We start from the raw sequence: 56,079 nt of genomic DNA on the forward strand, positions 1-56,079 counted from the left end.
ATCATGGCCCCAACGTCGTGCTTTACCGGGCAGGTCCACAGACTGCCCGACGCGCCGGAAGCTTACGGGGCCATGATCACTCGCGCCAAAGCAGCGCCACCCCAAAGCCGCTACGCCGACCTCAGCACCGTCGTCCGCAGGCGCGACCACGGCCGGTCCGGAATCGAGGTGCCGAGGAAACGCCACCGTGGCACGATGCCGACTCACATCCTTACTGGTGGGGGCGCGAACATGACCGAAGAGGAAGCGCTGCGACAACTACGACGAGTGGCTCAGGAACGGGCATTGGGCCGTCACGTCGGCTCTGACCGGCTCATCCAAGCGGGGCTTGACGCACTTCTGGCTGGTGTCGACACGCCATCGATAGCGCTCCTGGCTGGACTGGGACGGCGCGAGGAGCCCGAAGCGCCGGATCTGTTCGATCAGGTCCTAGAGGAGCTGAGTCTGCACTTCGAGACCCCCGCGGACCCGACTGCCGCTTCCTGGGCCCTGATCTACTGGTTGGCGGAGCAGATAGTCGACGGCTCACTCGATCCCGCCACTGGTGCCGATCAGATCTGGCTAGAGATGCTAACCGAGCTTGACCTCCGTTGGCCCTACCCCGAGGAGCTGCACCCGATCGCCCTGTGCGCGAGCGATCTGGAGGACTGGAACGAGAGCTGGGATATCTCACTGGACGACCTAAAAGCAAAGGCCTTCCAGGCCGCCCAGCACCTCCTGCGCGCCCGACCACCGGAAGAATCGGAACGCCGATCCGAATGATCGACATATCGGGTCCAGCCGAGGGCCGGGGCCGTCTCTGGGCCGTGCGGGGGTGCTCAACGACGACCAACGCTGACAACCACCGACAGCTAAGTCGCAGGTCGCAGCGTTGATCGATTACACGGCCGCAGGTCAGGAGCCCGGCCCTTCACTTCTTCGACGTGTGACAGACGGTCCCCGCGGACTGGACAGGCCCCCCGGCTCGGCCGGGGGGCCTTCCCCGTGCTCAGCCCGTGTGCCGGAAGCGGCTTCGATGAGACCCCGGGCGCGCCGGCCGAGGGCGAGGCGGTGGTCGTCAAGCAGTCGCCGAACGCGTTCCTCGACACCGAGCCGGGCGCAGACCGCCGTCGCCGAGGTGTCCGCCGAGCAGCTCCACCACGGCGCGCTCGCGACGATCGAGGACCTGTACGGCGTCGTCGTGCCGTCCGCCGCGTCGCTCGGCCGGCCGCCGCCGGCCCGGCCACCGGGGCGAGGGAACTTTTTCCCGCTTCCCGGACTTCCTACTTCCGGGGGATCATCCCTCCTGACCCTGCCGGACGAGAGAGGTTGAACGGGGATGACGGAACAGGACGACTGGGAGCGGGAGTTCGATCACCGCTGGGCGAATTCCGCCGAGCACAAGGAGCCCTCGGCCCGGGCCCGGATGCTGGCCGCGCGCTGGAAGGAGAACCCGCCGAACCCGGCGCCCTTCCGCGCCGATCCCGAGCCGGTGCCGCGCCGGGCGTCATGGGCGTCGACGGCCGTGGTCTTCGGCTGTGTGATCGCGGTCATGGTGCTGATCGGGCTGCTGCAGTTCGGCTCCTCGCGCTAGGGCGGGTCGTACCCGGCGCACGGTGACCGGGGACGTTCGGCGACGGCCGGCCGACTCACGGGCACGTTTTGCCGCTCCTAGGGGCGTTCGGGACCTGTTCATGGGAATCGGCTGGTGCACACTGGACAGCGGGACGAGTGCCTGACTGCGGGGTGATGCAAGATGCAGAGCCGCTTCCGGAGCGACCGACGGCTGACCGTGCGCATGGGTCTGACGATGTTCCTGCTCGGTCTGCTGTACGTGGCGTTCGTAGCCGCGCTGATCGCGCTGCTGAAGTCCTGGGTGCTGGTCGTCGTCGTGGTCGGGGCGATGTTCGTGGCGCAGTTCTGGTTCTCCGACCGGATCGCCATGTTCGCGATGCACGGCCGGGTCGTGGAGCGCGAGGAGTATCCCGAGCTGCACGCGGTGGTCGACCGGCTGTGCGCACTCGCGGACATGCCCAAACCGGTGGTCGCGGTGTCCAACATGGACATGCCCAACGCGTTCGCGACCGGCCGCAACCCCGATCACGCGGTGATCTGCGTGACCACGGGGCTGCTGCGGCGGCTGGAGCCGGCCGAGCTGGAGGGCGTGCTCGCGCACGAGATGTCGCACGTGGCGCACAAGGACGTCGCCGTGATCACGATCGCGTCCTTCCTCGGGGTGCTGGCGGGCCTGATCGTGCGGTTCGCCTTCTACTCGCAGCTCTTCGGCGGGGGCCGCAGGGACCAGAACACCGCCGCCGTCTTCGCCGCGATCATGGGTGTCTCCGCGGCGGTGTACGCGATCAGCTTCCTGCTGATCCGGGCGCTGTCCCGGTACCGGGAGCTGGCGGCGGACCGCGCGGCCGCGCATCTGACCGGCCGCCCGTCGGCCCTTGCCTCGGCGCTCACCAAGGTCACCGGGGACATCGCGCGGATCCCGACCAAGGACCTGCGCACCGCCCAGGCCTTCAACGCCTTCTACTTCACCCCGGCGACCGGGAAGGAGCCGGGCATCGAGCGGATCTTCTCCACGCACCCGACCCTGGAGCAGCGGCTGGAGCAGCTCGGCCGGATCTCGGCGGAGCTGGGCGAGGCCGCCACTCCGGGGAAGGCGGGCTGAGCATTGGGGCTGCTGGACATCCTGCTGGGCCGCACGAAACCGGTCGCGCCCGATCTCGACCAGCTCTTCGCGCTGCCCTCGGCGGCCGTGACCCTTCAGGCCGCGGCCGGGTTCACGCCGACCGGGACCGGTGCGGTGTGCTTCGCCACGGTGGAGGGTTCGGCGTTCGAGCAGACCCACCGGGAGGTGCAGGCACTGCTGGACGCGGACACCGACCGCAGCGGTCCGCCGGTGGAGCTGCGCCGGGACGACTACGGCTACTCCTGGCTGGTGTCCGCGCGCGGCCCCGATCAGCTGCCGGAGCTGGTCAACGATCTGCACGCGGTGAACAGCGCGATGGAGATCAACGGCTTCGGCCCGCAGCTGCTGTGCTCGCTGGCCGCCTTCGCGGACGACGGCGGCCGCAGGCTGGCGCTGGTCTACCTCTACAAGCGGGGCACCTTCTATCCGTTCGCTCCGCTGCCCGGCGCGGCCGAGCGGCGGGACAACGCGCTGGAGCTGCAGGTGAAGGCGGCGCTCGTGAACGATCTGCGGATCGAGCAGGACCTCGGCCGCTGGTTCCCCGTGTGGGGCGCCCCCGGTCTGTGACCGGGGACGCCGTCGCTCACCTGCTCTTCTCGCGCTCCTGCCGGCGGGTCTCGAAGGGCCGTTCCCGGCGGTAGCGGCGCTCCCACTTCGCCAGCCGGTCCCGGCGGTCGCGGTAGGCGCGGTAGCTCTCCGGCGTGGGCGGGGTGCCCGCGCCGGCGGGTGGCGGCGTGCCGGGCGAACCGCGTCCCTGCGTCGCGTACAGGTACAGCAGCGCGACGGCGGCGAGCCACCACAGATGGTTTCCGATTCCGAGGATCACCAGGACGACGGTCCCGGACGCGACGATGCCACGCATGACGGACCTCCGTAAGGGTGAGTGTGGCGGGGGTGGAGTGTGTCGGCTTCGTGCCGTTTGTTCAGAGTAGGGAGGCGACGACGGGGAGCGCATCCCGTTTTCCACCCGGCGCGCGTCCGCCATGAGTGAATGACTCCGTGAACGAACTCTCCGAATTCACCCACGACTTCGACGGCGAACGACTCAGCGGCCTGACGGCCGGTGCACCCGGCCGGGCCACGGCGGTGCTGCTGCACGGCGCGGGCAACGGCAGCAAGCAGCGCCTCCTGCCGCTGCTCACGGAGTTCGCCGAGCGCGGCCGCCATGCCCTGGCCTTCGACTTCTCGGGCCACGGCGACAGCACGGGATCCCTCGCGGACCTGAGCCTGCGCCGCCGGTTCGAGCAGGCGGTGGCGGTGGTCGACGCGCACGCGCCCGCGGATGCCTCGCTGGTGCTGGTCGGCTTCAGCATGAGCGGCCAGACGGTGGCCGATCTCGTACGGCACTACGGCCCACGGGTGGTGGCCGTCGGCCTGTGCGCGCCGGCCGTCTACGCGCCCGAGGCCTGGGACGTGCCGTTCGAGAACGGCCAGGGCCGCTTCAGCGAGATCATCCGCACGCCGGCCGGCTGGCGCAGTTCACGGGCGCTGGAGGTGTTCCGGGCGTACGGGGGCCGGGCGGTGCTGGCGGTCCCGGGCACCGACGCGGTCATCCCGCCGGCCGTGACGGAGGCCGTGCAGGACGCCCTGTCGGCGCGGGCCCGGTACACCCGCTTCGAACTCCCCGAGGCGGAGCACCGGTTGGGGTCGTGGTTTCGGGAGCACGCCGGGGACCGGCGGGAGTTCGTCGAGTGCGTCCTGGCGGAGTCGGACGAGCGTGCGGCGGTGGAGGCCGCATCGGCCTGGGCACGACCGAAGGGCGGCGGGGGACGCCGGGTGCCTCCGGGAAGACGGGCACCCGGCGCCGGTGCGGGCTTTCAGCGGTTGTAGCGCATGAACGCGCGCACCATGTGGCACGTCGTGTCGGACGGCGGGCGCATGCCGATCTCCTCCGCCGTGCTGCGGATCATGTCGTCGCGGGCCTGGGCCGGCTGGTAGATCCCGGAGTCGAGCAGGGCTATCGCCAGGCGCATGGCCTTCAGACGGCGGTTGTGGGTGACGTACCACTCGCGCGGCCGTCCGGCCGGCAGCGGTCGCTTCGCCACGGGCTCGTAGGGCGAGTCGAACAGCACGGGATGCTTGGCGGTGGACTGGGTGGGCAACGGCTTCGGCTTCAGGGCGGCAGCGGGCACGGGCATCCTCCTGTCGCGGTCAGGGCAGCCCTCCGGGGTTCCGGCGACTGTCTCGAACACTGCTTCCAGTCTACCGGCGGCCACTGACAATCGGCGGTCCGCGAAGGCAGCCGAATGCCCAGGTGGGGCACAGGATTTGGGATGCGTGACAGGCGGTCGAGGAGGGGCCGGCGGGGCGTCGGAAATTCGAACAGAGCCGGGGCCGAGTACCGTGTGCGGCATGGAAATCTGGATCAACCCGGCCTGCTCCAAGTGCCGCAGCGCCATCAGCCTGCTCGACGCCGAGGGAGCCGAGTACACCGTCCGCCGCTATCTGGAGGACGTGCCGAGCGAGGACGAGATCAGGGCCGTGCTGGAGCGGCTGGGGCTCGAACCGTGGGACATCACCCGCACCCAGGAGGCCGAGGCCAAGGAGCTGGGCCTCAAGGAGTGGGCGCGGGACGCCGACACCCGCGACCGGTGGATCGCCGCGCTCGCCGAGCATCCCAGGCTCATCCAGCGGCCGATCATCACCGCCGACGACGGAACGGCCCTGGTGGCCCGCTCCGAGGACGCGGTACGGGAAGCCCTGGCGCACGACAAGGCCTGAGCCGCTTGCCCAACTCCTCTGTGACGCAGCCCACTTCACCGACTCCCGCAACCGCTGAGTAACCCCGTTCGGTATCTCGTACATAGCGGCGTACGCTCCCCTACCTCTTCAGGAGGCGCGCATGTCGCGCAGGAGAACTCTCGGCACGAAGAAGAAGATCGCACTGCTCGTCGGCGCCGCGGCGGTGGCGGGCGGCGGGGCTTTCGCACTGGCCACGACGTCCAACGCCGCCCAGCCCGCGCAGGGCGCGAAGACGCTGTCCGCCGGGGACTCGACGGTGTGCCAGGGGCTGGCCACGGCCCACGGCAACAACGACCGGTTCATCGCGGACCAGAAGGCCCATCCGGACGCGCAGTCGGCGGCCCGGATCGCCAACCGCGAGGCGGTCATCAAGCAGATCGAGGTCCAGCAGAAGGCGGCCGGTTGCACGGTTGGGGAGTCGGCTCAGGGCTCCCAGACCGGGCAGCAGGCGCAGAACGGCCAGCAGGGCGCCGGACAGCAGGCCGGACAGCAGGCCGGTCAGCAGGGCGCCGGTCAGCAGGGCGCGCAGCCCTCGCAGTCCGCCGCCGCGGGGAACAACGGCGGCGGCGCCGCCGCGGCCTCCGGTCAGCAGGTCTGCAACGGCTCCACGGTCACGCTCTCCGGTGAGGGCGGCGCCCCGGCCGCCTCCAGCAACCAGTTCCCGGCCGGGACCACCCTGAAGGTCACCAACCTGGACAACAACAAGTCCACGACGGTGAAGGTCACCTCCGTCTCCGGCAGTTGCGTGCTGCTCAACAACGCGGCCTTCGAACAGGTCAGGGAGCCCGGCAAGTTCCTCATCCGCCATGCCCGGATCGAGAAGGTGGGGTGAGGCTCAGGCACCGGTCAGGAACGCGGTGAGGCGACCGGCGAGATCACCCGGCGCGGACTGCGGCAGCGTGTGATGGGACACCTCCGGCAGGACGGCGGTCTCCACGTGCGGCAGCAGCGCGCGGGCCCGGTCGGCCACCGCACGCGGCGCATGGGTCCTGCTGTTCGCGGCCACGATCAGCAGGACCCGCGTGTCCAGGGCCCGCAGCGCCTCCGGCGCCGGGCGCGGGCCGGTCACCGGCTTCGCGGCCGGGAAGCCCGCGGCTGCCTCCTGGAGGGCGAGCCAGTCCGGGTCCGGCGGCACTCCCCCGGCCTCCCACTCCAGGAAGGCGCGCACCCGGCGGGGTGTGGGCCGCAGCAGCATCGGCAGGGCGCGCAGCAGATACGCCGCCTTGTACCCGGCGAAGCACTGGGTCGGGTCCAGGAGGAACAGGCGGCGTGTCCGGGCGGGGGCGCTCAGGGTGTAGTGCAGGGCGATCCAGCCGCCGTAGGAGTGGCCGCCCAGGTCGGCCGAGGCGGCGCCCAGGCCGTCCAGGACCGCGTCCAGCCAGCGCGTCAGGTCGGCGACCGTACGGGGGTGGCGGTCGCCGGCCGGGACGCTCAGGCCCGGGGCGCCGATCACGTCGACCGCGTGCATCCGGCGCACCCGGGCCAGCTGGGCGACCTGGGCGTACCAGGAGACGGAGGTGGCGCCACCGCCGCCCGGGAGCAGGAGCAGCGGGGGCGCGTCGCGGGGGCCGCAGGTGTTGACGCGGGTGTCGCCGAAGGGCGTGGCGACCGTCAGCGCCTCCCGCTCGGCGGGCCATTTCGCCAGGACCTTGTCGTACGCAACCCGGAAGGCCTCGCTGTCGTATCCGGTGTCTCCGCCCACGGAACCGCCCCCCTATCATCTCGTTCGGCGAGATACTCGCCGAACGAGATGATAGTCCGGGAGGCCCCGCGTGCAGTCCGATCTGGAGACCGTCCACCTGCTGCGTGCCGCCGTCGTCGAACTCGGCCTGCACAGCGGCCGGTTCGCGCAGCAGAACGGCATGCATCCCACGGACGTACGCGCCCTGATCGCGCTCATGGACGCGCGGCGCGCGGGCGAGGAGCTGACCGCGGGGCGGCTCGGGGCCGAGCTCGGGCTCAACTCGGCGGGCACGACGGCGCTGCTGGACCGGCTGGAGCGGGCGGGTCGGGTACGGCGGGCGCGCGGGCGGAGCGATCGGCGGAAGGTCGTCGTGGAGGTGACGGACAGTGCCGTGGAGCTCGGCCGGACGTTCTTCGGGCCGCTGATCGAGCGCTCGCTGGAGCTGCTGCGCGGCTACGACGACCATCAGCGGGCCGCGATCCGGGACTTCCTCGACGGGGTCCGGCAGGCCGCGGCGGAGGGCGCCCATACCCCGCCCGCCGGCACCTCACAACGTGAGCCGTGACACAGAACGACCAGGTAACACGGGGTTCACACACGGGCAATGGACGGGAAATCGCCTGTTGACAGGCTGCCCGGCAGATCGAGCGGCGCCCCAGTGCCGCAGCGCCGCAGCACCCGCGACGACGAGTGCGCCCGACCCACCGCTTAAGGATGTGGCCCCGTGAGCTTCAAGGCTGAGTACATCTGGATCGACGGCACCGCGCCGACGGCCAAGCTCCGTTCCAAGACGAAGATCATCACGGGTGCCCCGGCCGGTCTCGACGCGCTGCCGATCTGGGGCTTCGACGGCTCCTCCACCAACCAGGCCGAGGGCCACTCCTCGGACTGCGTGCTCAAGCCGGTCTTCACCTGCCCGGACCCGATCCGCGGCGGCGACGACGTCCTGGTGCTGTGCGAGGTCCTGGGCACCGACCTGACCCCGCACCCGTCCAACACGCGGGCCGCGCTGGCCGAGGTCGCCGGGCGGTTCGCCGCCCAGGAGCCGATCTTCGGCATCGAGCAGGAGTACACCTTCTTCGACGGCTCCCGCCCGCTCGGCTTCCCCGAGGGCGGCTTCCCGGCCCCCCAGGGCGGCTACTACTGCGGTGTCGGCGCCGACGAGATCTTCGGCCGCGAGATCGTCGAGGCCCACCTGGAGAACTGCCTGAAGGCCGGCCTCGGCATCTCCGGCATCAACGCCGAGGTCATGCCGGGCCAGTGGGAGTTCCAGGTCGGCCCGCTCGCGCCGCTGGAGGTCTCCGACCAGCTGTGGGTGGCCCGCTGGCTGCTGTACCGCACCGCCGAGGACTTCGGCATCTCCGCGACCCTGGACCCCAAGCCGGTCAAGGGCGACTGGAACGGCGCGGGCGCGCACACCAACTTCTCCACCAAGGCCATGCGCGAGGGCTACGACGCCATCATCACCGCGTGCGAGTCGCTCGGCGAGGGCTCCAAGCCGCTGGACCACGTCAAGAACTACGGCGCCGGCATCGACGAGCGCCTGACGGGCCTGCACGAGACCGCCCCCTGGGACAAGTACTCCTACGGCGTCTCCGACCGCGGCGCCTCTGTCCGTATCCCGTGGCAGGTCGAGAAGGACGGCAAGGGCTACATCGAGGACCGCCGCCCGAACGCCAACGTCGACCCGTACGTGGTGACCCGCCTGCTGGTGAACACCTGCTGCTCCGCGCTGGAGAAGGCCGGCCAGCTCTGATCCGTCCCGCTTCACCCAGGGGCGCCCGCCGTGCTGGCGGGCGCCCCTGCTGCGTGCCGTGCGCTGCCGTGGAGACCGACGGGGTGAACGGCGCGGAGACCGACGGCGGGACAACCCTCGTCCGGATGCCGAGACGACATTTCACGCGGGGTCCTGTCCGGCGCCCGCGTCTGCTTCAATGGGCCCATGGCCAGCTTCCAGGAGATCACCGCGACGGGTCGCCATGACCTCGAGCCCTTCTGGCCCTCCCGTCAGCACCACGACTTCGACCGGGTGTGTTGCCGCGCGGTGAACGCGCGGGCCCTCTAAAGCCGTAACCCCCGGCCTTCGGCCAGCGCGGAACGACGTACGTCCCCGGCGCGCCCGACCACGAATCGCGGCCGTCGCTCCCACCGACGAACTTCTCGCGCGAAAGAGCTGACCTCTCATGGCGACCACTCGTTCTCTCTCCTCCCCCTCCACCCTCACCGCCCCCGCCCGGCACCGGCTGCGCGCCGTCGACCGGGACGAGGTGGTGGACGTCGCGGACTTCCTGCCGCCGGGCGCCACCTGGCTGCCCGCGCCGCAGCACACCCTGCCGAGCCTGCCCGGGCAGCCGCCGATGGTCGGCTACCTGGTGCTGGTCCCGGCCGACCAGCGCCCGCCGTTCCTGCCGGTCGCGGTGCCGGACCAGCCGGAGACGGCGGCCGAGGCGGGCACCGAGCCGCTGGTGCGGATCGACCCCGTGCAGCGCATCGCCAGCGTCGACGGCCGTGAACTCGACCTCACCTACCTGGAGTTCGAGCTGCTCGCACACCTGGTGGCCCATCCGCACCGGGTGCACACCCGCGACCAGCTGGTCACCACCGTGTGGGGCTACGGCCACGTCGGTGACGGCCGCACCGTGGACGTGCACATCGCCCGGCTGCGCCGCAAGCTGGGCGCCGAGCACCGTCGGACGATCCAGACGGTGCGCCGGGTCGGCTACAAGTACGCCCCGCCGACCGGCCGCTGACCGGGCCGCTCTGCCCTCGGCAGAGCCCCGTACCGTCCGGCGCCCGGAGCGGGCACGATCACCGGTATGAGACTTCTGGTGCTGGGCGGTACGGAGTTCGTGGGGCGGGCCGTCGTGGAGGCGGCGCTCGGGCGCGGCTGGGAGGTGACCGTCTTCCACCGCGGACGGCACCAAGCGCCGCCCGGGGTGCGGTCGTTGCACGGCGACCGCACCGCACCGGACGGCCTGGCCGAGCTCGCCGAAGGCGCCGGCTCCTGGGACGCCGTGGTCGACACCTGGTCGGCCGAGCCGCGTGCCGTGCACGCGGCGGCACGGCTGCTGCGGGGCCGTGCCGCCCGGTACGTGTACGTCTCCAGCCGGTCCGTGTACGCCTGGCCCTGGCCCACCCTGGGCGGGGCCGCCGCGGCCGGGGCGCTGGTCGAGGGCGCCGCCGCCGACGCCGGGCCGACCGACTACCCACGCGACAAGCGGGGCGGCGAGCTGGCCGCCGTCGAGGCCTTCGGTGAGCGGGACTCGCTGCTGGTGCGGGCCGGGCTGATCCTCGGCCCGTACGAGAACGTGGGCCGGCTGCCCTGGTGGCTCACCCGGATCGCGCGCGGCGGCCCGGTCCTGGCCCCCGGGCCGCGCGAGCTGCCGGTGCAGTTCATCGACGCCCGCGACCTGGCCGGCTGGCTGCTCGGCGCGGTGGAACAGTCGCTGAGCGGGCCGTACGACCTGGTCGGCCCGCCGGGACACAGCACCATGGGCGAGCTGCTCGACCTGTGTGTCCGGGTCACCGGTGCGGAAGCCGAGCTGCGCTGGACCGACCCGGAAACGATCCTGGCCGCCGGGATCGAACCGTGGACCGGGCTGCCGGTGTGGGCGCCACCGGGCACCGAGCTGTACGACTGCGTGCACCGGACGGACGTGTCACGGGCGCTGGCCACCGGTCTGGTGTGCCGACCGGCCGCGCAGACCGTGGCGGACACCTGGCGCTGGCTGACGGGGCTCGGCGGCGTGGCACCGCTGCGGCCCGACCGGACGGTCAAGGGCGTCGATCCGGAGGTGGAGGCGAAGGTCCTGGCCGGCGGCGGGGGTGTACCTGACACCACCCCGCAGGAGGGGGCCTCGGGCCAATGACCCCCGCCCCGGGATCGACGAGACTTGCCGCATGAGCAGCGAGGACAAGAGCGGCCGCGTCCGGGAGGCCGTACTGGCCGCCGTGCGCGGGCTGGTGCTGGCAGTGACCGTGCTGCCCTTCGGAATCGTGTTCCTGGTACTGGTCCCACTGTCCTTCGCCTTCATCCCGCTCGGCGTCGGACTGGTGACGACTCCGGCCGTGCTGACGGGCGTTCGCGCGCTGGCGGACGTGCGCCGCAGGCTGGCGGGCGAGTGGTGCGGGGTGCGGATCGGGGCGGCGTACCGGCCGATCCCCCGCGGCACCAACCCGTGGACCCGCACCTTCACGATGCTGGGCGACCCCCAGACCTGGCGGGACGTGCGCTGGCTGCCGGTGGACGTCACGGTCGGTTTCGTCACGGCGCTGGTCCCGGCCGTGCTGCTGTTCTACCCCGTCGAGGGGCTGATGCTGCCCTTCGGGCTGTGGCAGCCGTACACGCACGGCGGCGGCACCTACTGGTACGCGTTCGTCCCGGTCACCGGAGAGGCGAACGCCATCGGCGCGGGCGTTCTCGCCCTCGTCCTCCTCGGCGTCGCCCTGCGCTACACCCCGGCCCTGCTGACCGCGCACTTCCGGCTCACCCGGGCGGTGCTCGACAACGGCAAGGGCGAACTCGCCGAGCGGGTGAGGGTGTTGACCGAGACCCGGCGGGACGCCGTGGACACCTCCGCCGCCGAACTGCGGCGCATCGAGCGGGACCTGCACGACGGGGCGCAGGCTCGGCTGGTCGCCATGGGAATGGACCTCGGCACCATCGAGATGCTGGTGGAACGGGACCCGGCCCAGGCGAAGCGGCTGCTCGCCCAGGCCCGCCGGAACTCGGCCGATGCCCTGGAGGAGCTGCGCGACCTGGTGCGCGGCATCCACCCGCCGGTCCTCGCCGAACGCGGGCTCGGCGACGCCGTACGGGCGCTGGCGCTGCGGCTGCCGCTGCCGGCCGAGGTGACCGTGGAGCTGTCCGGCCGGGCGGACGCGCCGGTGGAGTCGGCGGCCTACTTCGCGGTCAGCGAGGTGCTCACCAACGCCGCCAAGCACTCCGGGGCCGACCGGGTCTGGGTCGACGTGCACCACGCCGACGGCCGGCTGCGGATCGCGGTCACCGACAACGGCAGGGGCGGCGCGGCGATCGGGGCCGGGTCGGGGCTCGCCGGGGTGGAACGCCGGCTCGGTACATTCGACGGCGTCCTGGCCGTCAGCAGCCCCGTAGGCGGCCCCACCCTGGTGACCATGGAGATCCCGTGCGCGTTGTCCTAGCCGAAGACCTCTTCCTGCTGCGCGACGGGCTGGTGCGGATGCTGGAGGCCTTCGGCTTCGAGATCGCCGCCGCCGTCGAGTCCGGCCCCGAACTCACCCGGGCGCTGGCCGAGTTGGATCCGGACGTGGCCGTGGTCGACGTACGGCTGCCGCCCACGCACACCGACGAGGGCCTGCAGTGCGCGCTCGCGGCCCGCAAGGCCCGGCCCGGGCTGCCGGTGCTGGTCCTCTCCCAGCACGTGGAGCAGCTGTACGCGCGCGAGTTGCTCGCCGACGGCAGCGGCGGGATCGGCTATCTGCTGAAGGACCGGGTGTTCGACGCCGAGCAGTTCGTGGACTCCGTACGACGGGTGGCGGCGGGCGGTACGGCGATGGACCCGCAGGTGATCCAGCAGCTGCTGTCCCGGCGGGCCGGCGACGACCGGCCGCTCGCGGGCCTGACCCCGCGCGAGCTGGAGGTGCTGGAGCTGATGGCGCAGGGCAGGTCGAACGCGGGCATCGCGGCCCAGCTGGTGGTGACCGAGCGCGCCATCGCCAAGCACACCTCCAACATCTTCACCAAGCTGGGCCTGGAGGTGTCGGACGACGACAACCGGCGCGTGCTGGCGGTCCTCGCCTATCTGGACCGGGACCGCTGACCTGCCAACTCACCTGTTTCTGCGAGGAATTTGTGAGACGGGTGAACACCTCTGGGGCGGCGTCCGTATGGAAGGGCGCCGCTTCACTCCTGTCGGGCGCCTCGATGCTGCCCCGCAAGGAAGTCAGAGGAGTTCCATGGGACGCAACACACGAAAACGCCGTACGCCGCTGGCCACCAAGGCCATAGCCGCATCGGCGGCCCTAGCGCTCGGCGGGGGCGGGCTGATCTGGGCGAACTTCTACGCCTCTGCGCACGAGTCGCACAACCAGACGTGGGGAGGCAACCAGACGAAGGCCGCGACGGCGCAGGTCGCGACGATCTCCTGTCCGGACGTCCAGCAGAAGCTGACGAACGTGCCGTGGCGGGCCCGCCAGGGCGTGGCGACCGAGCTGGCCAACCTCGACAAGCAGATCACCGAGGCCTACACCCGGCTCGCCTCCACGCGCGACGCACAGGCCAAGGATCCGAACTTCGTGCAGAACGCGATCGTCGGCCCCCTCAAGGAGAAGCGGGCGGCGACGATCGACCGGATCCGGATCGACATCCAGCGCGTCGGCGGGTCCTTCGACAACGCCATCAAGCAGCTCGCCGCCTGTACGACGCAGTCCGCCAACCAGACCACCGCCGGGGGGAACGGCGATGGCCAGCAACAGAACAACGGCGGCCAGCAGCAGGGCGGCCAGCAACAAGGCGGTCAGCAGCAAGGCGGTCAGCAGCAGGGCAACAACGGTGGCCAGGCCGGTGACGGACCCTCCGCGGCGGACTTCGTGGACATCACCAAGGTCGCGCCGAACGTCCTGTCCAAGCCGAACAAGACCCCCAACGCCTCGACGGGCACGTTCACCACGCGCTGCGGGGTGAACGCGAACCAGAACCACAACAGCGACAACGTGATCGTCGCCCCCGGTGTGACCAACGGTGCCCACCACGTCCACGACTACGTCGGCAACCAGAAGGTCAACGCGTTCTCCAGCAACCAGACGTTCCTGCAGGGCGGCAGCAGCTGCCAGAACCGCAACGACCTGTCGGCGTACTACTGGCCGGTCATCCGCGAGCAGGACGGCACCCAGGAGAAGGACGCGAACGCGGACGGCGGTGGCAAGGACCTCAACGTCGGCAAGATCCTGGTCGCGCAGCAGGCCCAGATCAAGTACGTGGGCAGCCCGGCGAGCAAGGTCGTCGCGATGCCGCAGTTCCTGCGGATCATCACCGGTGACGCCAAGGCGGCCACCAACGGCACGGCCAACGCCAACGCGCACTGGAGCTGCACCGGCTTCGAGAACAGGGTGCAGCTGACGGACAAGTACCCGATCTGCCCCACGGGCAGCAAGGTGGTGCGCACGTTCGCCTTCCAGAGCTGCTGGGACGGCCAGAACATCGACAGCGCCAACCACCGTACGCACGTGGCCTTCGCCGACCCCGGCAGCGGTGTCTGCCCGAACGGTTTCAAGGCGATCCCGCAGCTGACGATGCGCCTGGTGTACAACGTGCCGCAGCCCGTCATCCAGGCGGACGGCACGGTGAAGAACGCCTACGCGGTCGACGGCTTCCCGGAGCAGCTGCACAAGGCGATCACCGATCACGACGACTTCATCAGCGTCACGACCGGTGGCCTGGCGAACAAGATCGCCTCCTGCATCAACCGCGGTCAGAACTGCGCGTGACCCCCTGACCGGGCCAAGAACAAGGCCGGTGACGGACCCCCCTCCCGTCACCGGCCTTCCCGCGTCTTCAGCCGCCGTGCCCGGCGTGGGCGGCATGGTTCGTGCCCGTCTCCACATCCCCGCCGAGGGTGCCCCGCAGCGCCTTGACGACCCCGTCGTCGCCGACGGCGACCCACTTGCGGCCGACGAGGTAGTAACCGCCGTAGTCCTTCGCGTCGTTGATCCACTCGCGCTGGCCGCGGTCGGTGGCGAAGGTGGCGAGGATGAACTTGCCGTCGCCGTTGTCGCAGATGGCCTGGCGGATGTCGTCGGCGTCGGTCTGCATGTCCGGCTTGCACTTCACCTCGGCGGCCAGGCTCTCCAGGCTGCCGGTCGCGGTGGGCGGGACCGCCTTGGTGTCCCCGCCCGAGCCGCAGCCCGCCAGCGCCAGTACGGCCGCGGCGGCCGGCAGCAGTCGTGTCACCCTCATCTGTTCCTCCGGTCCAGTGGGCCAAGCATGCCTCAGCTCCTTCGGATACGGCTCCGGGACGCCGCGCGCTCAAACGCGGTGACGGCCTGGGCCACGCCCTCGGCGATGCCGTCGGCCGGCCGCGTCACCCATCCGGCGGTGACCAACTCACACTCCGCTCGTTCTCCATGACGTGCAGTCACAGGATGCAGCCCCCCGTCACGCACTCACCTCCGGGAAGACCGGACCGGTCGATGTCGAGCAGGCCGAGGCCGCGCTCGTCGAGCACTATCCACGGCTGGTCCGGATCGCCTATCTGGTGCTGCCGCCGGGCCTCGGCCGCAGCCGCCGGGTACTGACCGCGCACGCGCTCGTCCAGCGCGCCCTGCCCCGGGGCCGGGGGCGGCATTCCGTGATCCCGGCCCAGGCCGCCGGGCGCGAGGGCGACCCCGGGTACGCCTTCCTGCGCGAGCGCGTCCTGCGTACGGCCCTGGAGGCGGCCCGGCCCCGCAAGGGCCTGCCCCGGCTCGCCCAGCTGCCGCCGCTGCTGCCGCAGGTGTGGGGCCTGAGGCTGTTCCCGCGCTCGGGGGGCGCCGACGAACTCGCCCTGGACCAGCGGCTGTCCGCCCTGTCCGGACCGACCCGTGCCGCGTATGTGCTGCGCGGCCTGGAGAGGCTGCCCGACGCCGAGATCCGCAAGCTGCTCACCGCGGCCGGGGTGGACGACCCGGGCGGCGCGCTGGCCTCCGCGAACGGCGTGCCCACCCAGCCCGGACTGCTCTCCTCCCCCGAGTTCGACCCCTGCCTGCTGCAGGCCCGGCCCACCGATCTGATGCGCCGCCGCCAGCACACCAAGGCCGCCCTCGCCGCCGCCGCAGCGCTCGCGGTGTGCGGGGCGCTGGTCGCCCTGCCCAAAGGCGGCTGGGGCCCGGACGGCGCCGCCGCGCCCTCCTACGCCGAGAACCCTGCCGCCGAGGCCGCCCTCGACCCCGGCCGGCTGATCCGGGTCTCCCCCGCCGACTGGAGGACCGCCGCCCGCACCGACTTCTCGGTGTGGCCCGCGCGCGGCCCGCTCACCGGCGACACGGCCCTGCTGCGCCGCGCCCTCGCGGTGTGGGCCCGCCCCGGCGCCGAGGTCCGGGTCTCGGCGACCCCCGGCACCCAGACCGGCGGCCCGGCCGGCCCGCCCCAGCTGCTGTACGCGGGCAAGGTCGACAACGCGCGCGTGGTGATGTTCTACGACGGTCTGCGCATCGCCCGGTACGCCGAGCCGGTCGACGGCACCCAGGGCGCGGCCCTGGACTTCGCCCGGGTCGACGGCGCGACCGGCGCCGAGGCGAGCGCGCTGGTCCTGGGCCGCTCCGACGGCAATGTCCGCTATCTGACCGCGCCGTGGGTGAAGAAGGCGGCCGTGCGGGACCTGACGAAGCCGGACGCGGACGCGACCGCGCTGACCGTCGCCGACGGCATCACCGCGCCGCTGGCCAGCCCCGCGCTGCGGCCCGGCGGCTGCACCTCCTGGACCGTGCTCCAGCTGACCGACGCCTCGGGCACCGAACTCACCACCGACCTGGGCGAGTTGGTACCGGCTCATCTCACCGCCGGGCGGCCCGGATCGGCGGGCGAGGCGTCCGGGGCCGCCGGGCTGCAGGCGTGGGCGCCGTTCGCGTGCTCACTGCAGGCCGAGCGCTCCGCCGGGGTGCGCAGCGTCAACGCCTGGGCGTTCGCCGACCAGCCGCTGCCCGACGGCAGCGGGGCTGCCGGATGGGTGTGCACCAGGGCCGAGACCTGGCGCGGCGACGGTACGGCCGCGCTGGCCCAGTTCCGCACGCCGGGCGCGGCGGCGGGAGCGGCGGTCGCCAAGGGCACGGACGCACGGGCCTGCGGTCCGCGTGATCCCCATGTGCTCGCCGGGGTGCTGTGGAAGTCCGCGGCCGGGCACTGGTACCTGCTGGCGGCGGGCGACAAGGACACGGCGTCGATCCAGGCGGGCGGCGGGGTCACCGCGGCCGGCCAGGGACAGTTCCTGGTCGCCCGGGCCGAGCAGGGGGCCCAGGCCTCGCTGAAGGGCACACTGGCGGACGGGACCGAGATCAGCGGGTTGCGGTAGAGCCTTTGTTGACAGCGGCGTAAACAAGGCTCGTCCCAGGGGTTCTCAGGGCGCCTACCCGTCAGTACATTGACGCCATGTCTAACACGCAGGCCCGGGTGCCGCTCAAGGCACGCAAGGTGTCCTTCTCCTGGGACGGCACGCCGTTGCACTGGGTGCCGGATGATCCGTTCACCACGCACACCATCAACGTGCTGCACCTGCTGCTGCCCGCGGGTGAGCGGTGGTTCGTGCACGTGTACAAGCAGGTGCTGCCGTACATCCGCGACGAGCGGCTGCGCGAGGACGTCATCGGGTTCATCGGCCAGGAGGCCATGCACTCCCAGGCCCACGACGAGGTGCTGCCGCATCTGCGCGAGCAGGGGCTCGATCCGACGCCGTACACCGCGCAGGTCGACTGGTTCTTCGAGAAGCTGCTCGGCGACCGGACGCTGCCGCCGGGCAGGGCGCGCAGGTGGTGGCTGATGGAGCGGGTCGCGCTCATCGCGGCCATCGAGCACTACACCGCGTTCCTCGGCAACTGGGTGCTCAACGCCGGCGAACTGGACCGGCGCGGCGCCGACCCGACCATGCTGGACCTGCTGCGCTGGCACGGTGCGGAGGAGGTCGAACACCGTTCCGTCGCCTTCGAGTTGTTCATGCACGTCGACGGCAGCTACCGCCGGCGCGTACGGACCTGGGCGACGGCCTTCTCGGCGCTGGTGTTCCTGTGGCAGCGCGGGGCGCGGTTCTTCATGGAGAACGACCCGACCCTCATCGACGGCAAGGCCTCCTTCAAGGACTTCTACGACCGCGGCCGGAGCGGCCTGCTGCCCGGGACCGGGGACATGCTCAGGTCCATCCCCCGCTATCTGAGCCGCGCCTACCACCCCTCGCAGGAGGGCGACACCGAGCAGGCCGTCGCCTACCTGGCCTCCTCCCCGGCGGCCACGGCGGCGGAGAAGAGGGCCGCCTGATGCCGAAGCTGCGCACCCTCGTGCTCGTCGCGGGCGCCGCCCTGCTGACCCGGCGGGCCCTGCGCCGCCGCGTCCAGGCCTCGCCGCTGTGGCCGCTGCCCGCCCTCGACCCGCCGATCTCCGGCCGGCCGCGCTCGCAGGCACTGCGGCTGCTGGTCGCCTCCCGCGAGACGGTGGCCGAAGGCGTCGTCCAACTCCGCCTCGAAGGACGGGGCTTGCCGCGCTGGGAGCCCGGAGCGCATCTCGACCTCGTCCTGCCGTCGGGGCTCGTGCGGCAGTACTCGCTGTGCGGGGACCCCGAGGACACCTCCTCGTACACGGTCGCGACCCGGCTGGTGGAGGACGGCCGGGGCGGCTCGCGCGAGGTGCACGAGCAGGTCACCGAGGGCATGGAGTTGGTGGTTCGGGGGCCGCGGAATCGTTTTCCGCTGGTCGAGGCGCCGTCGTACGTCTTCGTCGCCGGCGGGATCGGAATCACCCCGTTGCTGCCGATGCTGCGGGCTCTGCCGGAGCACGCCGAGTGGCGGCTGCTGTACGCGGGACGCGACCGGGCCTCGATGCCGTTCCTGGAGGAGGTCGAGAAGCTGGGCGGCGGCGGCCGGGTGACCGTCGTGGAGGGGCGGCCGGACCTCGACGCGCTGGAGGTGAGCGAGGGGGCCGCCGTCTACGCCTGCGGCCCCGAGGGACTCATGGCGGCCGTCGCGGCACGCTTCCCGGACGTCCGTCTCGAACGGTTCGCGCCCCGTACGTCGTCCGAGGGCAACGCGGAGTTCGAGGTCGAACTGAGGCGCAGCGGACGGACGTTGACCGTGGCGGCCGACTCCACCGTGCTGGCCGCCGTGCGCCGGGAACTGCCGGTCACCGCCTACTCCTGCGGGCAGGGATTCTGCGGGACCTGCCAACAGCGGGTGCTGGAAGGGGAGATCGACCACCGGGACGAGCTGCTGACCGACGAGGAGCGCGGCGATTCGATGCTGATCTGCGTCTCGCGGGCCCGAAGCGATCGCCTGGTGCTCGACATGTGAACGCCTGCGGCCGAATCCGATCGGTAAGGTGTTCGCATGAGTACCGGGGTTCGCCGCAGGATGGGTGTCGAGGAGCGGCGGCAGCAGTTGATCGGCGTCGCCCTCGACCTGTTCAGCCGACGCTCGCCCGACGAGGTCTCCATCGACGAGATAGCGTCGGCCGCGGGCATCTCACGCCCGCTCGTGTATCACTACTTCCCCGGCAAACTCAGCCTGTACGAGGCCGCGTTGAAGCGTGCCTCGGAGGATCTCGCGGGCCGCTTCGCCGAGCCGCACGAAGGCCCGCTCGGCGCGCGGCTGCTGCGGGTGATGGGCCGCTTCTTCGACTTCGTGGACGAACACGGCCCCGGTTTCTCTGCGTTGATGCGCGGCGGCCCGGCCGTGGGCTCCTCGGCCACCAACGCGCTCATCGACTCCGTGCGCCAGGCCGCGTACGAGCAGATTCTGTCGCACCTCGGCGTCACGGACGCGCCCCCGCGCCTGGAGCTGGTCGTGCGCTCCTGGATCTCGCTCGCCGAGTCCACGGCGCTGATCTGGCTGGACGGCCGGCGCATCCCGCGCGCCGAGCTGGAGGTCCAGCTGGTGCACGACTTCGCCGCGCTGGCCGCGGTCAGTGCCGCCTACGACGAGGGCATGGCGACCCTGCTGAAGGGGATGGTCGAGGACGAGCCGGCCGACGGCCCCTTCGCGGAGCTCGTCGGCCGGCTGACCGCCCTCGGTTCCTGAGCGTCCTCTAGCGCTCGAACTTCCGGTAGGAGGGGTCGAGGTCGCGGACCTCGGCGGAGGCGTGCAGGGTGACCCCGTCCTCCGGCTGCACGTACTTCCGGAGCAGGTCCAGCGTCGTCTCCGTGAGCCTCTCCTTCGTCTCGTCGCTGCGTCCGGCGAGGAGCCCGATGGTCACGTGGAAGATCGCGTGTCGCTCGGAGTCCTCGTAACCGAACGCCCGCCAGTCGCTGTACCGGAACAGCGTCTTGCACGCCTCGGGCCTGGCCGCGGCGATCTCGACGGTCGCCTCGTGCATCGCCCGCGCGAAGCCGTCCAGGTCGAAGTGGTCCTCGACCGGGGTCGAGTAGTCGACGGTGATCTGCGGCATGGGTGCTCCTGTTCTACGACGACGCCCCGACCCTACTTCGCCGCCCGCGCGAACACGGCCACGGTCCGCGCCGGGACGCTGAAGGTGCCCGAGCCGGCCGCGTACGAGGAGGTCTTCACCACCGGGTCGGCACCGGAGGCCTGCACCGGGTGCAGCCGGTAGGACGTCCCTGCCAGGTCACCGACCTTCTGCTCCTGCCGCTCCGGCGTGGCGTTGAAGACGACGATCAGGTCACCGAGCTTCATGGTGATGACCCCCGGGGTCTCGTCCTTCCCCGACAGCGGGAAGGACAGCTGGTCCTGCACCTGCCCGGCCGTACCGAGCGAGAACGCCTTCTCGGTGGTCCGGATCCTCAGCAGGTCCTGGTAGGCGGCGGAGGTGCCGGTGATCTGCTCGCAGCCCGCCTTGACGGTCGTGAGCAGCGGCTTGGCGTAGTCCCACTTGGACTGGTTGTCGGCCGCCATGGGCAGTCCGCGCCCGAAGCCGTTGCCGTCGGCGCAGTTCCAGTGGATGGCGTTGAACCAGTCCCCGCTGTCGAAGGAGTTGCGGTCCAGCGACTTCGAGCGCAGCAGGTCGGTGCCCGCCTGGGACAGCGCCGGCCCCTGTGACAGGGCGGCCGTGGCCATCGCCAGGACCTGCATCCGGGCCCGGTCGGAGGCGGAGGTGTCCTTCGGGAGCTTGTAGGCCAGGGCGTCGAACAGCGACTCGTTGTCGTGCGCGTCCACGTAGGCGAGGGCGTCGCCGGGCGCGTCCGCGTAGCCGGCGGGCGAGCCGTTGTAGTCGACCTCGGCTCCGGTGACCTCCTTGCCGTCGGTGTCCGTGAAGTGGTACTTCGCCAGGTTTCCGGTCAGGCCGATCTTGATCAGGTCCTGGTAGTGCAGGAGGCGCGCCTTCTGCTCCTGCTTCGTCCCGTTCGCCGTGGACGAGTTGGGGTCGGTGTACAGCCCGGACGCGAAGCCCTGGATGCCGGGGTCGGAGTCGAAGGGGCTGCCGCCGCGCACCGCGTCACGGGCACGGTCGGAGAAGGTGGCGATGCCGGTGCCGGCCATGTTCGCCTGGGTGGCCTGCACGAAGCGGGCGTCGTTCGCGACCTCGCCGAAGTTCCAGCCCTCGCCGTACAGGATGATCTTCTTGCCGTCGACGCCGTCCTTCTCCGGGGTCAGCGCGTCGAGGGCCTTGCGGACAGCGAGGATGTTGGCCTTCGGGTGGTGTCCCATGAGGTCGAAGCGGAACCCGTCGACCTTGTACTCCTTGGCCCAGGTGACGATCGAGTCCACGACCAGCTTGCCCATCATCGCGTTCTCGGGGGCGGTGTTGGAGCAGCAGGTGCTGTTGGCCACCGAGCCGTCGGCGAGCAGCCGCTGGTAGTAGCCGGGCACGATCCTGTCCAGCACGCTGGTGTCCGCCTGGCCGCTGGCCGCCGTGTGGTTGTAGACGACGTCCATGACGACCCGGAGGCCGTCCTCGTTCAGCGACTGCACCATCGTGCGGAACTGGACCGTACGGGCGGTGCCGTCCGGGTCGGTGGCGTACGAACCCTCGGGGACCGTGTAGTGGTACGGGTCGTAGCCCCAGTTGTAGGCGTCCTTCGCGGCGGTCTTCGCCACGCACTCCTGCTGCTTGTCGGAGTCGGCCGCGTAGGAGGCCAGGTCGCAGTCGGGACTCGCCTGGTCGGCCTTCTTCTCGGGGATGGTGGCGATGTCGAAGGCGGGCAGCAGGTGCACGTACGACGTGCCGGACTTCGCCAGCTCCTTCAGGTGCCTGGAGCCGTCGCTGCCCTTGTCGGCGAAGGCCAGGTAGGTGCCCTGGTCCTTCGCGGGGACCGTCTTGTCGGCGACGGAGAAGTCCCGGATGTGCAGCTCCTGGATCTGCGCGTCCTTCAGCGGTACGGCCTTGGGCTTGCGCAGGGCCGACCAGCCGCTCGGGGCGAGGGCCTTGTCGTTCAGGTCGACGACGAGGCTGCGCTCGGAGTTCGCGGTCAGGGCGACCGAGTAGGGGTCGGTGACCTTGTTGGTCACCATCTTGCGGACGCTGGGCGCCCAGACCCTGACGACGTACCGGTAGGGCTTGCCCTTCCAGGACGCCGGGCCGGTGACGGACCAGACGCCGGTCGTGTCGTCGCGGTGCATGGGGTGGGTGGAGCCGTCCAGCTCCAGCGCCACGCTCTGCGCGGTCGGCGCCCACACGGAGAGGGTGGGCTTGCCGTCGTGGAAGACAGGGCCGAGCGCAGCCTTGGTGGCGGCGGGGTACAGGTCGTCCAGCACGCCTGCGGTCTGCACGCCGGTCGCGGCCAGCACGGCTCCGTTGGCGGCCCGCTGGGAGGCGACCAGCTGGCCCTTGAGGGCCGCACGCACCCGGTCCCGGTCGCGCGGGTCGACGGACCAGGCGGTGTAGTCCTTCAGGTGCGGGAACCGCGCCTTCTGGGCGTCGGTCAGCGTGGTCTTCTCCAGCCGGATCCAGCGCTCGTCATCGCTGGTCAGTGCCCCGTCCTTGACGGCGATGGAGCCATCGAGGGAGTACAGCAGCTGGGTGGAGGCGGCGCCGTCCACGCCGCTCCAGGCGACCGTGTCCCGGTCGATCCAGATCGCCTTGGAGGTGCTCAGGTCGAGGGCGGCAGAGCTGCCCGCCGGCTGTGGCAGCAGGTACTTCTCCTGGCCGTTCAACAGCCACACCTCGTAGCCGCCCGCCTTGAGGTCCAGGGACTGGTCGGTGGGCAGGTCCTTCTCGTCGCCCTTGTGGACGATGTAGCTGAGGCTGGTGGCACCCGCGGTGAGCGGCACCTCGAAGACCGCGCCATAGGCATCAGTCTTCACCGGCTTCAGCGGGTTCGACCAGTCGGTGGGGTTCGCGGCGCCCGTCCAGACGTGCAGGCCCCAGCCGTCGTAGTTCCCGTCGGCGCGGTGGTAGTGGATGACCGCCTTGGTCGTGTCCTGCGCCGGATAGTCGGGCTTCTGCGTCAGTACGTCCGGCTTCCCCTGCTCGACCCAGACCTCACCCGTCTTGGTGACGTCGATGCTCCGGTCGGCGGAGACGTCCTTGTCGCCGTCCTTGTCGATGACCAGGAAGCCGACGTTCGAGGCGCCGGGCTTGAGCTTGACCCAGGCGAAGGCGCCGTAGGCGTCCCGGCCGGTGAAGGGGTGGCTGGCCGGCCAGTTCGTGGCCTCGCCGTCGGCGATGTCGCCCCAGGCGTACAGGCCCCAGTTGCCGTAGTCGCCGTCGGTGCGCTTGTAGTGGACGATCGCGTAGTCGCGGGATGAGGCCGTGGGGACCTCGGGCGCGGGCGGGGTGCCGGTGGTGCTGCTCGCCGTGGCGCTCGTGGTGTGCCCGGCCGAGTCGATCACGACGGCCTTGTAGCGCAGCGCGGTCCCGGCGGGTACGTCCTCGCCGAGGGTCTGGGTGACCTTGTACGGGGCGTGGTCGGCGGAGCCGAGCACCTGCCACGGGCCGTTTCCGACCTGGGCGGCGAAGACGACCCGGTTCAGCTGACCGCCGTCGACGTCGGCGCCGACCTCCACCGTGCCGGTGGCTCCGGCGGCCGGGGCCTTGAGGGTGACGGCCGGCTCGGTGGCGGGCTGGGCGAGGGTGCCGGTGGCCTTGTAGACGACGGCGGACTCGGCCGGGACGGTGACCGTGACCTTGCGGTCGCCGTCGGACGTCACGGAGCCGGTGGCGCCGTGGATACCCCGGTACGCCATGTCCGCGGAACCGGTGGCGAAGGTCGCCGTCTGCGCCGAGTCGGCGTTGTTGAGCGCGACGACGTACTCCTGGCCGGTCCTGGCGTCCGTGCGGGTGAAGGCGTAGACGCCGGCGCCGTCGGCCGCGTAGCGCTGGGTCTGCACTCCGTCGGTCAGGGCCGGGTTGGCCTTGCGGAGCCTGGACAGCTCGGCGATCTGCGTGTACAGCGGCGCGCCGGTGTCGTAGGAGTCGCTCGCGTGGGTGCGGTCGGTGCCGATCTCGTCGTCGTCCAGGTAGTCGGCGACCTTGGAGGCGAACATGGTCTGCCGGGCGTCCTTGTCACCGCCGGAGCCGGTGAAGCCCTGCTCGTCGCCGTAGTAGACGACCGGGTTGCCGCGGCTGAGGAACATCAGCTCGTTGGCGAGCTCGTCCTTCTTCAGGACCTCGGCGTCGGTCGCCTTCGGGTTGTCCTGCTTCAGGAAGTACCCGATCCGGCCCATGTCGTGGTTGCCGAGGAAGGTGACCTGCTCGTACGCGTTGGCCTTGTCGGTCGTGTACTTGTAGTCGTCGCCGAAGACGCTCGCCAGCTTCTGCGCGCTCGCGCCCTGGGAGGCGTAGGCGCGGGCCGCGTCCTGGAAGGGGAAGTCGAGGGTGGCGTCGAGGCGGCCCTGGGTGACGTACGGGGACGTGATGTTCGTGTCGGCGGAGTAGACCTCGCCGAACATGAAGAAGTTCTTCCGTCCGTGCGCCGCGGCGTACTTGTCGAGCGCGGTCGCCCACTGGGTCCAGAACGGCATGTCGACGTGCTTGACGGTGTCGATCCGGAAGCCGTCGACGGCGAAGTCCCTCACCCACCGCTCGTAGATCTTCTCCATGCCGTGGACGACCTCGGGACGCTCGGTCCACAGGTCGTCCAGGCCGGAGAAGTCGCCGTAGGTGGTGGACTCGCCGGCGTACGTCGAGTCGCCCCGGTTGTGGTACATCGTCGGGTCGTTGAGCCAGGACGGGACCTTGGACCGGCTGGTGACCTTCGGCGTGTACGGGAACGAGTCGCCGGAGACGGCCGGGAACCTCCGGCTGCCGTCCGCGTAGTCGGCGTCGTCGAAGGGCCTGCCGTCCTCGGTCAGATAGGGGAAGGCGCCCTTGGAGAGGTAGTCGTAGGACTTCTCCTGGTAGTCCACGACGTCGGCGGTGTGGTTGGTGATGACGTCGAAGAAGACCTTCATGCCCTTGGCGTGCGCCTTGGAGATGAGGGTCTTCAGGTCCTTGTTGGTACCGAAGTGCGGGTCGACCTGGGTGAAGTCGGTGATCCAGTAGCCGTGGTAGCCCGCGGAGACGTTGGCGCCGGTGCCCTGCACGGGCCTGTTCTTGAAGATCGGCGCCATCCAGATGGCGGTCGTGCCGAGGCCCTTGATGTAGTCGAGCCTCTTGGTCAGGCCCTTGAGGTCGCCACCCTGGTAGAAGCCCTTGTCGGTGGGGTCGTAGCCGGTGCTGAGCCGGGAGCCGGTCAGTCCGCCCTTGTCGTTGGACGCGTCACCGTTGGCGAAACGGTCCGGCATGACGAAGTAGAACTGCTCGCGGGTGTCGTCGTGCCGGGCGGATGCGGCGGCGAGCTTCGCGTCCGACGGAGGCGGGGGCGGGGTGGCCGCCTGCGCGGCCAGTGGCTGGATCAGGGCGGCGGCCAGGGCCACGGCGGTGACGGCTGCGGCCCGTTTCGCTCTCGGTATCACAGGCGGTAACTCCTAGCGAATGCGGCTCTCTTGGATCCCTTGGGTCCGACCCCGCGCGACCGTATCGCCGTCGAAAGGTTTACAGCAAGAGCCTTGAAACACATGGCAAGAGGTTTCAGCGTCAAACCTCGACGGGCCGGGGCCCGGTCGCCGCGCTACGGCGGCGACCGGGGCTTCAGCGGTCGCAGTTCAGCAACTCGGCTTTCCCGCATAGATCGCCAGCGCGGTGTTGCTGCCCAGGGTGGCGGTGAACTGCCCACTGGAGTTCACCGTCACCGTCGTGTTGTTCTGCACGTTGCAGTACGTGCCCGCGGGCAGCGAGGTCTGGTACGTGCGGGTCTGGGAGGAGGACTCGTGGTTGATGGCCACGTACCCCTTGCTGCCTCGGCCGAAGGCGATCCAGTTGTTGCCGTTGTCCCACCAGTTGGTCACCGACTGGCCGCGGGTCGCGTTGCGGAAGGCGACCATGCGGATGATCTCCGGCCAGGCGTGCTGGCACTTCCAGCCGTCCTGCCAGCAGGCGCTCACCTGGCCGCCGTTGGGCGGACCGGCGTCCGCGTCGGACCACTCGTAGCCGGAGTTGATGTCGGGGGCGCCGTAGGGCCAGGCGAGCATGAAGACGTTGGCCAGGGTGTAGTTGGCGCCGTCCTTGTAGTTCAGGGTGCTGCCGTTGCGCTCGGTGTCGTGGTTGTCGACGAAGACGCCGGCCACCGAGCTGCCGAGGTAGCCCCAGCCCTCGCCGAAGTTGGTGAGGTAGGCCAGTTTCTCGTTGTTGAAGACGCGCTTGAGGTCGTAGGCGTAGCGGAACTCCTGGACGTCCCCGTTGCCGGTGTACTCGGAGGGCTGGACGGCCTCGTTCGCCCCGTAGATGACCTCCTGCTTCCAGTAGACGGAGGGGTTGGTGAGGCGGGACTTGATGTTGGCCAGGTCGTCCGCCGGGATGTGCTTGGCCGCGTCGATGCGGAAGCCGTCGGCGCCCAGGGAGAGCAGGTCGTTCATGTAGCCGGCGATGGTCTTGCGGACGTACTCCTCGCCGGTGTCCAGGTCGGCGAGGCCGACCAGTTCGCAGTGCTGGACGTTCCAGCGGTCCTGGTAGTTGGTGACCGGGGACATGCAGTCGTCGAAGTCGTAGACCGAATACAGGCCGGGGTAGCCGTACTTCGTGTACGACGAGCCGCCGGTGCCGGTGCCGCTGCCCGCCGACATGTGGTTGACGACGGTGTCGACGACCACCTTCAGGCCGGCCGCGTGACAGGTGTCGATCATGTTCTTGAAGGACGTGCGGTCGCCGAGGCGGCCCGCGATCTTGTACGACACCGGCTGGTACGACGTCCACCACTGCGAGCCCTGTATGTGCTCGGCGGGCGGGGAGACCTGGACGTAGCCGTAGCCGGCCGGGCCGAGGGTGGTGGTGCACTCCCGGGCCACCGAGGCGTAGTTCCACTCGAACATGACGGCGGTGACGTCCTTGGTACCGGGCGGGGAGGCCACCGCGGTGGTCGGGTTCATGCCAACCATGAGGGCGGCTGCGAGGGCGAGCGCCGCGGGGAGGGTTCTGCGTGCCATGTGGGGGTCCTTCGTCCTTGAAGGCTGGGGAAAGACCGCTGAAGGCGCTTGCTGCAATGTTTCAGCAAGCTTGCGGTGACGCAGATGTTAAAGGCCCGCTGCCTGAAAGACAGCGGGCCGTTGTGAAGTTGATGCAAGAACTTTCAGAAGGGCCGTCAGGCCACGGTCGTCCACCACACCGTGGTGTCCGCCGGCACCTTCGTCTCGCCCCCGGCCTCGGTCACCTCACCGCTGGCGAGCAGGACCCGGCCGTAGGACGGGGCCGTCACGGACTCGCCGGTCGTGTTGGTGACGCACACGAACTCGCCCCGCCGGAAGGCCAGGACGCCCTCGGGGGCGCGCAGCCACTCCACCGCTTCGCCCGCGCCCAGGTCGGACTGCGTCCGGCGGACGGCCAGGGCCGTGCGGTACAGCTCCAGCGTCGAGCCGGGGACACCGGTCTGCGCCTCCACGCTCAGCTCGCCCCAGCTCGCCGGCTGCGGAAGCCAGCTGCCGCCGCTGCCGAAGCCGTACGACGACCCCGTACGGGTCCACGGGATCGGCACCCGGCAGCCGTCGCGGAAGCCGTCCTGGCCGGCGCCACGGAAGTATGCCGGGTCCTGGCGCACCTCGTCGGGCAGGTCGACGACGTCCGGCAGGCCCAGTTCCTCGCCCTGGTAGATGTACGCCGAGCCGGGGAGCGCGAGCATGAGGAGGGTGGCGGCGCGGGCCCGGCGCAGGCCCAGTTCGCGGTCGCCCGCCGTGCGGATCTGGGTGCCCAGGCCCGGGGGGTTGGCGAAACGGGTGGCGTGCCGGGTGACGTCGTGGTTGGACAGCACCCAGGTGGCGGGGGCGCCCACCGGGCGCATGGCCTCCAGGGTGCGGTCGATGACCGTGCGGAGCTCCTTCGCGTCCCATTCCGCGCTGAGGTACTGGAAGTTGAAGGCCTGGTGCAGCTCGTCCGGGCGGACGTAGTTGGCGGTGCGCTCGACGGTCGGGGTCCAGGCCTCGGCCACGAAGATGCGCTCGCCCGCGTACTCGTCGAGGATCAGGCGCCACTGGCGGTAGATCGCGTGGACGCCGTCCTGGTCGAAGAACGGCATGACATCGTTGCCCAGCAGCTTGAGCTGGTCGTGGGAGCCGAGGTCGGGCAGGCCGTCGGCCTTGACCAGGCCGTGGGCCACGTCGATGCGGAAGCCGTCCACGCCCATGTCCAGCCAGAAGCGCAGGATGGAGCGGAACTCGTCGCCGACGGCCGGGTGCTGCCAGTTGAAGTCGGGCTGCTCGGGCGCGAAGAGGTGCAGGTACCACTCCCCGTCGGCCACCCGGGTCCAGGCCGGGCCGCCGAAGATGGACTCCCAGTCGTTGGGCGGGAGTTCGCCGTTCTTCCCCTTGCCGGGGCGGAAGTGGTAGCGCTCGCGCAGCGGGGAGCCGGGGCCCTCGGCGAGGGCGCGCTTGAACCACTCGTGCTGGTCGGAGGAGTGGTTCGGCACGAGGTCGACGATGATCCTGAGGCCCAGCTCGTGGGCGTCGCGGATCAGCGCGTCGGCGTCGAGCAGGTTGCCGAACATCGGGTCGACGGCACGGTAGTCGGCGACGTCGTAGCCCGCGTCGGCCTGCGGGGAGGCGTAGAAGGGGCTGAGCCACACGGCGTCGACGCCCAGGTCGCGCAGGTACGGCAGGCGGGAGCGTACGCCTTCCAGGTCGCCCATGCCGTCGCCGTTGCTGTCGGCGAAGCTGCGCGGATAGACCTGGTAGATGACCGCGTCCCGCCACCAGTCGCGGCGGCGGTCGGCGACGGCTGCGACGGTTGCGGCGGTGGAGTGGTGGGCCGGTGCGGCAGGGTGCTGCTGGCTCATGGCGTCCTTGGTCTGTAACGGAGTTCGGTTCATGGGCGCGTGGGTGCGGCGGCGGATGCGGGTGACCGGGGGTGCGAGGCGGCCGCGGTGACAGCGGGGTCGGATGGACACCGCGGCCGCCTACCCGCGCGGTGAGGCGCGCGGGAGTCCCGGGGGTCGGGGCGTCAGCCCTTGGTGCCGCCTGCGGTGAGGCCGGTCACGAGGTTCTTCTGCACGAGGTAGAAGAACACCGACACGGGTATCGCGATCAGCACCGCGGTGGCGGCCATGTAGTTCCACTGGGCGTCGTGCTCGCTGACGAACGTCTGCAGACCGACAGCGAAGGTGTACTTGGAGTCGTCCAGCATGAAGGTCGTCGCGAAGGCGACCTCGCCGACCGCGGTGATGAAGTTGTAGAAGGCGGCGACGGCGAGGCCCGGGCGGGCCAGCGGCAGGATCAGCCGGAAGAAGGTGCCGAAGGGGCTCAGTCCGTCGACGCGTCCGGCCTCGTCGATCTCGAAGGGGATGGTGTCGAAGTACCCCTTGAGCAGCCAGGCGCTGTACGGCACGGCGGTGGTGCAGTTGATGACGATCAGCGCCCAGTAGGTGTCGATGAGATCGAGCTGGCTGAAGATCTCGTACATCGGCACGATGAGGATGGCGATCGGGAAGGCCTGGGTGAGCAGCAGGACCCACATCAGCTGCTTGTAGCCGGGAAAGCGCATCCGGGAGACCGCGTAGCCGGTGGTGGCGGCGACGAAGACGCCGATCAGGGTGGTGCCGCCGGCCACGATCATCGTCGACTTGAACCAGTCGAAGAAGCCGGTGTGCTCCAGCACGAAGCTGTAGTTGGAGAAGCTGAGCTTGCCCAGGATCTTGCCCGGGTGCAGGTAGTCGTCCTTCTCGGGGCCGAGCGACAGGAAGATCAGCCAGGCCACCGGGGCGAGCGCGATCAGGCTCGCCACGGCGAGACCGCCGTGCAGGAGGGCGGCGCCGACCGGGCCGCGTTCGCCGCGCCGGGGGGTCCGGCGCCGGGGCTGCGCGGCGGGGACCGGCCCGGCCTCGGTCTTTTCGAGGGTCGTGGTGCTCATGGCGGCTCCTGCGGCGTCAGACGGCGAGCTGGTCATTGCGCTTCAGCCAGCGGAAGTAGAAGGAGGTGAAGACGGTGATGATCGACAGCAGCAGTACGCCGTACGCGGCGGACTGGGCGAAGTCGCGCGGCTGCTGTCCGAAGCCCAGGAAGTAGGCCCAGGTGACGAGGATCTGGGCGTCCGGGGCGCTGGTCGGGCCGAACAGCAGGAAGATGATGGCGAACTGGTTGAAGGTCCAGATGATGCCGAGGAGGACGACGGTGGAGCTGACGGACCTCAGCCCCGGCAGGGTGACGTGCCTGAAGCGCTGCCAGGCGCTGGCGCCGTCCATCTCCGCGGCCTCGTAGAGCGAGGAGTCGATGGACTGCAGTCCGCCGAGCAGCGAGAGCATCATGAACGGCACACCGCACCAGGTGTTGACCATGATCGCGGCGAACCGCTGCCAGAAGGTGTCCTCCAGCCACTGCGGCTGGGGCAGGTGGACGGCGTGCAGGATCTGGTTGATCACTCCGGAGTCGGAGAGCATGATCCGCCAGGAGAAGACGGTGACGAAGGTCGGCACGGCCCAGGGCAGGACCAGCAGGACCCGGTAGAAGGTGCGGCCGCGCAGCTTCTCGTTGAGCATGAGCGCGAGGACCAGGCCGATGGTGTAGTGCAGGGCCACACAGGCGGCCGTCCACACCACGGTCCACAGGAAGTGCGACCAGAACCGGTCGTACGACAACGGGCCGAACAGGATGTCCTTGTAGTTGCCGAACCCGATGAACTTGTAGCTGGCCGGGATGTGGTTGACGCCGATCGTGCGCGCCGAGTTGAGGCTGTTGGCGTCGGTGAGGGTGAGGTAGACACCGCGGATCAGCGGGTAGCCCACGATCACGGCGAGCACGACGACCACCGGGGCGATCATCGCGTAGGCGTACCAGTACCTCTGGTACCCGTTCTTGATGCGCTGCCCCAGCCCGGGCCGAGGCGCGCGGTCACCGCGGCGCTTGCCGGTCGCGCGGTCGATGGCGACTGTCATGGTTCGACACCTTCAAAACGATCAGGGGTTGGGCCGGGCACAGGGCAGTGGCCGCCGGATCCTTCCCCTCCTGACGAGAGGATCCGACGGCCACCCGGGCGTCACTTGCTGAAGTCGGGCACCAGCTTGGCGATGGCGACCTCGGCGTTGCTCAGGCCCTTGTCCAGCGACTCCTTGCCGCCGGCGATCTTCGGCAGCTCGGTGTCGAGCGGACCCCACAGGCTGCTGTACTCGGGCAGCGCCGGGCGGGGCTGGGCGGCGGGCAGGACGGCCTGGTAGCCGGCGATGCCCGGGTCGGCCTTGACCTGCGCGGTGTAGGCGTCCTCACGGGTGGGCAGGGTGGAGTTCTTCAGGGCGATGGTCTCCTGGGAGGCCGCCGAGGTCATGAACTTCACGAACTTCAGCGCCGCCTCCTGGTGGGACTTGTCCGAGCCGGCGTAGACCGCGAGGTTGTGGCCGCCGGTCGGGGCGCCCGCCTTGCCGCTGGAGCCGGCCGGGACGGTGGCGATGCCGAGGTTGGACTTGTCCTTGAAGGCGCTGCCCTTGTAGAAGTTCGTGATCTCCCAGGGACCCTGGATGATCGCGGCGACCTTGCCGTTGACGAACGCGTCCTGGATGTGGGCGTAGGCGTCGGCGGTGGTGTCGGCCTTGTGCAGGCCCTTGCCGGAGAACGTGCTCAGCCAGGTGCCGTAGGCCTTCTTCGCGGCGGCCGAGTCGACGGTGATCTTCTTGGCGGAGGCGTCGACGGTGTCGGTGCCCTCGCCGTAGAGGAAGGACTGCGCGTAGTAGGCCTGGGTGGAGCCCCAGTAGCCGAACTGGCCGGTCTTGGCCTGAACCTTGGCGGCGTCGGACTTCAGCTCGTCCCAGGTCTTGGGGGCCTCGGTGATGCCGGCCTTCTTGAACAGGGCCTTGTTGTAGACGAGGGCCAGGGTGTCGGTGACCAGCGGCACGCCGTAGGTCTTGCCCTGGTACTGGGCCTGCTTGATCAGGCTCGGCTGGAACTTGGCCTGGTCGGCGAGGGCCTCGGTACCGTCCAGCGGCAGGAAGTAGCCCTTCTTCGCGAAGGCCGGGGTCCAGCCGACCTCGGAGCGCAGCACGTCCGGGGCACCCTTGGAGCCGGCCGCGGTGTCGAACTTGTTCTGCGCCTGGTCGAAGGGGACGTTGACGTACTTGACCTTGATGTTCTTGTTGGCAGCCTCGAACTGCTTGATCAGGGCCTGGTACGTCGGCGCCTCGTTCGTGGCGTTGGAGGTGTCCCACCAGGTGATGGTCACCGGGCCGTCCGACTTACCGCTGTCGCTGCTGCTCCCGCCGCCGCAGGCCGTCGCCGCGAGGGCGAGGGACGCCACCAGCGCGGAGGCCGCTATGCCACGCCGCATGAGTTCTCCTTGAGGTTTAGCCCGTGTGATGCCGACTGCGCCGTTGCGGCCGCCGAGCGACCAGGAACGTAACAGCGTTGTAAGCGTTGCGAAAGACCTTGCAGAAAAAAAGTGCAAGGGAACACGATGGTTACCCTGTCGTTACCGCTCAGCGGAGAGACGACACGTGTGCAAGACTCTGCAAACTCTTGCCGCCACCAACTCGAGGGAGCCCGATGAGGCAGCAACCCAGGGCGGGCCGTCCGGCCGCTCGTGCACGGCGTCCCGTCGGTGTGCAAGGCGACATACGACCGGTACAGTCCAGTGCCGTGACCACACGGCTTGCCGACATCGCTGCGCAGGCGGGGGTGAGCGAAGCGACCGTCAGCCGGGTCCTCAACGGGAAGCCGGGGGTCGCCGCCACCACCCGCCAGTCCGTGCTGGCCGCGCTGGACGTGCTGGGCTACGAGCGCCCGGTGCGGCTGCGGCAGCGCAGCGAGGGGCTGGTCGGTCTGATCACGCCGGAGCTGGAGAACCCGATATTCCCGGCGCTGGCCCAGGTCATCGGCCAGGCGCTGACGCGTCAGGGCTACACGCCGGTGCTGGCCACGCAGACCCCGGGCGGCTCGACCGAGGACGAGCTGACCGAGATGCTGGTGGACCGCGGGGTCGCCGGGATCATCTACGTCTCCGGGCTGCACGCCGACACCACCGCCGACATGCAGCGCTATGAGCGGCTGCGGGCGCAGGGCGTGCCGTTCGTGCTGGTGGACGGTTTCTCGCCGAAGGTGCAGGCGCCGTTCATCTCCCCCGACGACCGGGCCGCGATGACCCTCGCGGTGACCCACCTGGCGTCGCTCGGGCACACCCGGATCGGGCTCGCGCTCGGGCCGAAGCGGTTCGTGCCGGTGCAGCGCAAGATCGAGGGCTTCGTGCGGGCCGTGCAGGACCAGTTGGGGCTCGCCGCCGAGACGATCGAGACCGAGCTGATCCAGCACTCGCTGTACACGCTGGAGGGTGGTCAGGCGGCGGCGACCGCGCTGATCGAGCGGGACTGCACGGCCGTGGTGTGCGCCAGCGACATGATGGCGCTCGGTGCGATAAGGGCGGCCCGGCAGCGGGGTCTGGAAGTGCCCCGGGACGTGTCGGTGGTGGGCTTCGACGACTCCCCGCTGATCGCCTTCACCGACCCGCCGCTGACCACGGTCCGCAAGCCGGTGCCGGCGATGGGCCAGGCCGCGGTGCGCACGTTGCTGGAGGAGATCGGCGGGACGCCCGCGCCGCACAGCGAGTTCGTGTTCATGCCGGAGTTGGTGGTGCGCGGTTCGACCGCTTCGGCGCCGAATGTCGTCCGTGCGTCGTAGAAGGTGCGTGGCGGACCCGACCTTGGGATGATCGGTCGAAGGACCCTTTTCTGGCAGACTTGATGCCTATGAGTGACTCGACCGTGACGCAGTCGGAAGGTCGCGAGGAGGTGGCCGTTCCGCAGGCCGTCACAGGTGAGGACAGGCGAGGTGTGCGGGGTCTCGCCGGCCGGCTGCGGCGCCCGCGCCGGCCCCGGCTCTGGTTCGAGGTCCTTCTGATCGCGGTGAGTTACTGGACGTACTCACTGATCCGCAACGCCGTCCCGGAGCAGCGGGGCAAGGCGCTGCGCAACGCCGACTGGATCTGGCGGGTCGAGCACCACCTGGGCGTCGCCGTCGAGCAGTCCGTCAACCACGCCGTGAACTCGGCGACTTGGCTGATCATCGGCATGAACTACTACTACGCCACACTGCACTTCGTCATCACGATCGGCGTCCTGGTGTGGCTGTACCGGTGGCATCCCGGCCGCTATGCGGCGGCCCGGCTGGTGCTGTTCGCGACGACGGGTGTGGCCCTGCTCGGTTACTATCTGTTCCCGCTCGCGCCCCCTCGGTTGATGCGCGGCGGGCACTTCGTGGACACCGTGATGGTGCACCACACATGGGGCTCGATGGCCTCCGGCGATCTGAAGGACATGTCGAACCAGTACGCGGCGATGCCGTCGATGCACATCGGCTGGTCGCTGTGGTGCGGACTGACGATCTTCGCGCTGGCGTCCGTGCCGTGGGTGCGGGTGCTGGGCCTGCTCTACCCGGCGGCCACCCTGCTGGTCATCGTTGCCACGGCCAACCACTTCTGGCTGGACGCCGTGGGCGGCATGCTCTGCCTGGCCTTCGGGTTCACGGTGGCGCGGGTGTGGTACGGCACGCTGCCGTACGCCCTGCCCCGGGTGGTGCCGGTCCGCAAGCGCGAGCCGGAAGGGGCGGCGGCCCGGGCCTGAGCGCCCGGGCCCCCACCGGAGCTCACGCTCCGTCGCCGTAGAACAGCTCCTCGACCACCGTGCGCGCCCTGCGGGTGGTACGGCGGTACGCGTCCAGCATGTCCCCGGCGTGCCCGGCGCCGTAGCCCAGGTAGCGGCCCACGGCGGACAGCTCGCGCGGCTCGGTGGGGAAGGTGTCGCCGGCCCGGCCGCGCACCAGCATCACCGCGTTGCGCACCCGCGTCGCCAGCACCCAGGCCTCGTCCAGGATCTCCGCCTCCTCGGCGGACAGCAGCCCGGCCTCGCGCGCGGCGGCCAGCGCCTGGCGGGTGCGGGTGGTGCGCAGACCGGGCTGCTCCCAGCCGTGCCGCAGCTGGAACAGCTGGACGGTCCACTCGACGTCGGACAGCCCGCCCGGACCGAGCTTGGTGTGCAGCTTCGGGTCGGCCCCGCGCGGCAGGCGCTCGGACTCCATACGGGCCTTCAGCCGGCGGATCTCACGGACGGCGTCCTCGTCGAGGCCGCGCCGCGGATAGCGCAGGGGGTCGATCAGCTCGGTGAAGCGGCGGCCCAGGTCCTCGTCCCCGGCGACCGGCTCGGCCCGCAGCAGCGCCTGCGACTCCCAGACCAGGGACCAGCGGCGGTAGTACGCCTCGTACGACTTCAGGGTGCGCACCAGCGGGCCCGACTTGCCCTCCGGGCGCAGGTCGGCGTCGATGAGCAGCGGCGGGTCGGCGCTGGGCAGCTGGAGCAGGCGGCGCATCTCGGCGACGACCTTGTTCGCGGCGGCGGCCGCCTCGTGCTCGTCCACGCCGTCCTGCGGCTCGTGCACGAAGACGACGTCCGCGTCGGAGCCGTAGCCCAGCTCGTGGCCGCCGAAACGGCCCATCCCTATGATCGCGAACCGGGTGGGCAGCGTGTCGCCCCAGCCGTCCCGGACCACCGCGCGCAGGGTGCCGGCGAGGGTGGCGGCGGTGAGGTCGGAGACCGCCGCGCCGGCCCGGTCCACGAGGGCGCCCTGGTCGGCCTCGGCGGGGCTGGTCTCGGTGCCGTAGGAGCCGACGATGTCGGCGGCGGCGGTGCGGAACAGCTCGCGGCGGCGCACGCCGCGGGCCGCGGTGACGCCCTGCTCGGCGTTCTCCGCGCGGCCCACGGCGGCCAGGATCTCCTGCTCCAGGTGGGCGCGGACGCGGGGGGCGAGGCCGCCGCCGTCGCCGTCGCCCAGCAGGGCCACCGCCTCGGGGGCGCGCATGAGGAGGTCGGGGGCGAGGCGGCCCGCCGACAGCACCCGGGCCAGGTTCTCGGCCGCCGCGCCCTCGTCGCGCAGGAGGCGCAGGTACCAGGGGGTCTTGCCGAGCGCGTCGGAGACCTTGCGGAAGTTCAGCAGGCCCGCGTCCGGGTCCGCGGAGTCGGCGAACCAGCCGAGGAGGACGGGGAGCAGGGTGCGCTGGATGGCCGCCTTGCGGGTCACGCCGGACGCGAGCGCTTCGAGGTGGCGCAGGGCGGCCGCCGGGTCGGCGTAGCCGAGGGCGACGAGGCGCTCGCGGGCCGCCTCGGGGCTCAGGCGGGCCTCGCCGGGGGCGAGTTGGGCGACCGCGTCGAGCAGCGGGCGGTAGAACAGCTTCTCGTGCAGCCGCCGTACGACGCCGGTGTGCCGCTTCCACTCCCGGATCAGCTCGGTCACCGGGTCGGTGCGCAGGCCGAGGGAGCGGCCAAGGCGCCGCTGGTCCTCCTCGGCGACCGGGACGAGGTGGGTGCGGCGCAGGCGGTAGAGCTGGATGCGGTGCTCCATCGAGCGCAGGAAGCGGTACGCCTCGTCCAGGCGGGCGGCGTCCTCGCGGCCGACGTAGCCTCCGGCGGCCAGGGCCTGCAGGGCGTTCAGGGTGGTACCGCTGCGCAGGCCGTGGTCCGTGCGGCCGTGCACCAGCTGCAGGAGCTGGACGGCGAATTCGACGTCGCGGAGGCCGCCGGGGCCGAGCTTGAGCTCGCGCTCGATCTCGGACGCGGGGATGTTCTCGACCACGCGCCGGCGCATCTTCTGGACGTCCGCCACGAAGTTCTCGCGCTCGGCCGCCTTCCAGACCAGGGGTTCCAGCGCGTCGACGTACGCCTGGCCGAGGTCGGCGTCGCCCGCCACCGGGCGGGCCTTGAGCAGGGCCTGGAACTCCCAGGTCTTCGCCCAGCGTTGGTAGTAGGCGAGGTGGGAGGAGAGGGTGCGGACCAGGGGACCGTTGCGGCCCTCGGGGCGGAGGTTGGCGTCCACCGGCCAGATGGAGCCCTCCACGGTGGTCTCCGAGCAGATCCGCATGAGGTGCGAGGCGAGGCGGGTGGCCGCGGTGAGGGCCTTGGCCTCGGTGGTGCCGTCGGCCGCCTCCGCCACGAAGATCACGTCCACGTCGGAGACGTAGTTCAGTTCGTGGCCGCCGCACTTGCCCATCGCGATCACCGCGAGGCGGCAGGCGGCGGCGTCCCCGGGGGCGTTGGCCTGCGCGATGGCCAGGGCAGCGCGGAGGGTGGCCGTGGCGAGGTCGGCGAGTTCGGCGGCCGTCTCGGCGACGTCCGTGGTGCCGCAGACGTCGCGGGCGGCGATGGAGAGCAGACAGCGGCGGTAGGCGACGCGGAGGGAGACGGGGTCGGTGGCCCCGGCCAGGCCGCGCTCGAACTCCTCGACGCCCGGGTGCAGGTCCCGGGGCTCGTAGGTGACCAGGGCGTGCCAGTCGCTCGGGTGGCGGGCCAGGTGGTCGGCGAGGGCGGCGGAGGCGCCGAGGACGCCGAGGAGGCGGTCGCGCAGCGGCTTGGCCGCGATGAGGGTGTCCAGCAGTTCGCGGTGGGCCGTCTGGCCGTCCTGTGCCTCCAGGAGGCGGACCAGGCCGTGCAGGGCGAGGTCGGGGTCGGCGGTGGCGCCCAGGGCTTCCAGGAGGACGGGGTCGTTGCGGACGGGGGTGAGTTCCGGGCCGTCCAGGAGGCGCTCCGCGGCGGAAGGGTCGGTGAAGCCGTGCCGGAGCAGGCGGCTGAAGGTACTGCTTCTGCGCCCCGGCGTCATCTCCGTGGCCTCCCCTGCGTACGTCTCGGATCGGCATCGTCCTGGCCAGAGCCTAACCGGAGGGGGGCGGGGGGGCTTCGCCGAGCGGGGGAGCCTGCGGGGGTGGGGTGTGGGTGTGGGTGTGCAAGGGAGGTGCCAGGTGCCGGGACGTGGTCGCCTGCGGGCGCCCGGTCCCGTGCCCGGGCGGTGCCGGGTGCCCGGACCCGGTCATCTGCGGGGGCCCGGCCCCATGTCGGGGACATGGCCGACTGCGGGTGTGTGGTTCTGTGTGGGCCCTGCAGGTGCGTGGATCCCTGCTGGTGCGTGTTCTACGCCCGCCCGCGGAAGCCCGGCGCTGGTCGCTGGGGGCGGACAGTGGCCGGCGCCTCCCTTTCCGCCGGGCGTGGCTGCGGGTAGTAGTTCATCCGCTCTTCACTCTCCCGGTTGGGTGCCGTGCGGCGGGGGAATGTTGGCGTGTGCATGCTCTGTCCGCACCGCCAACCCCGTCCGCCCCCAACCGGAGGTTGATGTGTCCGGCAGTTCCTTGTCCCGCCGTGCCCGTACCGTCGTGGCGTCCGCAGCGGCCCTCGCCGCGGCCGCGTTCGGACTGTGGACCGGGATCGGCGAGGAGTCCGCGCACGCCGCGGGCGCCGTGCCGAGCCCGGACCACGTGGTCGTCGTGGTCTTCGAGAACCACGCGTACAGCCAGGTCATCGGCTCCTCCAGCGCCCCGTACATCAACTCGCTGAAGTCGGGGGGTGCCAACCTCACGCAGTCCTACGCCGAGACCCACCCGAGCCAGCCGAACTACTACGCCATGTTCTCCGGCTCGACGCAGGGAATCACGGACGACAGCTGCGTCACGCCGGGGTTCTCCTCCGCCCCCAACCTGGCGTCCGAGCTGATCGCCGCCGGCCGCACCTGGGCCAGCTACAACGAGACCCTGCCGAGCCAGGGCTCCACCGTGTGCACCAGCGGCAAGTACGCCCAGAAGCACAACCCGTGGTTCGGTTTCAGCAACGTGCCGACGTCCAGCGCCAAGACGTTCGCCCAGTTCCCCACCGACTACACCCAGCTCCCCCAGCTGTCGTACGTGGTCCCCAACCTGTGCAGCGACATGCACGACTGCTCGGTGTCCACCGGTGACACCTGGCTGAAGAACAACCTGGGTGCCTACGCGACCTGGGCCAAGACCCACAACAGCCTGCTCGTCGTCACGTTCGACGAGGACAACCGGCTCAGCGGCAACCGGATCCCGACCGTGCTGTACGGGCAGCCAGTGGCGGCCGGGTCGTTCAGCTCGACCACGTACAACCACTACGACCTGCTGCGCACCCTGGAGGACAGCCAGGGGCTGACCTCGCACGCGGGCAACGCGGCCTCCGCCAAGGACATCACCGGCATCTGGGCGTCCTGACGTGTACGTAGCGGACAGCCGCGCGAGTACGCCGGCGTCCGCGGACGGTGCCGTCCGGCCGCTGGCCGGGCGGCGCCGTGCCGCGATCGCCCCGACCGTGCTCGCGCTCGGAACGGTCAGTCTGGTGACGGACGTGTCGTCCGAGATGGTCACGGCCGTGCTGCCGTTGTACCTGGTCAGCGGGCTGGGCCTGTCCCCGCTGGGCTTCGGCCTGCTCGACGGCGTCTACAACGGGTTCTCGGCGGTCGTACGGCTCGTGGGCGGACACCTCGCGGACCGTGGTGGCGGGCGGCACAAGTGGGTCGCGGGGTTCGGGTATGCGGTCTCGGCCGTGTGCAAGCCGCTGCTGCTGGTCGCGCACTCGCTCACCCCGATCGGGCTCGTCCTGGCCGCAGACCGCACGGGGAAGGGGCTGCGGACCGCGCCCCGGGACGCCCTCATCTCGCTGTCCAGTACGGCGGAGAGCCGGGGGCGGGCCTTCGGTGTGCACCGGGCCATGGACACGGCGGGTGCGCTGCTCGGCCCGCTGGCGGCCTTCCTGATCCTGCGGGCGACCGTCGACGGATACGACGCGGTGTTCACTGTCAGCTTCTGTGTCGCGGCGCTGGGCGTGCTGGTCCTGGTGCTGTTCGTGCCGGGCGGGCGCGGTGGCGCGGCCGAGGACGAGCGGCCCACCCTGCGGGGGGCGGTGGGGCTGTTGCGGCGGCGTGGGCTGCGGCGGATCGCGGTGTGCGCGCTGCTGCTGGGCCTCGCCACGGTCAGCGACTCGTTCGTGTATCTGCTGCTGCAGCGCCGGCTCGGCGTCCCGGACCGGTGGTTCGCGCTGCTGCCGCTCGGTACGGCCGCCTCCTTCCTGCTGCTGGCGGTGCCGCTCGGGCGGCTCGCGGACCGGGTGGGCCGGTGGGCGGTGTTCGTCGCCGGGCACGGTGCCCTGCTGATCGCGTACGCCTTGCTGCTCACGGCATGGCACGGCTCGGCCCTGCCGTACGTCGTCCTCGCCCTGCACGGCGCCTTCTACGCGGCCACCGACGGCGTGCTGATGGCGGCGGCCTCGGACGGGGTGCCCGAGGCGCTGCGCTCGTCGGGGCTGGCCCTCGTGCAGACCGGGCAGGCGCTGGCCCGGTTCGCCTGCTCGCTGCTGTTCGGCGCGGCCTGGACGGTGTGGGGCGACCGGGCGGCGCTGGCGGGCGCGGCGGTGGCGCTGGCCGCGTGTGCCGCCTTCTCCCTCACCCTGCGCCCGAAGGGGACGGTGCCCGCATGACCGTACGCAACCGCGTCCTGATCCTGGTCGCCGCCGTCGCCGTGCTCGCGGCGGTGGGGCTGGCGTCCGTGCTGCACGCCTCGGCCCGGGCCGACCGCCGTGACCAGGCGCAGGCGGGCGGTCCGCGGGTCATGGCGGGGGCGGTGACGCTGACCGGGCACGGGCGGATGGTCTTCCGGAACATGGCGTGGGGCCCGCATCGCGACGAGCTGGTCAGTGTGCCGGCCGGCGATCCGTCGGGGGTGCGGACGGCGTCCGGGGTCAAGTGCCTGCGTTTCTACACCGCTTCGGGCACCGGTGTCTGCCTGCAGGCGGTGCACGGCCCGGTCTCGGACACCTATCGCGCGCTGATTCTGGACGCGCGTCTGCGGACCGAGCACCGGTACGACGTCCCGGGCATCCCGTCCCGCGCCCGGGTCTCCCCCACGGGTCACTTCGCGGCCTGGACGGCGTTCGTGGGCGGTGACTCATACGCCGGTACGAACTTCTCCACGCGTGCGGCGATCGTGGACACGAGGAGCGGTGAGCTGATCCCGTCCCTGGAGGCCTTCCGGATCGTCAAGGACGGGCACACGTACCGCGCGGCGGACGTCAACTTCTGGGGCGTGACGTTCGCGGCGGACGACCGCACGTTCTATGCCACTCTGGCGACGCAGGGGCACACGTACCTGGTCCGGGGCGACCTGCGCGCCCGTACGGTCACCACCCTGCACGCCAACGTCGAGTGCCCGTCCCTCTCGCCCGACGGCACGCGGATCGCCTACAAGAAGCGGGTCGAAGGCCTGCCGAAGGACGCCCCTTGGCGGCTGTACGTCCTGGACCTGCGCACGATGCGGGAGACTGCCCTGGCCGAGCGCAGGAGCGTGGACGACCAGGCGGTCTGGCGCGGCGCCCGTACGATCGTCTACGCGCTGCCGGGTGACTACGGCGCCGATCTGTACCAGATCCCGGCGGACGGTTCGGGAACGCCCCAGCGGATCAGCACGGCCGCGGTGTCACCGGCGTACCTCCCCTGAACACACGTACGGCGTCGTTCGTGGCAGTTGTCGCGCAGTTGGACACTCACCTTGCCCCGCCCCCGTCGTTGTGGCTCTGGCCGTCGATGGCTGCGGCCAGGGCGAGAATTGCTTGGACTTGGGCAGCGGCGATGGCAAGTGTTTCGGAGCGCTGGAAGTTTTTGGGATGAACCTGGTCCAGGATCTCCTGAGCCTTGTTCGCGTGAGTCTCGTAGTCCGCCATGGTTCCCCCCTAGTGATGGTGATCCTCACTGTAGTAAGCGGCGCTACGACTGCCACCTGATCGGGACGCGAGGGCGCGGCGTCTTGAACTTGGGGCTTCATCCTGATCAGGTCGATCACGGGGTCCTTGCCCGGAGACAGCCCAGAGGCTGTGAGACACAGCGGGGCCGACGGTCCGCGACCGTCGGCCCCAAGGGATCGTTTCGGCGGAAGCCCGCCCTGACCTGCCCCTACAGCACCGGCAGGTTCTTGCGCAGCTCGAACGCCGTGACCTCCGAGCGGTACTCCTCCCACTCCTGGCGCTTGTTGCGCAGGAAGTGGCACGGGGCGGAGAGCGGCCTCATGCGATCAGGGCCGACCCAGCGCTGACCAGCAGCCGAAGGGTCGCTGTTGGTCGTAGTTGGTCACTGCGGGCCACCCTTCGACGGCCCAGAGACGGCCCAGCTTCAGCGCGCCGGCAGATTTACAGCGGGCTCCGCCCGCCCCTCACGACCTGCGAGTTCTCCTTGATTCCGCCGTTGCGGGGGACGCCTGGGGGAAGTCGGAGTTCCGCCTGGTCTGCTAGGTCCTCCCTCTGGTCTTCGGTATCAAGGGCTGATCATCGACTGAGTGAACAGGCGGAACTGAGTGTAGGGCCGGCCTGTGCCCTCAGCCTGGGAAGCTTGGGTCTTCTGGCCTGAGTTGCCCTGCTGACCTGCGACTAAGGAGGCCGGCTCTCGGGTAGGCCGCCGCTCGATACTCCAGTGTTCCCCGTGATTCCCCGCTAGATCTGGCACGCGTCTGGCACGGATCTTTTCGTCCAGAATCTCGGCTGGGTGGTTATTGAGGTCTGGTGCGCTGGTCAATCGGCCGTGGATGGCTGCTGTGAGTCATCTGCGGTCGTTGAGGTTGCTGTACTTCTCTGCTGTACAGCGTCGTCATCCTCTCGGGCACGCGAGAGGTTGTTGCGGGTGGCGAGGGTGTCGGGGTGGTCGGGGCCGAGGAGGCGCTCGCGGTCAGCCAGCACCTCCTCAAATAGTTCGAGGACGTCCTGGGTGCCCGGCATCGCCGTAAGAAACGGCCACCAGGTCAGACGATGGACGTCCTGGCACCGCTGGGTCACCCTCGCGATGCTCGCCCACGCCTTCCTCGCCGCGGCCACCGCCCACGAACGCGCCCAACAACCGGCCCCGGACGGACTGATCCCGCTGACCTGCAGCGAGATCCAGCACCTGTTCACCCCACTCGTCGCCCAGCCCATCCATACAGCTGGACACCGGCTTCGCCGGTCCGCATGGCGACGACGCCACCAGGCCCGAGCCCGCAGATGCCACTACCAGCGGCAAGCCGCCCATCAGCCATGAAGATCGCGATCAAGAGCTGGACCACTAACGCCATTCGGTCACCAGCCACTTTCCGTCGACCTTCGAAAGCAGCAGCTCGCTGATCTGGAGAGGGTTGTCGTCGAGGTTTATGTGTCCGAGGCTGCTGTCCCTTGCAAAGAACCGGGACGCGTAGGCGTCGGCCAACTTGCCTCGTTCCGCGCCACTCAGGGGTCCTACCAGCGCTTCGACGGCCTGCGGACACATGTCCTTGTGCTGGGCGGCAGCGAGTTCGGACTGCGCGGTCCGGGTCATGAGGGCGCAGGTGGCCTCGCCGTTACCTGAGCCAAGGGCTTTTAGGAACGCCTTGCCGGAGTCCTCCAGCGCTGCGAGGTCCCCTCTGGTGTCGCGAATCGTGAGGAAGATCCCTGCTCCTCCGATCGCGAGCAGTACCGCCACTCCCCACAGGACCAACAGGCGTCCCCTGTCCCAACCGTTCGTGTCGGCCAACTGTCTCATTCCTCTGTGCCGTAACCTGCGCGCTCGTCATCGGAAGTGTCGCAGCGCGGAACTCCCTCCTTGCGGGAAAGCCGACGACAGCCGCAGACACAGTGGCATCCCCGGCCACTGGGCGGTGTGCATCGTAAAGTCGCAGGTCACGGGTCTGGTGTGCAGGGTGATTCGGGTACTCGCGTAGGTCGGCGGCGGATGACCATGGCGTAGATCATCGGACGGGTCCGGTGTCGGCGGGATGCCGGGTTCGGCTGTGCCCACGACCGGCCGCCGCCTACGATCCGTCAGCGGGTCGGCACGCCATGAGATCGCGGGAGGCTGCGGAGAGGCAGGAGCGGCAAGAAGATCGCCCAACAGGCCGACGGCGAGGTTCTGCTGTACGGCTCCCTCATACGCCCCCGCGACACTCCACCCCACCGGACCGACGATCCGCATCTCCGGAACCCTGGGGTTCGGGCGGTTGAAGGTCCGTCACGCCCGACGCCGAGGGAACTACTTCCACGCAACGGCCACGACGACCGCGGCCGCCGAGAGTGTCCCCACGGCGTAGAAGGCCCACTGCTGCTTGTTGCGCATGCCCATCAGAGCTGCCACCGCCACCAGAACGTCCAGGGAGAGCTTCACCCCCATCTTCGCGTTGTCCACCGGTAGGTCGAGGGACGTCCGGGTCCATATCAGTCCCGCACCGGTGACCAACTGTATGACCGCGCTGATCGGCATGTAGCTGCCGGCCACCGGGTTCTTCTCCCTCAGCTGATAGAAGAGGCCGCCCATGATCGCGGCGAACCCGAAGAGGTGGAAGACGAGGAACACATATCTGAGGATCTCCATGCCGGCGATCATCCCATCCCTCAAAAGGTGGGCCCACACCGGGAGTTGACATGCTCCGATACATTGCGGGGCGGGCATCCCTGAGTTGCAGGTGTGAGTTCTGGTGTGTGTGGGCCTCGGGATGCTCGCGCTGGTCGGGGGCGGGTGATTTCGGTGAAGATCGTCGGTCACCGGGAGACTTCGCGGTTGGTGAGGACCAGCAGGGCCCTGACCAGCGCGGTCGCCCACCTTGGGTCGGTGCGGACCTTGGCGAGCACGCGCCAGTTCTTGAGGTGGGCGAAGCCGTGCTCGACCGGGGCCCGGACGGCCGCGAGGGTCTTGTTCGAGAACTTCTGCCCGCGGCTCAGGGGCAGGTTCCGGGCGGCCCTGTAGCCGGTGATCACCGCCGGGTCGGCGTCGGGATCGCTGTCGTCGAGACCGACGAACCCCAGGTCGGCGATGGCTGCGAGCCCGGCCGCCCGTAGCCTGGTGGTGAGCTTCTCGTGCCGGCAGGCGGTGATCTCCGAGGTGCGTCCGGGCCGGGCCGCGGAGACCCATAGCAGACGGCCACGATCGTCGGTGAGCGCGATCACGAGCAGGCCATGGCATTTGCTCTTGCCGGAGTAGTTCTTGCGGTTGTCCTTCCCGGTGCGCCGCCGGGTGCGGATCAGCGAGCCGTCCATGAGCACGATGCCGCCGCCCGTTCGGGCGATCTTCTTCAGGGCGCGGTCCAGGCGTGGGGCGCGGGCGGCCAGCAGGCCGACGACTTCGTCCTCGATTCCCCGTGAGTCCCCGCCCGTTCTGACACGGAAGTGGCACGCCCCGCGGCCTCCTCGATGCGAACTATGGGCACGACGGTCACTGAGGTCTGCTCGGCTGGTCACACAATCGCATGTGGCTGCTGACCGGTTGACTCGGGTCGCGACGGTTGCTGTACCTCGCTGCTGTACGGCAGGAAGGGCTCTGCTTGGATCAGCCCATGATTTCTGTTGGCACCCCGGACGAGACGCAAGAGAAAGCAGAGCTTGCAGTCTGGTTCGGCGGAGCGTCCTTGGCGTTCTGGTTCTGCTGTCCGTTCTGGATACTGGTCAGCTTCGTCGCGCTGCCTCTGGCGCTCGTTGGCCTGGTGCGGGCCTTTGTCGAGTATCGCGCATCGAAGTCGAGGCGAGCGAACGGGGCACGAGCTGTAGTGGGAGGCGTGTTGTCCCTCTTGGGAGCGGCAGCGGCGATCGCCTACATGATCTTTCTGGCCACCCATCCTGATCTTCCCGTCCAGGGATAGCCGCCTCATTTAAGGAGCGAGGTGAGGCGAGTGCCGCTCTGACCTGCGAACCGCCCGCGTGGGCAGACCGGTGGCTGGTCACCCGCCGGCCACTGTCGTTCTCCGTGACTCCCCGCTGGATCTGGCACGGGTGTGGCACGGCGAGCGCGGGCCTCATCCCTGTCAGAGGTCGTGAGGGCTCATGAACGTCGAGATGTCTGAGCTCGGAGTGCAGGGGGTCGCCAGCCGTCTCGCCATTTCCTCCTCCGATACTGGCCGACGCTCGGGCGGCTGGTAGTCAGCGGTGGATGTCAGCGCGCCGTACGCGTCCGCCCCAGGGCGGCGAGGGCAGTCCTCACCCTTCCGGTGCTGTCAGTGCTCGTCGGTACCCTCCTCGCGAGACGCGATCAGGTCTAGGGGTGGAGGCGAGATGGCTGATTGGTTGGTTTCGACGGGAGCAGCTCTCATCGGCGGCCTGAGCCTGCGCGGTCTCGTCGCCGCCCACGGCGGCACCCTGCGGTGACCTGCGGCATACCCCGGGGGGTAGGACTCTCAGGGAACGCCCCTATCCTCTCCCCAGCCGCGCACGTGTTCGTGCGCATCGGGTGGGGAGAACAGCGGTGGACAACAGCGCCATGCCGTCGGCCGGCGTCGGAATCGTGCGGGAGTACCGCAAGTACAAGAAGACGCCCTTGGGGAGGATTCTGGGGCCGTCGGTCATTCCGATCCTCGCCTTCTCCCAGACAATGCGGCACGGCGACCCGTTCCGGTGGCCCATGCTCATCCTCGCCGTCATTTTCGTGCTGACCCTCGCGCGGCTGGGGCTCTACATGCGGCGCGGCCGCACGCTGGTCGACCCTGACGGCATTACACTCCGCCGCGCCCTCACCGAGCGCACCCGCGCCTGGTCCGCCATCTACGACATCCGCGCCGAGCCCGTTCCGAACGCCATGGGTTCCGCCCGCCGCTGGCTCGCCTACCTCTACGACACCGAGGGCCGGCGCCTCCTCCTGCCGCACATCGACGACTGGCAGCTGGACAACCCGCCGGCCGAGGTCGCCGGTCTGCTGGCCGTCGGTGCCCCGTACCGCGGCATGGCGTGGGCGCGCCGGCCGGAGGTGGAGGCGCTGATCCGGCAACGGGCGGCGCACCGGAGGGCCTGGCTGTGGGCGGTCTACGGGGCGCTCATCGTCTTCGGGTGCATGACCGTACTGTCGATCGGACTGTTGTTCACCTCGGACGGCTCGCCCGTGGTCCTGCTGACGATGCTGGTTCCGCTGGGCTCCTTCGTCCTGTTCGCCGCCCTCTTCCACGCGGGCTGGAAGTACCTGGTCCCCCGCGACCAGCGGGAGGCCTGACACACGTCGGGGGCGGCCGGTCCGGCCGCCCCCGAGGTCACTTCCGGCGCACGGCGCCTACCACACGACGGTGATGCGGTCCGCCGGAAGCGGTGCGATCGGGCTGCCAGCGGAGGAGCTGGCCGTCAGGTGCTTCTCCAGCGCGCCCAGGTCGTCGCCGCCCACCAGGTCGCCCGTGCCCTGGCCGAGCGTCGGGAAGCCGTCTCCACCGCCCGCCAGGAAGCTGTTGGTGGCGACGCGGTAGGTGGCGGCCGGGTCGATGGGGCTGCCGTTGAGGCGGATGGAGTCGGTGACGACACGGTCCGCGCCGGACTTCGTGAAGTCCAGGGTGTAGGTTGCCCCGATACCCCACATGCGCGGAGAGGCGATGGGCCTGCGCCACAGGAAGGGCATCTGGCCCCACAAGATCGCTACAGCTCCTGTCCCGAAGGTCACGAGCCATGCGATCGCTATACAGATCCAGTCGATGACGTCCACCGACACCCAATCCCCCCACCACCATCACTGCGGCTCGTTCGCGCAGCGCGGAGATCCTGTCAGGCCAGTCATACGACGGGAAATAAACCGCTCAGGTCTTTAGCGCGATCTTTACCCCTGCCAGAAGTTGCGGGTGTCCAGTACCCACCACATTCCCCAGCTCCCATCCCGTCTCGGCGACGGCCCACACACCGTGGAGCGGGCGTGGTTCAGGGCGTCAAGGTGGAGCGCGCCACTGTACGAACGACCTTGACGCCCTGGGCCGCGGCTGCTCGGCTCTGCCTGGGTCGACGGCAGACGGGATGGGAGCCCCCCGCGCACGCCACTCACCGGCCGGCACTCGCGAACGGAGCCCCCCCCCATCTCGGAGCCTGAGCGCCCCCGCCGGAGGCTCGTTCTGACCGTGGCCGCTCCGTGCGGTGCTCGGCTCATGGCCTTCGGCCCTACCCACACGTGGGCGCGCGTCGGCGCAGCGTGCGCGGAGCGGGCCGAAGGCAGGAGCGCAGCGCGCAGCGGAGCCGGGAAGCGCGCCCGGCGGAGCGGAGCGCAGCCGGGGCTTGATCGAGGCGGCAGTGAAGGTTTCAACAGCGCTGGACCTCGGCCCAGCAACGGTAGTGGCTTCTCCCGTGCACCCCTGAACCGACTCTCGGGGCCACAGGGGACGTGGCTACAGCGCGGTGAGTATCCGTTCCGACGGCCCAGAGACGGCCCGGCGCCCGCGAGACGCACAGGGGGCCGACGGTCCACGACCGTCGGCCCCAAGGGATCGTTTCGGCGGTAACTCGCCCTGACCTGCCCCTACAGCACCGGCAGGTTCTTGCGCAGCTCGAACGCCGTGACCTCCGAGCGGTACTCCTCCCACTCCTGGCGCTTGTTGCGCAGGAAGAAGTCGAAGACGTGCTCGCCGAGGGTTTCGGCGACCAGGTCGCTGCGTTCCATGAGGGTCAGAGACTCGCCGAGGTTCTGTGGGAGGGGCTCGATGCCCATCGCGCGGCGCTCGGCGTCGGAGAGGGCCCAGACGTCGTCCTCGGCGCCCGGCGGGAGCTCGTAGCCCTCCTCGATGCCCTTCAGACCGGCCGCCAGGAGGACGGCGTAGGCCAGGTAGGGGTTGGCGCCCGAGTCCAGGGAGCGGACCTCGACGCGGGCCGAGCCGGTCTTGCCGGGCTTGTACATCGGGACGCGGACCAGGGCACTGCGGTTGTTGTGGCCCCAGCAGATGTACGACGGGGCCTCGCCGCCGGCGCCGGCCGTGCGCTCGGAGCCGCCCCAGATGCGCTTGTAGGAGTTCACCCACTGGTTGGTGACCGCGGAGATCTCCGCCGCGTGCTTGAGCAGGCCCGCGATGAAGGAGCGGCCGACCTTGGAGAGCTGGTACTCGGCGCCGGACTCGTAGAACGCGTTGCGGTCGCCCTCGAAGAGGGAGAGGTGCGTGTGCATGCCGGAGCCCGGGTGCTCGGAGAAGGGCTTCGGCATGAAGGTCGCCTGCACGCCCTGCTCCAGCGCCACCTGCTTCATGACCAGGCGGAACGTCATGATGTTGTCCGCGGTGGAGAGCGCGTCGGCGTAGCGCAGGTCGATCTCCTGCTGGCCCGGCGCGCCCTCGTGGTGGGAGAACTCCACCGAGATGCCCATCGACTCCAGCATGGTGATCGCCTGGCGGCGGAAGTCCATGCCGACGTTGGTGGGCGTGTGGTCGAAGTAGCCCGAGTTGTCGGCCGGGGTGGGGCGGGAGCCGTCCAGCGGGCGGTCCTTCAGCAGGAAGAACTCGATCTCGGGGTGGGTGTAGAAGGTGAAGCCCAGGTCGGAGGTGCGGGCCAGGGCACGCTTGAGCACATAGCGGGGATCCGCGAAGGACGGGGAGCCGTCCGGCATGAGGATGTCGCAGAACATGCGGGCGGTGCCGGGGGTCTCCGCGCGCCACGGCAGGACCTGGAAGGTGGACGGGTCCGGCTTGGCGATCATGTCGGACTCGTAGACCCGGGCGAATCCCTCGATGGCCGAGCCGTCGAAGCCGATGCCCTCGTCGAAGGCCTGCTCCAGCTCGGCGGGGGCCACGGCGACGGACTTGAGGAAGCCCAGCACGTCCGTGAACCACAGGCGTACGAACCGGATGTCGCGCTCCTCCAACGTCCGGAGCACGAACTCCTGCTGCTTGTCCATCTTCCGCTACCCCATCCTTGCTGGTCAGGCCGCCTGTCCCCCGTCCCGCGGGAGGCGGTCGGGCACCTGAGCATCCCACCACAACACCATTTCATGCGCGTTGCGGACCTTGATCGCGGACGCATCCTCGGCCTGAACGCCTCTCGTACGGCAGATGTACTGCCGTGTCGCCCATCTTGCCTGTTCGGACCGGCATCCGTAATGGCCGATTCGCTGACGGCGTGAGCGATGCCACGTCCGTTTAATTTGCATCTCAGATGCAAGTTTTCTTACGGTCGGATCAGTTGAGATGCAAGGAGTCCTGATGCTGACCGAACAGTCCGCAGTCACCGTCCGTGCCACCCTTCCCGCAGTCGGCGCGGCCATCGGCGAGATCACCGAGCGCTTCTACGCCCGCCTCTTCGCCGCCCACCCCGATCTGTTGCGGGACCTGTTCAACCGCGGCAACCAGGCCTCCGGCGCCCAGAAGCAGGCCCTCGCCGGCTCCATCGCCGCCTTCGCCACGTACCTGGTGAACAACCCGGACCAGCGGCCGGACGCGATGCTCGGCCGCATCGCCCACAAGCACGCCTCCCTGGGCGTGGCCCCCGAGCACTACCCGATCGTGCACGAGCACCTCTTCGCCGCCATCGCCGAGGTCCTCGGCGAGGCCGTCACGCCCGAGGTCGCCGCCGCCTGGACCGAGGTTTACTGGCTGATGGCCAACGCGCTCATCGCCGTCGAGAAGCGGCTGTACGAGGAGAGCGGCAGCACCGAGCGCCGCCCCTGGGAGGTCGTGGAGCGCGTCGAGGAGACGGCGGACGTCGTCACCTTCCGGCTCCGCCCGGCCGACGGCGGCCCAGTGCGCGACTTCCGCGCCGGCCAGTACGTCTCCGTCCAGGTCGAGCTGCCCGACGGCGCCCGGCAGATCCGGCAGTACAGCCTGTCCGGCGCGCCCGGCGAGGCGCTCCGCCAGCTCAGCGTCAAGCGCGTGACCGGCGACGACGCCCCCGACGGCGAGGTCTCCAACCACCTCCACGCGCGCGTGCGGGTCGGTGACGTCCTGGACCTGTCCGAGCCGTACGGCGACCTCGTCCTGGACGCCGACGCCGAGGCCCCCCTGCTGCTCGCCTCCGCCGGTATCGGTGTGACCCCGATGATCGCGATGCTGGCCGACCTCGCGGCGAGCGGCCACGGCGGCCCGGTCACCGTCGTCCACGGCGACCGCTCCCCCGCCGATCACGCCCTGCACACCGACCACGAGACGTACGCCGGAAAGCTCGCGGACGCGTCCGTGCACTTCTTCTACGAGCGGGACGCCGAGCCGGGCACCCGCACCGGCCTGGTCGACCTCTCCGGCATCGCCGTACCGGCCGGCACGCGCGCGTACCTGTGCGGACCGCTGCCGTTCATGCGCGCGGTGCGGGCCCAGCTGATCGCGAAGGGCGTGGCCCCGGCCGACATCCACTACGAGGTGTTCGGTCCGGACCTGTGGCTGGCCCAGCAGGGCAGCTGACCCCGCTCAGCCCCGGTCGTGTCCGCCGGCCACCTTGGTCACCTTGTTCATGAGCGGTGACAGCTTGTCGACCAGGGCCTGGTAGTCGGCGGTACGACCGTCCGACCACTGGCCCAGGCCGACGACCAGCTGCCTGCCGTACCCGGCGAAGGACTGCACCAGCCCGCTGTCCGCCGGCAGCGCCCTCAGGCCGGATCCGGCGGGCGGCGTCAGCACGCCCACCTCGTAGTCCGTGGGGTGCGTGCTCAGGGCGGTGACCAAGTGGACGACGTCGACCGGGTCCTTCATGCCGAAGGCGACGATCGTGTACTCGTTGTCCGACGCGTCCTTGTACAGGGCCCCGATCACGCCCCGGCAGCCCTTGCTCGCCTCGATCAGCGCGGTCAGGTTCGGGCCCACCATGCCCGAGCCCGTGCAGTTCGGACCGCCCGACTGCTTGACCTTGGTGTAGCCGGCGACCCGCGCCGGGAACGCCTGGTCCACGGTGACCATCGACATCGGCGCCGTGGACGGCTCCGCCGAGCTCTCCGGCCGCGCCGACCGCTGCGAGGGGGCGGCCGACGCGGGCCCTGCCGCCCCGCCCGCCGTCTCGTGCCGCGTCCCGTGTCCCGCGCTCAGCCAGAATGCCGCTCCGGCCAGCACGGCCACGGCACCGGCGACGGCCGTCACCGTCATCGCCTTCCGGCGTCGCGGGCGCTTGCCGGCGGCCTCGCGCTCGGCGGCGGCCTGGCGCTCAGCCGCGCTCGGCTCGTGGATCGCCCTGGTCTTCTCGAACTCTCTGACGAACTCGTCCCACCGTTCGTCACCCGCCCCATGGTTCGCGTCAGTCACGCGCGCACCCTAGCGTCCGCCGATGAACGCGCGGAGACGCGCGCAGGTGCCCGAAGACGCCCGCGGAGAGCGTCAACCGGCCGCGGGCCCCCGGGAGATGCCCAGCAGCAGAACGCCCGTCGGCTCGGCGACGAGCTCGTCGATCGTGATCGGGTCCAGCGCCGCGTAGAACGCCTCCTGGGCCCGACGCAGGGCGCCGCGCAGACGGCAGGCGGAGTTCAGGGGGCAGGGGGCCATACCCGCCGTACCCTCGCAGTCGACCACGTCGCCCTCGCCCTCGAAGGTGCGCACCACCGCGCCGACCGAGGCCGTACGGCCCTTGGCGGTGAGGGCGAGGCCGCCGCCCCGGCCGCGCCGGGCGTCGACGAGGCCCAGGTGCTGGAGTTCGGCGACGACCTTCGCGGCGTGCGTGTAGGGCACGTCCATGTCCGCCGCGACCTGGCGGGTGGCGGGCGTGGCGTCGGCGGTCACGGCCAGTCGCATCAGGATGCGCAGGGCCAGGTCGGTGGAGCGCAGGAGCCGCATACCACGAGCGTAGGTAATGCGCATCCCGGGTTCAAATTTTCGCCTCGGTCGCCTCTTTGCCGTGCCCTGTCTACGGAAGCCGCACCCTTCCCCATTACGATCAGCGGGCCCCACCCTTCCCCGTTGTCGGCCCTTTCCCCAGAAGGACACCTCATGGGTTCCGCCAAGAACAGCAGCGCGGCGCGCAAGGCGCGCATCGAGGAGATGCGCCGTGCCGAGCGTGCGCGCGAGCGCCGCAACCGCGTGCTCACCATCGCCGCGAGCGTGGTGGTCGTCGCCGGCCTCGTGGTCGGCGGTGTGGTCCTCGTGAACTCCCAGTCCGGGAAGAAGAAGGACACGGCGAGCGACTCCAAGGCCTCCGGGAGTTCCGGGGACTCCGGGCACTGGACCACCGGCAAGGACGGCGTGCGGGCCTGGTCCGGCAAACTGGCGCGGACGCACGTCCAGACCAAGGTGTCGTACCCGATGCACCCGCCGGTCGGCGGCAACCACAACCCCGTCTGGGCGACCTGCAACGGCACCGTCTACACCAAGCCCCTGCAGGACGAGAACGCGGTGCACTCGCTGGAGCACGGCGCGGTCTGGGTGACGTACACCAGCAAGGCGAACAAGGCCGACGTCGACGCGCTGGCGGCGAAGGTGAAGAAGACGCCGTACTCGCTGATGAGCCCGTACGAGAACCAGGCGGCGCCGCTGGTGCTGTCGGCCTGGGGCCACCAGGTGACCGTCAAGAGCGCGGACGACCCCGAGGTGAACAAGTTCTTCGCCGCCTACGTCCAGGGCCCGCAGACCCCGGAGCCGGGCGCCGCCTGCACCAGCGGGGCGATGTAGTGAAGCGCCGGCACGTCGGCTGGATCGCCGGGGCCGCGGCGGCGGTGCTCGTCGCGGCCGGCGCCATCACCTACGCGGTCGCCGAGGACAGGACCGGTGGCCCGGCCGTGCGGACGCCGGGCGCGGAGTCGGCGGACGCCGGGTTCGCGCGGGGCATGGCCGTGCACCACCAGCAGGCCGTGGAGATGTCGTACATCGTCCGGGACCGCACGCAGAACGCGGAAGTGCGGCGGCTCGCCTACGACATCGCGCAGACGCAGGCCAACCAGCGCGGCATGCTGCTGGGCTGGCTGGACCTGTGGGGGCTGCCGAAGGTGTCGGAGAAGCCGCCGATGGCCTGGATGGGCATGGGCGACATGCCCGAGCGCGGGGACGGCTCGCTGATGCCGGGCATGGCGACCGACACGGAGCTGAGGAAGCTCCAGTCGCTGAACGGCAAGCAGGCCGAGATCCTCTACCTCCAGCTGATGACGGACCATCACAGGGGTGGGATCCACATGGCCGAGGGCTGTGTCGCCAAGTGCACCGTCGGCGTGGAGAAGCGGCTCGCGCAGGGCATGGTGGACGCACAGCAGGGCGAGCTCCAGGTGATGGCGCAGATGCTGAAGGAGCGGGGCGCGAAGCCGCGTTCCTGAGCGGCGGACCTGAACAGCCGCCACACATTTCCGTTACACAACCGTGAGGTACGAAAGGCGCAATTCGCCCTATCTGACGGCTACTTGAGCTTCTCTTGACCTTTTCGTTCCCCTGGCATGAACGGTTCATCGAAAGAGTGACCCCATCATGTGATCCATTCGCCGGCCGAACCGCCGCGGGCCGGCGCGCGGACGCATGACGTACCAGCCACTACATGCATGCGAACCGCATCGCAGGGGGTTCTATGAGATCCAACCGCGCCAAGCTGCGCGCCGTGAGCATGGCAGCCACGCTGCCCATGGTCGCCGGCGCGCTGGCGCTGGGCATACCCGCGGCACACGCCGCGGACAGCCCCGCCCGTGAGGCACTGAAGGGCACCAAGCCGCTCTGGGCCACGGCCAAAGCGGACAAGGGCGCGACCTCGAACAGCGCCCAGGTGAACGCCCGGGTCTACCTGGCCGGCAAGAACGCGGCGGGCCTCGCCGCCTACGCCAAGTCCGTGTCCGACCCCAGCTCGCCGCTCTACGGCAAGTACCTGAGCGCCAAGAAGGCGCAGGCCGCCTTCGGCGCCAGCAAGGCCCAGGTGGCCGCCGTCAAGTCCTGGCTGACGTCGGCCGGTCTGAAGGTCACCGAGGTCACCCAGCACTACGTCGCCGTCTCCGGTGACGTGGCCGCCGCCGAGAAGGCGTTCGGCACCCAGCTGCACAACTTCGCCAAGGGCTCGGCGACTTACCGCGCCCCGGCCAAGTCGGCCACCGTGCCGGCCGGCCTGAAGGGCACCGTCCTGACCGTCACCGGCCTGGACAACGCCCCGCACAAGGCCAACCACGACGACCAGCTGCCGCCGCCGGACGGCGTGTTCAAGAACTCCGGGCCGTTCTCCTCGTACTACGGCTCGAACATCGCGACCACGCTCCCGGACGCGTACGGCGGCAAGATCCCGTACGCGATCAAGGGCTACACCGGCAAGCAGCTGCGCGCCGCGTACGGCGCGGGTGACTACACCGGCAAGGGTGTCCGCATCGCGATCACGGACGCCTACGCGTCCCCGACGATCGCCTACGACGCGGGCACGTACGCGGTCAAGCACGGTGATGCGGCCTGGAAGACCGGCCAGCTGCACCAGGTGCTGCCGAAGAACTACACCAAGACCAAGGAGTGCGGCGCCGCCGGCTGGTACGGCGAGGAGACCCTCGACGTCGAGGCTGTGCACGCGGTCGCCCCGTCCGCCGACGTCACCTACGTCGGTGCGGCCTCCTGCTACGACGACGACCTGCTGGACTCGCTCAGCAAGATCGTCGACAACCACCTGGCCGACATCGTCTCCAACTCCTGGGGCGACATCGAGGCCAACCAGACCCCGGACCTCGCGGCCGCCTACGACCAGGTCTTCCAGCTGGGCGCGGTGCAGGGCATCGGCTTCTACTTCTCCTCCGGTGACAACGGCGACGAGGTCGCCCACACCGGGACGAAGCAGGTCGACACCCCCGCCAACTCCGCCTGGGTGACCGCGGTCGGCGGTACGTCGCTGGCCGTGGGCAAGGGCGACACGTACGAGTGGGAGACCGGCTGGGGCACCAAGAAGGCGACCCTGTCGGCCGACGGCAAGAGCTGGACCAACTTCCCCGGCGCCTTCACCTCGGGCGCGGGCGGCGGCACCAGCAAGACGGTCGCCGAGCCGTTCTACCAGAAGGGCGTCGTCCCGGACTCGCTCGCCAAGGCCAACAGCGCCGACGGCAACCGCGTCGTCCCGGACATCGCGGCCATCGCCGACCCGAACACCGGCTTCCTGGTCGGCCAGACCCAGTCCTTCCCGGACGGCTCGGAGCAGTACAGCGAGTACCGCATCGGCGGCACCTCGCTCGCCGCTCCGGTCATCGCGGCGGTCCAGGCCCTGGCCCAGGAGGCGCGCGGCGGCAAGGCGATCGGCTTCGCCAACCCGACGATCTACGCCAAGTACGGCAAGCAGGGCGTCTTCCACGACGTCACGGACAACCCGACGGGCTCCGGCCTGGCGGTCGCCCGCGTGGACTTCGCCAACGGCTTCGACGCGTCGGGCGGCCTGCTCTACTCGGCCCGCACCCTCGGCAAGGACAGCTCCCTGTCGGCGGTCAAGGGCTACGACGACGTGACGGGCGTCGGCTCGCCGGCGAACGGTTACGTGCAGTCGTACCGCAAGCACTGACGCACTGCCGCTCC

At 70.4% G+C, this 56,079-nt stretch carries 50 protein-coding genes and 4 pseudogenes; 32 read left to right on the forward strand and 22 right to left on the reverse strand.

Annotated features, from left to right (window positions below):
* From ACIBJF_RS23040 to ACIBJF_RS23060, 5 genes and pseudogenes are all read left to right on the forward strand, one after another.
* Positions 1–762 (forward strand): hypothetical protein (locus ACIBJF_RS23040; protein WP_399176223.1); only part of this gene is annotated, 762 nt, incomplete at its 5' end.
* A 343-nt stretch (positions 763–1,105) separates the two neighbouring features.
* Positions 1,106–1,201: pseudogene (locus tag ACIBJF_RS23045) on the forward strand (cysteine hydrolase); the annotation flags it as partial.
* Positions 1,202–1,318: 117 nt separating this feature from the next.
* Positions 1,319–1,573: a hypothetical protein gene (locus tag ACIBJF_RS23050; RefSeq protein ID WP_399176225.1), complete on the forward strand. Its 255-nt coding sequence runs from the start codon at positions 1,319–1,321 to the stop codon at positions 1,571–1,573.
* Between the two features lie 162 nt (positions 1,574–1,735).
* Positions 1,736–2,656 carry a zinc metalloprotease HtpX gene (gene htpX / locus ACIBJF_RS23055; protein WP_399176226.1) on the forward strand — a complete coding sequence of 307 codons (921 nt, stop codon included), beginning with the start codon at positions 1,736–1,738 and terminating at the stop codon, positions 2,654–2,656.
* A gap of 3 nt (positions 2,657–2,659) precedes the next feature.
* Complete coding sequence (locus ACIBJF_RS23060; RefSeq protein WP_399176228.1) at positions 2,660–3,244, forward strand: hypothetical protein; 585 nt, start codon at positions 2,660–2,662, stop codon at positions 3,242–3,244.
* A 16-nt stretch (positions 3,245–3,260) separates the two neighbouring features.
* Here the strand turns inward: ACIBJF_RS23060 and ACIBJF_RS23065 are convergent, their stop codons facing one another.
* The gene (locus ACIBJF_RS23065) at positions 3,261–3,539 is read right to left on the reverse strand and encodes a hypothetical protein (RefSeq protein WP_365325168.1); all 279 of its coding nucleotides are present in this window, start codon (positions 3,537–3,539) and stop codon (positions 3,261–3,263) included.
* Between the two features lie 137 nt (positions 3,540–3,676).
* Here ACIBJF_RS23065 and ACIBJF_RS23070 point away from each other — a divergent pair, with 137 nt between their 5' ends.
* The gene (locus ACIBJF_RS23070; RefSeq protein ID WP_399176230.1) at positions 3,677–4,507 is read left to right on the forward strand and encodes an alpha/beta hydrolase; all 831 of its coding nucleotides are present in this window, start codon (positions 3,677–3,679) and stop codon (positions 4,505–4,507) included.
* On the opposite strand, the gene ACIBJF_RS23075 is transcribed toward ACIBJF_RS23070, so the two are convergent.
* Positions 4,495–4,809 carry a hypothetical protein gene (locus ACIBJF_RS23075; RefSeq protein WP_399176231.1) on the reverse strand — a complete coding sequence of 105 codons (315 nt, stop codon included), beginning with the start codon at positions 4,807–4,809 and terminating at the stop codon, positions 4,495–4,497. The genes ACIBJF_RS23070 and ACIBJF_RS23075 overlap by 13 nt on opposite strands.
* Positions 4,810–5,029: 220 nt before the next feature.
* Here ACIBJF_RS23075 and ACIBJF_RS23080 point away from each other — a divergent pair, with 220 nt between their 5' ends.
* Together ACIBJF_RS23080 and ACIBJF_RS23085 are read left to right on the forward strand one after the other, a co-directional pair.
* Complete coding sequence (locus tag ACIBJF_RS23080; RefSeq protein ID WP_399176233.1) at positions 5,030–5,398, forward strand: arsenate reductase family protein; 369 nt, start codon at positions 5,030–5,032, stop codon at positions 5,396–5,398.
* A 121-nt stretch (positions 5,399–5,519) separates the two neighbouring features.
* A complete protein-coding gene (locus ACIBJF_RS23085; protein WP_399176235.1) occupies positions 5,520–6,251 on the forward strand; it encodes a hypothetical protein in 732 nt (243 codons plus the stop codon).
* Positions 6,252–6,254: 3 nt separating this feature from the next.
* Here ACIBJF_RS23085 and ACIBJF_RS23090 read toward each other — a convergent pair whose 3' ends face one another.
* Positions 6,255–7,121, reverse strand: coding sequence for an alpha/beta fold hydrolase (locus ACIBJF_RS23090; RefSeq protein WP_399176236.1), 867 nt, complete (start codon positions 7,119–7,121; stop codon positions 6,255–6,257).
* Between the two features lie 70 nt (positions 7,122–7,191).
* On the opposite strand from ACIBJF_RS23090, the gene ACIBJF_RS23095 reads away from it, so the two are divergent.
* The 8 genes from ACIBJF_RS23095 (at position 7,192) to ACIBJF_RS23130 (ending at position 14,570) form a co-directional block, all read left to right on the forward strand.
* Positions 7,192–7,668 carry a MarR family transcriptional regulator gene (locus ACIBJF_RS23095; RefSeq protein WP_399176238.1) on the forward strand — a complete coding sequence of 159 codons (477 nt, stop codon included), beginning with the start codon at positions 7,192–7,194 and terminating at the stop codon, positions 7,666–7,668.
* Between the two features lie 159 nt (positions 7,669–7,827).
* Entirely contained in the window at positions 7,828–8,859 is a 1,032-nt protein-coding gene (gene glnII / locus ACIBJF_RS23100; protein ID WP_399176241.1) for a glutamine synthetase, read from the forward strand.
* 186 nt (positions 8,860–9,045) lie between these two features.
* Complete coding sequence (locus tag ACIBJF_RS23105; RefSeq protein ID WP_399176243.1) at positions 9,046–9,168, forward strand: hypothetical protein; 123 nt, start codon at positions 9,046–9,048, stop codon at positions 9,166–9,168.
* 118 nt (positions 9,169–9,286) lie between these two features.
* The gene (locus tag ACIBJF_RS23110; protein ID WP_399176244.1) at positions 9,287–9,853 is read left to right on the forward strand and encodes a winged helix-turn-helix domain-containing protein; all 567 of its coding nucleotides are present in this window, start codon (positions 9,287–9,289) and stop codon (positions 9,851–9,853) included.
* 66 nt (positions 9,854–9,919) lie between these two features.
* Positions 9,920–10,972 carry an NAD-dependent epimerase/dehydratase family protein gene (locus ACIBJF_RS23115; RefSeq protein WP_399176246.1) on the forward strand — a complete coding sequence of 351 codons (1,053 nt, stop codon included), beginning with the start codon at positions 9,920–9,922 and terminating at the stop codon, positions 10,970–10,972.
* A gap of 31 nt (positions 10,973–11,003) precedes the next feature.
* On the forward strand, positions 11,004–12,266 hold the full coding sequence (locus ACIBJF_RS23120) for a sensor histidine kinase (RefSeq protein ID WP_399176248.1): 1,263 nt from the start codon (positions 11,004–11,006) through the stop codon (positions 12,264–12,266).
* Positions 12,251–12,904: a LuxR C-terminal-related transcriptional regulator gene (locus ACIBJF_RS23125; RefSeq protein ID WP_399176250.1), complete on the forward strand. Its 654-nt coding sequence runs from the start codon at positions 12,251–12,253 to the stop codon at positions 12,902–12,904. Before ACIBJF_RS23120 ends, ACIBJF_RS23125 begins: the two co-directional genes overlap by 16 nt.
* Positions 12,905–13,040: 136 nt before the next feature.
* Positions 13,041–14,570 (forward strand): DUF1996 domain-containing protein, encoded by a 1,530-nt coding sequence (locus ACIBJF_RS23130; protein WP_399176251.1) that lies wholly within the window; start codon positions 13,041–13,043, stop codon positions 14,568–14,570.
* Between the two features lie 67 nt (positions 14,571–14,637).
* Here ACIBJF_RS23130 and ACIBJF_RS23135 read toward each other — a convergent pair whose 3' ends face one another.
* A complete protein-coding gene (locus tag ACIBJF_RS23135) occupies positions 14,638–15,039 on the reverse strand; it encodes a hypothetical protein (RefSeq protein ID WP_399176252.1) in 402 nt (133 codons plus the stop codon).
* 172 nt (positions 15,040–15,211) lie between these two features.
* Here ACIBJF_RS23135 and ACIBJF_RS23140 point away from each other — a divergent pair, with 172 nt between their 5' ends.
* From ACIBJF_RS23140 to ACIBJF_RS23155, 4 genes are all read left to right on the forward strand, one after another.
* Positions 15,212–17,128: a hypothetical protein gene (locus tag ACIBJF_RS23140; protein ID WP_399176254.1), complete on the forward strand. Its 1,917-nt coding sequence runs from the start codon at positions 15,212–15,214 to the stop codon at positions 17,126–17,128.
* A gap of 77 nt (positions 17,129–17,205) precedes the next feature.
* Positions 17,206–18,084 carry a metal-dependent hydrolase gene (locus tag ACIBJF_RS23145; protein WP_399176256.1) on the forward strand — a complete coding sequence of 293 codons (879 nt, stop codon included), beginning with the start codon at positions 17,206–17,208 and terminating at the stop codon, positions 18,082–18,084.
* Positions 18,084–19,109, forward strand: coding sequence for a PDR/VanB family oxidoreductase (locus ACIBJF_RS23150; protein WP_399176258.1), 1,026 nt, complete (start codon positions 18,084–18,086; stop codon positions 19,107–19,109). Before ACIBJF_RS23145 ends, ACIBJF_RS23150 begins: the two co-directional genes overlap by 1 nt.
* Positions 19,110–19,145: 36 nt before the next feature.
* Positions 19,146–19,835, forward strand: coding sequence for a TetR/AcrR family transcriptional regulator (locus tag ACIBJF_RS23155; RefSeq protein WP_399176259.1), 690 nt, complete (start codon positions 19,146–19,148; stop codon positions 19,833–19,835).
* Positions 19,836–19,842: 7 nt separating this feature from the next.
* Here the strand turns inward: ACIBJF_RS23155 and ACIBJF_RS23160 are convergent, their stop codons facing one another.
* The 7 genes from ACIBJF_RS23160 to ACIBJF_RS23190 form a co-directional block, all read right to left on the reverse strand.
* Positions 19,843–20,202 (reverse strand): isomerase, encoded by a 360-nt coding sequence (locus ACIBJF_RS23160; RefSeq protein WP_351798422.1) that lies wholly within the window; start codon positions 20,200–20,202, stop codon positions 19,843–19,845.
* Between the two features lie 32 nt (positions 20,203–20,234).
* Complete coding sequence (gene pulA / locus ACIBJF_RS23165) at positions 20,235–25,607, reverse strand: pullulanase-type alpha-1,6-glucosidase (RefSeq protein ID WP_399176261.1); 5,373 nt, start codon at positions 25,605–25,607, stop codon at positions 20,235–20,237.
* A gap of 189 nt (positions 25,608–25,796) precedes the next feature.
* Positions 25,797–27,173 (reverse strand): alpha-amylase family protein, encoded by a 1,377-nt coding sequence (locus ACIBJF_RS23170; RefSeq protein WP_399176263.1) that lies wholly within the window; start codon positions 27,171–27,173, stop codon positions 25,797–25,799.
* 155 nt (positions 27,174–27,328) lie between these two features.
* Positions 27,329–29,011, reverse strand: a complete 1,683-nt coding sequence (locus ACIBJF_RS23175; RefSeq protein WP_399176264.1) for a glycoside hydrolase family 13 protein — start codon at positions 29,009–29,011, stop codon at positions 27,329–27,331.
* A gap of 164 nt (positions 29,012–29,175) precedes the next feature.
* Complete coding sequence (locus tag ACIBJF_RS23180) at positions 29,176–30,081, reverse strand: sugar ABC transporter permease (RefSeq protein ID WP_399176266.1); 906 nt, start codon at positions 30,079–30,081, stop codon at positions 29,176–29,178.
* Between the two features lie 16 nt (positions 30,082–30,097).
* On the reverse strand, positions 30,098–31,102 hold the full coding sequence (locus tag ACIBJF_RS23185) for a carbohydrate ABC transporter permease (protein ID WP_399176267.1): 1,005 nt from the start codon (positions 31,100–31,102) through the stop codon (positions 30,098–30,100).
* Positions 31,103–31,203: 101 nt separating this feature from the next.
* Positions 31,204–32,481 (reverse strand): extracellular solute-binding protein, encoded by a 1,278-nt coding sequence (locus tag ACIBJF_RS23190; RefSeq protein ID WP_351798406.1) that lies wholly within the window; start codon positions 32,479–32,481, stop codon positions 31,204–31,206.
* Positions 32,482–32,789: 308 nt separating this feature from the next.
* Between ACIBJF_RS23190 and ACIBJF_RS23195 the strand changes: the two genes are divergently transcribed.
* Both ACIBJF_RS23195 and ACIBJF_RS23200 read left to right on the forward strand, forming a co-directional pair.
* On the forward strand, positions 32,790–33,824 hold the full coding sequence (locus tag ACIBJF_RS23195; protein WP_399176269.1) for a LacI family DNA-binding transcriptional regulator: 1,035 nt from the start codon (positions 32,790–32,792) through the stop codon (positions 33,822–33,824).
* A 68-nt stretch (positions 33,825–33,892) separates the two neighbouring features.
* A complete protein-coding gene (locus ACIBJF_RS23200; protein WP_399176271.1) occupies positions 33,893–34,765 on the forward strand; it encodes a phosphatase PAP2 family protein in 873 nt (290 codons plus the stop codon).
* A gap of 22 nt (positions 34,766–34,787) precedes the next feature.
* On the opposite strand, the gene ACIBJF_RS23205 is transcribed toward ACIBJF_RS23200, so the two are convergent.
* The gene (locus ACIBJF_RS23205) at positions 34,788–37,787 is read right to left on the reverse strand and encodes a bifunctional [glutamine synthetase] adenylyltransferase/[glutamine synthetase]-adenylyl-L-tyrosine phosphorylase (RefSeq protein WP_399176273.1); all 3,000 of its coding nucleotides are present in this window, start codon (positions 37,785–37,787) and stop codon (positions 34,788–34,790) included.
* Positions 37,788–38,295: 508 nt separating this feature from the next.
* Here ACIBJF_RS23205 and ACIBJF_RS23210 point away from each other — a divergent pair.
* Genes ACIBJF_RS23210 through ACIBJF_RS23220 form a run of 3 tightly spaced genes read left to right on the forward strand, consistent with a single transcriptional unit; the run spans position 38,296 to position 41,460 of the window.
* Positions 38,296–39,183 carry an alkaline phosphatase family protein gene (locus ACIBJF_RS23210; protein ID WP_399176275.1) on the forward strand — a complete coding sequence of 296 codons (888 nt, stop codon included), beginning with the start codon at positions 38,296–38,298 and terminating at the stop codon, positions 39,181–39,183.
* A gap of 1 nt (position 39,184) precedes the next feature.
* Complete coding sequence (locus ACIBJF_RS23215) at positions 39,185–40,444, forward strand: MFS transporter (protein WP_399176277.1); 1,260 nt, start codon at positions 39,185–39,187, stop codon at positions 40,442–40,444.
* Positions 40,441–41,460 (forward strand): TolB family protein, encoded by a 1,020-nt coding sequence (locus ACIBJF_RS23220; RefSeq protein WP_399176278.1) that lies wholly within the window; start codon positions 40,441–40,443, stop codon positions 41,458–41,460. The genes ACIBJF_RS23215 and ACIBJF_RS23220 overlap by 4 nt, the downstream gene beginning before the upstream one ends.
* Positions 41,461–41,506: 46 nt before the next feature.
* Here the strand turns inward: ACIBJF_RS23220 and ACIBJF_RS23225 are convergent, their stop codons facing one another.
* The 3 genes and pseudogenes from ACIBJF_RS23225 to ACIBJF_RS23235 all read right to left on the reverse strand — a co-directional run bounded on the left by ACIBJF_RS23225 (position 41,507) and on the right by ACIBJF_RS23235 (position 42,727).
* Entirely contained in the window at positions 41,507–41,683 is a 177-nt protein-coding gene (locus tag ACIBJF_RS23225) for a hypothetical protein (RefSeq protein ID WP_399176280.1), read from the reverse strand.
* A gap of 229 nt (positions 41,684–41,912) precedes the next feature.
* Positions 41,913–41,999: pseudogene (locus ACIBJF_RS23230) on the reverse strand (glutamine synthetase); the annotation flags it as partial.
* Positions 42,000–42,523: 524 nt separating this feature from the next.
* The gene (locus ACIBJF_RS23235; protein WP_399176282.1) at positions 42,524–42,727 is read right to left on the reverse strand and encodes a tetratricopeptide repeat protein; all 204 of its coding nucleotides are present in this window, start codon (positions 42,725–42,727) and stop codon (positions 42,524–42,526) included.
* Between ACIBJF_RS23235 and ACIBJF_RS23240 the strand changes: the two are divergent.
* A pseudogene (locus tag ACIBJF_RS23240) lies at positions 42,723–43,025 on the forward strand (IS701 family transposase); the annotation flags it as partial. The gene ACIBJF_RS23235 and the pseudogene ACIBJF_RS23240 overlap by 5 nt on opposite strands.
* 24 nt (positions 43,026–43,049) lie before the next feature.
* On the opposite strand, the gene ACIBJF_RS23245 reads toward ACIBJF_RS23240, so the two are convergent.
* The 3 genes from ACIBJF_RS23245 to ACIBJF_RS23255 form a co-directional block, all read right to left on the reverse strand.
* On the reverse strand, positions 43,050–43,493 hold the full coding sequence (locus ACIBJF_RS23245; protein WP_361304564.1) for a hypothetical protein: 444 nt from the start codon (positions 43,491–43,493) through the stop codon (positions 43,050–43,052).
* Between the two features lie 495 nt (positions 43,494–43,988).
* Complete coding sequence (locus ACIBJF_RS23250) at positions 43,989–44,327, reverse strand: hypothetical protein (RefSeq protein ID WP_343324481.1); 339 nt, start codon at positions 44,325–44,327, stop codon at positions 43,989–43,991.
* A 167-nt stretch (positions 44,328–44,494) separates the two neighbouring features.
* Positions 44,495–45,190, reverse strand: a complete 696-nt coding sequence (locus ACIBJF_RS23255; RefSeq protein ID WP_399176284.1) for a transposase family protein — start codon at positions 45,188–45,190, stop codon at positions 44,495–44,497.
* Positions 45,191–45,273: 83 nt separating this feature from the next.
* Here ACIBJF_RS23255 and ACIBJF_RS23260 point away from each other — a divergent pair, with 83 nt between their 5' ends.
* Complete coding sequence (locus tag ACIBJF_RS23260; RefSeq protein ID WP_399176286.1) at positions 45,274–45,588, forward strand: hypothetical protein; 315 nt, start codon at positions 45,274–45,276, stop codon at positions 45,586–45,588.
* A 599-nt stretch (positions 45,589–46,187) separates the two neighbouring features.
* Entirely contained in the window at positions 46,188–46,925 is a 738-nt protein-coding gene (locus tag ACIBJF_RS23265; protein ID WP_399176288.1) for a PH domain-containing protein, read from the forward strand.
* 57 nt (positions 46,926–46,982) lie between these two features.
* Here ACIBJF_RS23265 and ACIBJF_RS23270 read toward each other — a convergent pair.
* Positions 46,983–47,267, reverse strand: a pseudogene (locus ACIBJF_RS23270) (5'-nucleotidase C-terminal domain-containing protein); the annotation flags it as partial.
* Positions 47,268–48,200: 933 nt separating this feature from the next.
* Positions 48,201–49,562 carry a type I glutamate--ammonia ligase gene (gene glnA / locus ACIBJF_RS23275; protein WP_356303289.1) on the reverse strand — a complete coding sequence of 454 codons (1,362 nt, stop codon included), beginning with the start codon at positions 49,560–49,562 and terminating at the stop codon, positions 48,201–48,203.
* A gap of 304 nt (positions 49,563–49,866) precedes the next feature.
* Here glnA and ACIBJF_RS23280 point away from each other — a divergent pair, with 304 nt between their 5' ends.
* Positions 49,867–51,057 carry a globin domain-containing protein gene (locus ACIBJF_RS23280; RefSeq protein ID WP_399176290.1) on the forward strand — a complete coding sequence of 397 codons (1,191 nt, stop codon included), beginning with the start codon at positions 49,867–49,869 and terminating at the stop codon, positions 51,055–51,057.
* A 6-nt stretch (positions 51,058–51,063) separates the two neighbouring features.
* Here ACIBJF_RS23280 and ACIBJF_RS23285 read toward each other — a convergent pair whose 3' ends face one another.
* The gene (locus ACIBJF_RS23285; RefSeq protein ID WP_399176292.1) at positions 51,064–51,888 is read right to left on the reverse strand and encodes a hypothetical protein; all 825 of its coding nucleotides are present in this window, start codon (positions 51,886–51,888) and stop codon (positions 51,064–51,066) included.
* A gap of 72 nt (positions 51,889–51,960) precedes the next feature.
* Positions 51,961–52,413, reverse strand: a complete 453-nt coding sequence (locus tag ACIBJF_RS23290) for an RrF2 family transcriptional regulator (RefSeq protein WP_399176294.1) — start codon at positions 52,411–52,413, stop codon at positions 51,961–51,963.
* A 153-nt stretch (positions 52,414–52,566) separates the two neighbouring features.
* Here ACIBJF_RS23290 and ACIBJF_RS23295 point away from each other — a divergent pair, with 153 nt between their 5' ends.
* From ACIBJF_RS23295 to ACIBJF_RS23305, 3 genes are all read left to right on the forward strand, one after another.
* Positions 52,567–53,244: a DUF3105 domain-containing protein gene (locus tag ACIBJF_RS23295; RefSeq protein WP_399176296.1), complete on the forward strand. Its 678-nt coding sequence runs from the start codon at positions 52,567–52,569 to the stop codon at positions 53,242–53,244.
* Positions 53,244–53,879: a DUF305 domain-containing protein gene (locus ACIBJF_RS23300; protein ID WP_399176298.1), complete on the forward strand. Its 636-nt coding sequence runs from the start codon at positions 53,244–53,246 to the stop codon at positions 53,877–53,879. Before ACIBJF_RS23295 ends, ACIBJF_RS23300 begins: the two co-directional genes overlap by 1 nt.
* A 245-nt stretch (positions 53,880–54,124) precedes the next feature.
* On the forward strand, positions 54,125–56,065 hold the full coding sequence (locus tag ACIBJF_RS23305) for a protease pro-enzyme activation domain-containing protein (protein ID WP_399176300.1): 1,941 nt from the start codon (positions 54,125–54,127) through the stop codon (positions 56,063–56,065).
* Positions 56,066–56,079 lie beyond the last annotated feature (14 nt).

The organism is Streptomyces sp. NPDC050743, from assembly GCF_044456925.1.
Taxonomy (GTDB): domain Bacteria; phylum Actinomycetota; class Actinomycetes; order Streptomycetales; family Streptomycetaceae; genus Streptomyces.

Coding starts and splice junctions, on each gene's coding strand:
- ACIBJF_RS23205 (WP_399176273.1), bottom strand. CDS start 37,787: ATGACGCCGGGGCGCAGAAGCAGTACCTTCAGCCGCCTGCTCCGGCAC.
- ACIBJF_RS23135 (WP_399176252.1), bottom strand. CDS start 15,039: ATGAGGGTGACACGACTGCTGCCGGCCGCCGCGGCCGTACTGGCGCTG.
- ACIBJF_RS23305 (WP_399176300.1), top strand. CDS start 54,125: ATGAGATCCAACCGCGCCAAGCTGCGCGCCGTGAGCATGGCAGCCACG.
- glnA (WP_356303289.1), bottom strand. CDS start 49,562: ATGGACAAGCAGCAGGAGTTCGTGCTCCGGACGTTGGAGGAGCGCGAC.
- ACIBJF_RS23280 (WP_399176290.1), top strand. CDS start 49,867: ATGCTGACCGAACAGTCCGCAGTCACCGTCCGTGCCACCCTTCCCGCA.
- ACIBJF_RS23190 (WP_351798406.1), bottom strand. CDS start 32,481: ATGCGGCGTGGCATAGCGGCCTCCGCGCTGGTGGCGTCCCTCGCCCTC.
- ACIBJF_RS23180 (WP_399176266.1), bottom strand. CDS start 30,081: ATGAGCACCACGACCCTCGAAAAGACCGAGGCCGGGCCGGTCCCCGCC.
- ACIBJF_RS23290 (WP_399176294.1), bottom strand. CDS start 52,413: ATGCGGCTCCTGCGCTCCACCGACCTGGCCCTGCGCATCCTGATGCGA.
- htpX (WP_399176226.1), top strand. CDS start 1,736: ATGCAGAGCCGCTTCCGGAGCGACCGACGGCTGACCGTGCGCATGGGT.
- ACIBJF_RS23295 (WP_399176296.1), top strand. CDS start 52,567: ATGGGTTCCGCCAAGAACAGCAGCGCGGCGCGCAAGGCGCGCATCGAG.
- ACIBJF_RS23145 (WP_399176256.1), top strand. CDS start 17,206: ATGTCTAACACGCAGGCCCGGGTGCCGCTCAAGGCACGCAAGGTGTCC.
- ACIBJF_RS23115 (WP_399176246.1), top strand. CDS start 9,920: ATGAGACTTCTGGTGCTGGGCGGTACGGAGTTCGTGGGGCGGGCCGTC.
- ACIBJF_RS23185 (WP_399176267.1), bottom strand. CDS start 31,102: ATGACAGTCGCCATCGACCGCGCGACCGGCAAGCGCCGCGGTGACCGC.
- ACIBJF_RS23110 (WP_399176244.1), top strand. CDS start 9,287: ATGGCGACCACTCGTTCTCTCTCCTCCCCCTCCACCCTCACCGCCCCC.
- ACIBJF_RS23130 (WP_399176251.1), top strand. CDS start 13,041: ATGGGACGCAACACACGAAAACGCCGTACGCCGCTGGCCACCAAGGCC.
- ACIBJF_RS23085 (WP_399176235.1), top strand. CDS start 5,520: ATGTCGCGCAGGAGAACTCTCGGCACGAAGAAGAAGATCGCACTGCTC.
- ACIBJF_RS23220 (WP_399176278.1), top strand. CDS start 40,441: ATGACCGTACGCAACCGCGTCCTGATCCTGGTCGCCGCCGTCGCCGTG.
- ACIBJF_RS23170 (WP_399176263.1), bottom strand. CDS start 27,173: ATGGCACGCAGAACCCTCCCCGCGGCGCTCGCCCTCGCAGCCGCCCTC.
- ACIBJF_RS23250 (WP_343324481.1), bottom strand. CDS start 44,327: ATGGAGATCCTCAGATATGTGTTCCTCGTCTTCCACCTCTTCGGGTTC.
- ACIBJF_RS23160 (WP_351798422.1), bottom strand. CDS start 20,202: ATGCCGCAGATCACCGTCGACTACTCGACCCCGGTCGAGGACCACTTC.
- ACIBJF_RS23120 (WP_399176248.1), top strand. CDS start 11,004: ATGAGCAGCGAGGACAAGAGCGGCCGCGTCCGGGAGGCCGTACTGGCC.
- ACIBJF_RS23155 (WP_399176259.1), top strand. CDS start 19,146: ATGAGTACCGGGGTTCGCCGCAGGATGGGTGTCGAGGAGCGGCGGCAG.
- ACIBJF_RS23225 (WP_399176280.1), bottom strand. CDS start 41,683: ATGGCGGACTACGAGACTCACGCGAACAAGGCTCAGGAGATCCTGGAC.
- ACIBJF_RS23200 (WP_399176271.1), top strand. CDS start 33,893: ATGAGTGACTCGACCGTGACGCAGTCGGAAGGTCGCGAGGAGGTGGCC.
- ACIBJF_RS23105 (WP_399176243.1), top strand. CDS start 9,046: ATGGCCAGCTTCCAGGAGATCACCGCGACGGGTCGCCATGACCTCGAG.
- ACIBJF_RS23050 (WP_399176225.1), top strand. CDS start 1,319: ATGACGGAACAGGACGACTGGGAGCGGGAGTTCGATCACCGCTGGGCG.
- ACIBJF_RS23235 (WP_399176282.1), bottom strand. CDS start 42,727: ATGCCGGGCACCCAGGACGTCCTCGAACTATTTGAGGAGGTGCTGGCT.
- ACIBJF_RS23065 (WP_365325168.1), bottom strand. CDS start 3,539: ATGCGTGGCATCGTCGCGTCCGGGACCGTCGTCCTGGTGATCCTCGGA.
- ACIBJF_RS23080 (WP_399176233.1), top strand. CDS start 5,030: ATGGAAATCTGGATCAACCCGGCCTGCTCCAAGTGCCGCAGCGCCATC.
- ACIBJF_RS23175 (WP_399176264.1), bottom strand. CDS start 29,011: ATGAGCCAGCAGCACCCTGCCGCACCGGCCCACCACTCCACCGCCGCA.
- ACIBJF_RS23150 (WP_399176258.1), top strand. CDS start 18,084: ATGCCGAAGCTGCGCACCCTCGTGCTCGTCGCGGGCGCCGCCCTGCTG.